Below are 57,671 nucleotides of genomic sequence, written 5' to 3'. Positions count from 1 at the left end.
AGGAACCCATGATTCACAGTACTGCGGGTTGTGGCTGCATGTGAAGGCAAAGAAGAACACTCATTCGTCCATGCACCCGGCGATGAGTTCTCAGACACGAAATGCCTCCACCATGCCCCGCAGATCCTGCGCCTGCTCAGACAGCGAGCGGGAGGCTGACGATGACTCCTCAACCAGGGATGCGTTGTTCTGCGTCACGCCGTCCATCTGGCTCACCGCCACGCTGACCTGCGAAATGCCCTGCATCTGCTCGGATGACGCCAGCGAGATGTTGTCCATGGCTTCCGCCAGCTCACCGACCATGCCCACAATCTTCATGATGCTCTGCCCGGTCGAGGCGGCCACGGCCACGCCGCTTTCCACCTGGTCAACGGCCTGCTCAATCAGCGCCTTGATGTCGCGCGCCGCCGTGGCGCTGCGCTGTGCCAGCGTCCGGACTTCACCGGCCACCACGGCAAAGCCGCGACCTTCTTCACCGGCGCGGGCCGCTTCCACCGCGGCGTTCAGGGCCAGGATATTGGTCTGAAACGCGATGCTCTCAATCACCGAGGTAATATCCCGCACGCGGGCGGCGCTGACCGAAATGTCCTGCATCGTCGCGGACATCCGCTGCACGTCGGACTCGCCGGAGCGGGCCAGTTGGGCCGTGCCGCGTGCCGATTCAGCGGTCTGCTGAGCACCTGCGGTATTGCTCTTCACCGTGGCGGTCAGTTGCTCCATGCTGGCAGCGGTTTCCTGCAGGGCGGCGGCCTGCTGCTCGGTGCGGGATGACAGTTCGGTATTGCCTTGGGCGATTTCATCGGCGGCCAGCGCCACGGAGGCAGAGGCGTCTTTTATCTGCGAGACCAGACCGCGCAGTCTGGCTTGCATGCTGTCCAGTGAGGCCAGCAGGCTGGTGGTATCCTTGCTACGCAGCACCACGGTGGAACTCAGGTCTCCGGCCGCAATAGTAGCTGCCAGCGCCTGTGCCTGACCAGGTTCACCACCCAGCTGCCGCATCAGTTTCCTGCTAATAAACACACAAATTGCTGCTCCGGAAATGACGGTTGCAAGAATGAGCGCAATAAAGGTTTTAATAACGCGACTGGCGGAGTCATTACTTTTTACCGCCGTGTTTTCAGCAAACGCCCGCTGCATATCTGTTAGTTCATTCAGACTGGATATGAGAATTTGCTGAGGAGGACGAACAACATTTGTCAGATAAGCAGCAAGGCCATCCAGTTGCCTCTGCCTGCCCATGTTGGCAGCGGCGGCGAGTGTGGTGAGCGCAGCCTGTTCATTTTCCTGCACTTTCCTGAGCAGGCCAAGTTCCTTCTGGTTACTGTCTCTCTCGATCATGGCGGCAAGCTCAGTACGTTTCTGAGTATAAGCCGCTTTTTGGGTTTCAAAGCGCCCCCACTCATTCTCAATCGCTGATTTATCAGAAAAGAGAGCCATGTTCCTCACCTCAACCAGCATGTTTCTCAGGGCCGTACCTGCATCATTAGCCAGTGTGACTTTTTTGAGGTTGGTATTGACGATCTCATTAATATTCTGACGTGCTTCAAGCAGGTTGCTCATGGCAACCGCAGAGCTAATAACAAAAAGCAGGATTAAAAAGGCAAATCCTGCCGACAATCGTGTCGATATCTTCATCTTTCTCTCCGGTTATGGTTTGTCGTACCCATGTTGTTTTCGGCAGAGTGCTGATGAACCTAAGGGGCCGTTTTCACAAAGCGCAAAACAACGCTTTTTTTTAACGTCTGGGGATATCTCACTACGAGCTGACCCCATGACAGATACCGGTAAACGCGTAAGCTCACCTTAATAAATCAATTAAATTAAAGTGTTGTGCTGCGCATATTACGTCCTGTTGTGCCGACAACGCCTCTGTCTTATTTCTCTTCCAAAGGCATCGTTAATGATTAAAAACGTTTTCAGCCAGCCGCAGTCAGCATCCGCTGCTGTTAACGTCCTTTAGCCTGAAGAACATCGTCAAAAATGCCCGGCTGTCGCTCAACTGCCCGACCTTCTGGACAGTCAGCTACCTCTGGCAGCTGAATCGTTTTGGATGCGTGAGGGGGAAAGAAATACCCGAAGCACGCCGTTGCTGGGTTATGCCTTTTGCCACTCTTACATCAGGTAATGCTTTAACAACGCGTTGATATTCTTCTGTATTGATAGTCGACACCGCTTTATTTCGATCTTTATCCCAAAATGGAATATCTCGCACTGGCTGATTTATCTCAAAAGGGGATGATGCGATGCGTTTGCATAACGCGGAGTGAACAACATGAAAAATCAGGACTGGCATCCGGCAGCTATCAGCGCGTGAGTCGGGAATAAAGAAACAAGAGACAGCGCTGTCGCGCAAAGTGTGATTCGCCTTAGCTGGTTCAGCGACTGCGCTCACGTGGTGTGGCGGATGGGGAAGGGGCGCATCGCCGCAGAATCAAGGTGATTAAGCGCAACACATCTGGCCTGAGCGCGATTCCACTGCCACCCATCATCATGCGGCTAAATCTCACCAAGCAAAAAGCCCGCTCAGGTTTCCCTGAGCGGGCTTCTCAAAATCTGGCTCCTCTGACTGGACTCGAACCAGTGACATACGGATTAACAGTCCGCCGTTCTACCGACTGAACTACAGAGGAATTGTTGGAACGGGGCGAATAGTAGCGGCGTCAGTTCGGGATGTCAAAGCACTCTTTCATCGTTTGCGTTCAAGTGCTCGTAAAAGCAGCGCTTTGGCGAATATCAGACACATTCGCTTGCTTTTCAAACTGCTAACAGGATCTCACTTTAAACCCATTTCTCAGTAGATGTTAGACGCATGTCAAAGTTTTGTTATTTGACGATATCAAAACACTTGTTTCAGTGCTTTTATGATAAAAATTTCAAAAACAAAATATATGGAATAAATAAACTGTTCGGCGCGGGAAAGTGGGATGGACGTGCCAGCGTAAAGAGGGTTTCTCATCCTTATTTAGTAAAATCATGTAGATAAGAAAAGTAATGGTGGATTGAAAAAAAGCATTAACGGAGTTGCCTTACCTCAAATTTTCCATAAAAACGCCAGCGAAGCGGCTCGAATGTAAAAAATATTTTTCATTCAAAGCGTTATTCGCTAGCAAGTTAACAAATAAGAAGGGTCCCTATGAACATCAAAAAAACGATTGTTGCCTCACTGTTAGCCTGCATGTTGCCCGCCGCTGCGATGGCGAAAGATATTTCCGTGGGTGTTTCTATGGCGGTATTTGATGACAACTTTCTGACGATTGTGCGTAACGCCGTACAAAATGAGATGAAAAAAGATGGCGTAAAAGGCCAGATCGAAGATGCCAAAGGCGATGTGGCCCAGCAGCTCCAGCAGGTACAGAACTTTATTGGACAGGGCGTCGACGCCATTATTGTTAACCCAGTCGACACTGACGCCGTAAAACCGATTATCGATCAGGCGTCCAAGGCCGGTGTGGCATTGGTATTCGTAAACCGTAAACCGCAGGCCCAGTTAGGCGACAAAATGGCTTTTGTAGGCTCCGACTCTGAACTGGCGGGCCGTTTGCAGATGGAAGCCCTGGCGAAGGCCATGAACGGTAAGGGCAATGTTGCCATCTTATTAGGTGATCTGGCTAACGAATCAACCCGCGAACGCACCAAAGGTGTGGAAGCCGTAGTGGCGAAATACCCGAATATTAAAGTGGTGCAAAAGCAGACGGCGAAATTCAGCCGTAACGATGCGGTAGATGTCGTGAGCAACTGGATGACCGCTGGCGATGATATCAATGCCATCGCGTCAAACAACGATGAAATGGCGATTGGTGCCATTCAGGCATTAGGCAAGAACGATAAACACATTCTGGTAGCAGGCGTGGATGGCACACCGGATGCGTTGCAGATGATCAAGAACGGCAAGATGGTGGCCAGCGTATTCCAGGATGCAAAAGGGCAGGGTGAAGGCGCTGTTCAGACCGCCATCAAGCTGGCAAACGGTGAAAAAGTGCAGAAGATTGTCGATATCCCGTTCCAGCTGATCACCAAAGACAACTACACCAAATACACCACTATGAACCAAAAATAAACGTCTGAACCCGTAGTACGGAGGTGATGTATGACCGCTTTTGCGCTTGAAGCCGAAGGCATCAGCAAGTTCTTTCCGGGTGTGAAGGCACTGGATAATGTGTCGCTGCGCGTACGTTCCGGAACGGTACATGCTTTGATGGGTGAAAATGGCGCGGGCAAATCCACTTTAATGAAGTGCCTGATCGGGATTTACCGTCCCGATCAGGGCACCATCAAGATTAAAGGGGAGCCAGTGCAATTCAGGGACACCATGGATGCGTTACGGTCCGGTGTTTCAATGATCCATCAGGAACTGAATCTGGTGCCGCACATGACCGTGGCTGAAAATATCTGGCTTGGACGGGAGCCGGTTAAATTTGGCTTTGTCGACCATGCCCAGTTGAATAAAGAAACCCAGGCGCTGCTTAACCGGCTGAATATCAAACTGAAAGCCGACCGCATGGTAGGCGAACTGAGTATTGCCTCACAGCAGATGGTGGAAATTGCCAAAGCGGTGTCCTGGAATGCCGACATTGTCATTATGGATGAGCCCACCTCTGCGTTGACGGAAACCGAAGTCGCACATTTATTTACCATCATTCGCGATCTGCGCGAGCAGGGTAAAGCCATCGTTTATATCAGTCACAAAATGGATGAGATCTTTGCCATCACGGATGAGATTAGTGTGTTTCGTGACGGCAGTTGGGTAGGCAGTGACAGTACCAGTGCGTTCACGCGCCAGTCTCTGATTACCAAAATGGTCGGGCGTGAGCTGACACAGCTTTTCCCGAAATTCAATAATGCCATCGGGGAAGAGGTGCTGACCGTTCGTCATCTGAGCTGCAAAGACCGCTTTACCGACATCAGTTTCGGTGTGCGTCGGGGAGAAATTCTCGGTGTGGCAGGCCTGGTCGGTGCCGGGCGCAGCGAAGTGATGGAAAGCCTGTTTGGCATGGCGCATTTTGACAGCGGCGAAATTCTGATTGACGGCATCCCGGCGAATATTGACTCGCCCTCGGTCGCCATCGAAAAGGGCATGGCGTTTTTGACCGAGGATCGTAAAAAGTCAGGATTGTTTTTGGTGTTGTCGGTGCTGGAGAACATGAGCATTGTCAACATGCCGGAATACAGCGGCAAAAGCGGCTTTGTCAGCCATGTCAAAATGGCTCAGGACTGCATGGATCAAATCCGCCGTCTGAATATTAAAACCCCTACCATGGATCAAATCATCAATAACCTGAGCGGCGGCAATCAGCAGAAAGTCTTGATCGCCCGTTGGCTGCTGGCCCAACCGAAAATCCTGATCCTGGATGAGCCGACGCGAGGAATCGATGTGGGGGCAAAAGCCGAAATTTATCGTTTGATTAGTGAGCTTGCCAACCGTGGAGTCGCCATCATTATGGTGTCCTCAGAGCTGCCGGAGATTCTGGGCATGAGTGATCGCATCATGGTGATGCATGGTGGGCGCATTACCGGCATCCTCGATAAAGAAGAGGCCGATCAGGAAACTATTTTGTCGTTAGCATCCGAATGAGGCGCGAAACCACGATGAGTAATATGAAAGCCACGGCCGCTCAGGCTTCTCAGCAACAACCCTCTTTCCTGGCAAACCTGCGTCACAAGGTTCCAAAGGATACCGGCATCTTTGTGGTGATGGTGGGGATTGCCTTAATTTTTGAAATTTTTGGCTGGTATGTTCGCGATCAGTCGTTCCTGATGAACACGAACCGCCTGATTTTAATCGTATTACAGGTCGCTATCATCGGCATCATCGCCGTCGGCGTAACCCAGGTGATCATTACGACCGGTATCGATCTCTCTTCCGGTTCGGTGATTGCGTTGACTGCGGTGGTGGCTGCCAGCCTGGCGCAAACCTCAGAAACGCTGACGCCGATGTTTCCATCCCTGGTGAATATGCCTGCGGCCGTGCCGATTGCTGCCGGCATTGGCGTTGGTTTACTGTGCGGTTTGATCAATGGCGTCTTAATTACCCGTACCGGTATCCCGCCGTTTATTGCCACCTTGGGTATGATGGTCTCCGCGCGCGGTCTGGCGCAGTATTACACCCAGGGCAACCCCATCAGTTTTCTGTCCGATGGATTCACCTCTATTGGTCAGGGAGCCATGCCGGTGGTGATTTTCCTGGTTGTGGCGCTGGTGTTTCACGTTGCGCTGAAACATACCCGTTACGGCAAATATGTTTATGCCATCGGCGGCAATATGACTTCGGCCAAAGTGTCCGGCATTAACGTCAATAAATACCTGATCATCGTTTACACCATCGCAGGGGCGCTGTCAGGCCTGGCGGGTGTGGTGCTGGCGGCACGCGTCAGCAGCGGCCAGTCAAGCATGGGCGTGGGCTACGAACTGGATGCGATTGCCGCAGCGGTCATCGGCGGCAGCAGCCTGATGGGCGGCGTGGGTCGTATTACCGGCACGCTGATTGGTGCGGTGATTCTTGGTCTGATTAAAAGCGGATTCACCTTTGTTGGGGTGGATGCGTATATCCAGGACATCATCAAAGGCATCATCATCGTCGCCGCAGTTACCATCGATATGCGACGCAATCGCGCCAAACGCTAATACGCTGCCGCCTTTGCGCCGTAGCGGCGTTGGCACCAGGCGCTTATCCCAGTCACATAGTTAACTATGCTCCTGGGCCTAAGCGCCTGGCGCCGCCTTGCTACAACACAAATGCGTTTGCGTATTCGCGCTTTGCTGGCTGAGGTGAACAAGAGACAGCAAAACTAAAAAGCTTTTAAACGGAATCCCGTGGGGGTCTTCTCTGGTGCCAGAGGATCGCCGCCTTGCTACAACACAAATGCGTTTGCGTATTCGCGCTTTGCTGGCTGAGGTGAACAAGAGACAGCAAAACTAAAAAGCTTTTTACCGAAGTCCCGTGGGGGTTTTCTCTGGTGCCAGAGGATATCTGCCTTGCTACAACACAAATGCGTTTGCGTATTCGCCTTTCTGACCTTTTAAAAAAACGTGAGTATATTTAGCGTTATAGGTGGGAAGACGTTTCGAATCGATCAACCACTCAGGCAATAACGTGTTTCTTCTCAGCCAACAGTCTTAGACTTTCACGCAGCAACGCAGCAACGCAGCAACGCAGCAACGCCTCTCTCTTTCTGCTTTTTCTCCTGCATAACCGGGCCGGGCGCTGGCACGTCGATAACCTTTGCTGGCACAGGGCCGACGCTGCACGCTGGTTTGACATATTGCGCACTGTTGCGGTGCAGCTCACCTCGCGTCGCCGCCTGAATGCGGCGGCGCTCTCAGACTTACCTCTTTGGTGGTACAGATAAACGCTGTTTATTCTGATGCTTAGCAATTATTTCCCGACATGTTTCGCGATCTGAATAAACCTGGTCTGCATATTGCAATTCCCTCTTATGCAAGCTGGTTGACAGAGACCAGCCAGACACCTTGACGTAGCAACGGAGGCAAGATGAATTTAAGACGGCTGAAATATTTTGTGAAAATCGTCGATATCGGTAGCCTGACGCGGGCAGCCGAAGTGCTGCATATTGCTCAGCCTGCATTGAGCCAGCAGGTTGCTACGCTTGAAGGTGAGTTGGAACAGCAGCTTCTCAACCGCACCAAGCGCGGCGTTACGCCGACGGAAGCCGGGAAATTACTCTACAGCCATGCGCGCGTTATTCTGCGGCAGTGCGAACTGGCACAGTCAGCAGTGATGAATGCGGGTGAGGTGGTCAACGGGCAGGTGTCGATTGGCCTGGCACCGGGAACGGCGGCCTCAGCCTTAACTATGCCGCTGCTGCAAACCGTACGGGAACAGTATCCCGATATCATGGTTTATCTGCATGAAAACAGCAGCAGTGCGCTAAACGAAAACATCATCAACGGTCAGTTGGATATGGCCGTGCTGTATGACCGTGCGCCGACGGCAGGCATTAACAGCGTGCCGTTGCTGAAAGAAGATCTGTATCTGGTGGGCACCACGGCCTGTCCTGGGACCAACGTGGATCTGGCCGACGTGGCGCAGATGAGCTTGTTTCTGCCACGCGACTACAGCGCTGTGCGCCAGCGGGTCGATGAGGCGTTTTCACTGCGTCGCCTGAGTGCGCGCATTATTGGCGAAATAGAGTCGCTTTCAACCCTCACCGCCGCCATATCAAGCGGAATGGGTGTGACCGTGTTGCCGGAGTCGGCTGCCCGGGCGCTGGTAGGATCAACCCAGGCGTGGATGGCGCGCATTACCAGTCCGACCATCAGCCTGCCGTTGTCGCTGAACCTGTCGCACCGTTTGCCTTTATCGCCGCCTGCGCAGGCCGTTAAAAATATCCTGCTGTCGCTGCTTAACAAGCCGCTGACGGAAAAACGCGAACTCACGCTGGTCAGCTAACGCTCATCCTTGTTGATCTGTCTGTAAAGCAGGGCGCGGAGACATCGCGCCACTGCCCTTTCTCTGGCTGTCCTCCCTGATGTGATTCATTCCTTCCTGCTGCGTGTCATATGCTTTAAATGCATAAATAAAACTTTTTTAGTATTTCCTGTTATCGATAATCCTTTTTACCCTCTGGTTATCAGATTGTGTAAAGAGAGGTAAAGGGTGTGAATTTCCAGCAACTTAAAATTATTCGCGAAGCCGCGCGGCGGGAGTTCAACCTGACAGAGGTGGCAAGCACCCTGTTTACGTCACAATCGGGCGTCAGTCGCCATATCCGCGATCTGGAAGATGAGCTTGGCGTCGAAATTTTTATCCGGCGCGGCAAGCGACTGCTCGGTATGACAGAGCCGGGTAAGGCGTTGTTAACCATCGCTGAGCGAATTCTGGACGAAGCCGGTAAAGTCCGTCGTCTGGCAGACGTCTTCACCAATGAATCCAGCGGTATTCTCTCCATCGCAACCACCCATACTCAGGCCCGATACAGTCTGCCACCGGTAATCAAGGCGTTCCGCCAGCTTTATCCCAATGTCCGGCTCGAACTCAACCAGGGATCGCCGCAGGAAATCGTAAATATGCTGCTGGCAGGAGAGGTGGATGTCGGCATTGCCAGTGAAATGCTGGTGAACAACGGCAGTCTGGCGGCATTTCCGTGGTTCAGCTGGCATCATGCTTTGCTGGTGCCGCGCGATCATGACCTCGTTCAGCAGCAACCGGTATCACTGAATGCGCTGAGCCACCATCCTCTTATTACCTATCGTCAGGGCATTACCGGACGCTCGCGCGTGGACAGAGCCTTTCAGGGTGCAGGTTTAAAACCGGACATCGTGCTCAGCGCCCAGGATTCCGATGTGGTAAAAACCTATGTCAAACTTGGTCTCGGAGTCGGTATCCTGGCCGATCAGGCCTGTGAAACCGAGCCGGGCGGAGAGCTGGTCAGGCTGGATGCCACGCACCTGTTTGACGCCAACACGGTATGGCTGGGCCTGAAACGGGGACAGCTACAGCGCAACTACGTCTGGCAATTTCTTGAGCTGTGCAACGCCAACCTGTCGCTTGAAGAGATCAAAAAGCAGGCGCTTTCATCAGCGGGTGATGATGAACCGGTGATCGATTTTCAGATTTAACGCTCAGGCACATCAGGCTGCATATCGTGACGGCATAAAATTTTTTTTCTGCCGTAAATCCTCTCAGCGAACACTTTCTGGCTGGCAATAACAACATCCTGCGCTTCCCCCCACCCGATAAAGTGGAAAGATCTGAACAAAGGGGGATGGGATGTCACGTATACAACTAAACGATCACACGCTGCTGCGCCAACAGGCGCTGTTCGCGGGCCAATGGCAGAATGGCTATCAGGGCGAAACCTTGCCGGTTATCGACCCGGCCACCGGCGACACGCTGGCCACCATTCCGGCGCTGGGCCGTGAGGAAACCGAGGCGGCAATTAACCACGCGGAGTCGGTGCGTCATGAATGGGCAAAAACGCCTAATGCCACGCGTGCCGGGCTGCTGGAGAAGTGGTACCAGCTTATTATCGATAACGCGGACGATCTTGCCATCATCATGACGGCCGAGCAGGGCAAGCCGCTGGCGGAAGCGAAAGGCGAAGTGCTGTACGGTGCCAGTTTCGTCAAATGGTTTGCCGAAGAGGCACGTCGCATTTATGGCGATACCATTCCTGCTCCCACCTCAGACCGCAGAATTATCGTGTTGAAACAGCCGGTCGGTGTAGCGGCAGCGATCACACCCTGGAACTTCCCTATCGCCATGATTACCCGCAAGGTGGCTCCGGCGCTGGCGGCGGGTTGCCCCATTATCGTTAAACCCTCCGACCTGACGCCGCTCTCCGCGCTGGCGCTGGCGGTACTGGCCGAGCGCGCCGGTTTTCCGTCCGGTGTCTTGCAGGTGGTCACCGGTATGCCGACGGAAATTGGTGCCGCGCTGACCGAAAGCCGCCTTGTCCGTAAGATCTCTTTTACCGGTTCAACTCGCGTGGGTCAGTTACTCATGAAGCAGTGCGCTGACAGCATAAAACGCCTGAGTCTGGAGCTGGGGGGAAATGCGCCGTTAATCGTTTTCGATGACGCCGATATTGAGATTGCGGTGGCGGGCGTAATGACCAGCAAGTTCCGTAACGCCGGGCAAACCTGCGTCTGCGCCAACCGGATTCTGGTTCAGCGCAACATCTATGACCGCTTTTCCGCCCGTCTGCTGGAGGCCGTTGCTACCCTGAAGGTGGGTGACGGATTTGCAGCCGGAAGCACCATCGGGCCGCTAATCAATACCGGGGCGGTCGAAAAGGTGAATGCGCACATCGATGATGCCTTACAAAAAGGGGCGACGCTGTTAACAGGCGGCATCAGCAATGGAACGGGCACCTGGGTTCAGCCTACCGTGCTCGGTCAGGTCACGCGTGAGATGCGCATTGCCCAGGAAGAAACCTTTGGCCCCGTGGCGCCGCTGTTTATCTTCGACGATGAAGAGCAGGCACTGGCGATGGCGAATGACACACCTTATGGACTGGGCGCTTACTTCTTTACCGAGAATATTCGTCGTGCCTGGCGGGTAGCGGAAGCGCTGGAATTTGGCATGGTCGGTTTTAATACCGGCGTAATCTCTTTAGAAGTCGCTCCTTTTGGTGGGGTAAAATTATCCGGTATTGGTCGTGAAGGTTCACGTTACGGAATTGATGAATATCTGGAGCAAAAAACTTTCCATCTCGGCAGCCTGTAATTTAAAACGGTAGTCATAAATGTACGCGCCAGCATAAGCACTCTGCTGGCGCTTTTTTTTGTGCGCCAGATCTAAGTTTTCCTTCCATTCTCCTTTTTAGTGCAAGTTTCATGCGCAATGCACCAAAGCAATGCGGCTTTTTTGTGAGGTAAATCATCTGTTTAAGGCTTCGGCAATTCCGCAATAAATCCGTCATTAATACGGCAGAAAAATTTTTTTGCGTGGTTTTAAACGCATTTTAATTTTCTTAACGGCTGGCATACTTTCTGCATTACCTAATTAATATTTCAGAAAAGCATTGCCGAAATTTAACCAAACCAGCGTGTGACGGCTGTAATAAATAAGGATTCTTCCATGTTGAGTTTCGACCCGGAAAGCGTGCAACTCCCGTTGGGCCATTATATCGGCGGGAAACATGTGCAAACACAAGGCGAATCTTTTGCCGTCAAACGCCCCTCAGATGGTCACGTCTTTGCCACTCTGCATGAAGCGCAGGCCGAGGACGTTGACCATGCCGTCATGACGGCCCATCAGGCATTAAAAACCAGCGGCTGGTCAGGCTGCGCACCCCGTGAACGCGGTCGGATAATGCGTCGCTGGGCCGATTTAATTGAGCAGGATCGGCTGCTGGCCCAGCTTGAAGCGCTGGGCTCGACGCGTCCGATTGCTGACGTAATACAGCACGAAATTCCTTTCACTGCCGAAGCCATCCGTTTCTATGCCGAATGCGCGGACAAATACAGCGGTGACCTGTTCCCCACCCGTGAAAACAGCCTGGGGATGTTGATTGCTGAACCCTATGGGGTGATCGGTGCCATTACGCCCTGGAATTTTCCGTTGTCGATGGCCTCGTGGAAGTGCGGACCGGCGCTGGCTGCGGGGAATGCCGTGGTACTCAAGCCATCAGAACTGACGCCGCTTTCTACCGTACGCATGGCAGAACTGGCGGTACAGGCCGGTTTGCCGGCCGGTATCCTCAATATTGTACAGGGCAGTGGGGCCGTAACGGGCAGTGCGCTCGTCAGGCATCCTCTGGTCCGTAAGGTCTCCTTTACCGGCTCAACCCTGACCGGCGCGCGCATTATGAGCGATGCGGCGCAGTTCGGCATGAAACCGGTGACGCTGGAGCTGGGTGGAAAAAGTCCACAACTGGTCTTTGATGATGCGGGTGATATTGAGGTGCTGGCGCAGCGTATTCTGCGCGGCTTTACCGCTAATGGCGGTCAGGCCTGCGTAGCGGGTACACGCTTAATCGTGCAGCGCGGCATTGCCGATGCGCTCACGGCGCGGCTGACGACATTGTGCCGTGAGGTTAAACCCGGCGTCACCTGGCAGGAAACCAGTCGTTATGCGCCGCTGATTGATGCACGCCAGGGCAATAAAGTGCGTTCGGTGATTGAAGAAGCCAAAGCCCTGGGCGCAGAAGTGCTGGTGGGCGGCGAACGCTTTGCGGATACCGATGAGGGCTGGTTCTGGCAGCCCACGCTGTTAAGCCAGGTTAAGCCTGATAACCCGGCGGTTCAGCAGGAAATTTTTGGTCCGGTGCTGACGATTCAGACCTTCGATGAGGAAGAGCAGGGGCTGGCACTGGCGGCACATGACACGTATGGCCTGTGCGCGGGCGTGCATACGCTGAGTCTGCCCCGGGCGATGCGGGCGATACGCGCGATTGAAGCCGGTACCGTCTGGGTCAACCGCTACGGTCGCTCTGGCGATTTTATTATCCCTACCGGCGGCTTTCTGGGATCGGGTATTGGCAAAGATTTGGGTCGCCAGGCCTTCCAGTCCTGCCAGCGCCAGAAAAGTGTACTGATCGATTTTTAAGCACCACACCTGACAATAACGAGGTTAATTCAATGGCACTGTTTAAACCCAAATTCATCACATTTGATTGTTACGGCACGCTGATTTTTTTTGACATGGCCGGTGCGGCTAAACGCTGTTTCGCCGATCGTGTCGACGCAGAAGCGCTGGACGCCTTTGTGACTGATTTTTCCAGCTACCGTCTGGACGAAGTCATGGGTGCATGGAAACCCTATTACGATGTGGTCAGCAATGCTATTCAGCGCACCTGCAAAAAGTGGGGCGTGAAATGGCAACAGGCAGACAGCGATTTTATTTACGCTGACTGCGCCACCTGGGGCCCGCATCCTGATGTCCCCGCTGGCTTAGCCAAAGTGGCGAAAGAATTCCCGCTGGTGCTGTTGACTAACTCGATGAATGACCTGATTCCTCATCATATTCCTCGCCTGGGCGCACCGATCCATATGACGATCACGGCGGAAGAGGCCGGTGCCTACAAACCGCATATGAAAGGTTTTGAATACATGCTGGAAAAACTGGACTGCCGTCCGGACGAGATCCTGCATGTGTCATCCAGTTTCCGTTATGACCTGATGACCGCCCACGACCTTGGCATTAAGCATAAGGTCTGGGTCAACCGCGGCCATGAACCGGCTAATCCGTATTATCAATACACCGAAGTTAAAGACATTGGCGGCCTGCCTGGCGTCGTCGGTCTTTGAGGACATCGACATGAAACTGGAATCGTACTGGCAAGCCACCGCCCCGTCGTTCAGCGCTGCCGCGCAGGGGCCGTTGCCGTCACAGGCGGATGTGGTGGTGATAGGCGCTGGCTTTACCGGTGTGTCTGCGGCGCTGACGCTGGCGCGAAACGGTATCAATGTTGTGGTGCTGGATAGCGGAGAAGTGATGAGTCAGGCTTCGTCGCGCAACGGCGGTCACTGCAATACCGGCGTGGCGCAAAACTTTGCCTCGCTGGTTGCCAGCCAGGGACTTGAACAGGCCAGTCGCTTCTATCGGGCGTTTGATGATGCGGTTACCTATGTTGAGCAGTTAGTGAAGGACGAGCAGATTCACTGCGATTTTCGGTGGTGCGGCAAACTCAAGCTGGCCAGTAAAGCCTCGCATTTTGCCGGACTGCAGGACGCCTTCACGTTGATGCGGCGCACGGTGGACCCCGATATCCAGTTACTGAGTAAAGATGAGGTTCAGCGTGAGATCGGCAGTAGCGATTTTCACGGTGGATTGCTGCAACAGCGCGGCGGTCAGATGCACATGGGCAAGTTTGGTGTGGGCCTGGCCGAAGCCGCGGCACGCAGCGGCGCAAAAATTTATCCCCACCATCACGTCACCCAACTGGAACGCCTTGACGGCTATCGCCATCGGGTGGTGACCAGCAAGGGTGAAATCCAGGCAGACAAAGTACTGATGGCAACGGGCTGCTCCAGTGAAGGTCCGTTTCCATGGTTCCAGCGTCGTATCGTGCCGGTAGGCAGCTTTATCGTTGTCACTGAGCCGCTGGATGATGGGCTAATCCGTACCTTGCTGCCTGAGGATCGTAACTATGTTACCTCCATGAATATTGGTAACTACTTCCGCACCACGGCGGACCGCCGTCTGGTCTTTGGTGGACGCGCGCGCTTTGCCATCAGTAATCCGACCTCGGACTCACGCAGCGGCGAGATATTGCATGCTGCAATGGCGAAGATGTTTCCGAAGCTGACTAACACCCAAATTGATTACTGCTGGGGTGGCATGGTGGATATGACGGCCGATCGCCTGCCGCACGCTGGCGAACAGGACGGCATATTTTATTCACTGGGTTACAGCGGTCATGGCACCCAGATGTCGGTATGGATGGGCCGCGTGATGGCCGATCTGTTAAGTGAGAAAGTCCGGGACAACCCCTGGCAGCGTCAGACATGGCCTGCACTGCCGGGCTATCACGGAAAACCGTGGTTTTTGCCCCTTGCCGGGCTCTACTACAAAGCAAAGGATCGCCTTTCGTAAATTCACATTGTTTTTCAGGCCGTTGCGGGGTTGTTGTGTTCGCCGAGAGCGACCAACAGCCCGTCGCGGATGGGCAATGCAGCATGCGCCGTCTGAATAACGCAGGGAATTTTCCATGTTCGCTCGAACACGTAATGAGGTGTACAGATGAGTAAAATTGATAATAAAGAATCTGACGTAACCAATCCTGCTCTGACGCGGATGATCACTGAAGGCACATTGTCTCGTCGCAGTTTAATGAAGCTACTCTCCGCCGGTGCGGTGATGAGCACGGGACTGATTGGCTTCCCCGGCATGGCGCTGGCGGAAAGCAAACCCGTACAGGGCGGGAAACTGCGTGTCGGGATGTCTAACGCGTCTGCAACCGATACGCTGGACCCGGCAAAAGGCAGTAACAGCGCCGACTACACGCGCCAGTTTATGTTTTACAGCTGTCTGACCGAGGTTGACAAGGCGATGTCCGTTAAGCCCGGCCTGGCAGAGTCGGTTGATTCTGACGACGGCATCACCTGGAGCATTAAACTGCGCAAAGGTGTTACCTTCCACGACGGTAAACCTTTTACCGCGAAGGATGTGATTTTCTCGCTTAATCGTCATAAAGATCCTGCCGTTGCCTCCAGCGCATTCAAGCTTGCTGAACAGTTCAAGACCATCACTGCCGTCAACGATAATGAAGTGCAGCTTGCTCTCGTGGCACCTAATTTTGATCTTCCCTACATGCTGACCACGTCTCCCTTCCTGATTGTTCAGGATGGCACCAAAGATTTCAGCAAAGGGATCGGCACTGGCCCCTTCGTATGCAAGAGCTTTACGCCTGGCGTGAATACCGTGGGCACCAAAAACCCGAACTACTTTAAACCGGGCCTGCCGCATCTGGACGAAGTGGAGCTGCTTGGCGTTACCGATCAGGCTGCCCGCGTCAACGCCCTGCTGTCTGGCGATATCCAGGTGGCCTCGGGCCTGAAAGCCTCAGACAGTATGCGCATTGGTCATACGACGGATCACGCGGTGCTTGAAACCAAGGGCGGCATGTATACCAACCTGATCATCCGTACCGATATCAAACCCGGCAGCAACCCGGATTTCGTGCTGGCGATGAAATACCTGCAGCCAAGAGAAATCATCGTGAAAACGGTGCTGCAGGGCTTTGGCGATATCAGTAATGACACGCCGGTTCCGCCGTGGCATCCGCTGTTTAACGCCGATCTTAAACCGCGTCCGCTCGATCCTGAAAAAGCCAAATTTTACATCAACAAAGCGGGCATGACCGGACAGTCGATAGAGATTATTACCACGCCGCCGCTGGAAGGCGCGACGGAAGGGGCGCAGCTCATCCAGCAGGTCGGGCGCAACGCAGGGCTTAACGTTAACGTGCGGCGCGTGCCGTATGAAGGCTACTGGGGAACACACTGGACGAAAGATCCGGTGGGCTACGGCTCGATCAACCCGCGCCCAACGCTGGATATGCTGTTCTCACAGTTCTACCTGTCAAGCTCCTCCACGAACGAGAGCGGCTGGAAAAATCCCCAGTTTGACCAGTTGGTGATTGCGGCACGCGGTGAGCGTGATAAAGCCAAACGCAAGCAGATGTACGGTGATATGCAAACCCTGATCTATGACCACTGCGGTACGCTCATCCCGGCATTTATCAGTTCAATGGATGGCTACAGCAAGAAGGTTAACGGCCTTGAGGCCTGGCCATCGGGCATGCTAATGGGCTATCGCTTCCATGAGTTTGCCTGGCTTTCAGCCTGATAATCGTCTGACGAAGGAGTTCGCCGATGAACCGATACATGATGTTCCTGATTGCCCGGCGCATTGGCGCCGGCATCCTGACCTTGCTTATCGTCTCGGCGGTGGTATTTTTTATCACCAGCCTGCTGCCGGGCGATGCGGCGCAAATGATCCTGGGGCAAAACGCCACGCCAGAAACGGTAGCGGCCTTGCGCCAGCAGCTCGGTTTAGATCAGCCGCTGCTGGTACGCTATTTCACCTGGCTTGGCGGCATGCTGACGGGGAATTTTGGCACCTCATTTGCGAGTCATCTGCCGGTTGCACAGCTGGTGGCGCAGCGTCTTCCCGCCACCTTTGAACTTGCTGCCACTACCACAGCGATTTGTGTGCCGCTCGCACTGATTATTGGTATCGCGGCGGCCATGAATCGTGGCTCCAAACTCGATCGTGCGCTGGTGATTGGCACGATGGCGACGGTGGCCGTACCGGAATTTCTGGTGGCCACGATTGCGGTGCTGATTTTTGCCGTGAAGCTGCACTGGGTTTCTGCGATGTCGCTGGGCAGTCCCAGTATGGACTTCGCCAGCTACATCAAAGCCTATGCGTTGCCGGTGATGACGTTATGCTGTGGACTGGTCGCGCAAATGGCACGTATGACCCGCGCGGCCATTATTAACCAGCTCGACAGCCCTTATCTTGAAATGGCCTTGCTCAAAGGGGTTTCCCCCATGCGGGCGGTGTTACGCCATGCCTTACCGAATGCCGTCGGCCCCATTGCTAACGCGATTTCCCTCAGTCTTTCTTACCTGTTTGGTGGGGTCATTATTATCGAAACCATTTTCAGCTATCCGGGTCTGGCCAGCCAGATGGTCGACGCGGTCAGTAATCGCGATCTGCCGGTGGTACAGCTCTGCGTAATGCTGTTTGCCAGCTGTTATCTTGTGCTGCTGCTGGCGGCGGATATTGTCACTATCGCCTTTAACCCGAAATGGAGGAGCTGATGAAAATATTGCTTCCGTGGCGTATTTTTCAGTCACTGTCTTTATCGGGCCGCCTGGGCCTGGTGGTGACCTTGTTCTGGTTGATCATCGCCATCTTCGGCACCTGGTGGGCACCCCACAATCTTGACGACATTGGGGTCGGGCCATTAATGGGCGGATTGACGCATGAAAACCTGCTGGGTACCGATTACCTCGGGCGGGATATGCTCAGCCGCATTATGTACGGTGCGAAGTTTTCCCTGGGGCTGGCGCTGGGCGCTGCCATGCTGGCCAGCCTGATTGGCACCATGCTGGCGTTGTTAGCGGCGGTAACCGGACGCTGGCTGGAAGAGCTGCTGGGCCGTATCAATGACGCGATGCTGGTGTTGCCAGGCAAAATACTGGCGCTGATGATTGTGGCGGTGTTCGGGTCCTCGCTGCCGATGCTGCTGATCACGGCGGTGTTTACCTACTGGCCGGGTGCGTTTCGTATCGCCTTTGCCCTCGCCAGCAACTTACGCAACATGGACTATGTCCGCGCCTCTCGCCTGCGGGGAGAAAGCCGCTGGTACATCGCCATCCACGATATTCTGCCCAACATGGTGCACCCGGTCCTGGCGGATTTTGGTCTGCGCTTTGTGTATATCGTTTTACTGCTGAGTGGATTGAGCTTCCTGGGGCTGGGCGTTCAGCCACCTTATGCCGACTGGGGAACATTAGTGCGTGAAAATATTCAGGGGTTGTTTGACGGCTCACCGGCGGTGCTGATGCCAGCGGTAGCGATTGCCAGCCTGACCATCGCGGTCAACCTGTTTATTGACAGCTTGCAAAGCATGCGTCCGTTGACGCTGGCAAAGGAGGGGGCATGAACGTGACACAACATACGGCAATGCCTGTGATTTCTGTCGATAACCTGCGCGTGACGGCGCATACCGACAATGGGGATGAACTGGATATCGTCTCCGATATCCGCTTCACGGTGCAAAAAGGTGAAGTGCTGGCGCTGATTGGTGAATCCGGCTCGGGTAAAACCACCATTGCGATGGCGCTGATGGGCTATGCGCGCCACGGTTGCAAGATCGCCGAGGGCAATATTCATGTGGCGGGCACCAACATCATGGATCTCACGCCCGCGCAGTTGCGCATGTTTCGCGGCAATAAAGTGTCCTATATTGCCCAGAGTGCCGCCGCCTCTTTTAACCCCGGAATGAAAATCATCGATCAGGTTATCGAACCGGTTGTGATTCACGGCACCATGACGCGCAAGGCGGCGAAGGTCAAAGCGCTGGCGCTGTTCCGTGAGCTGGCCTTACCCAACCCGGATACGATTGGCGATCGCTTCCCCCATCAGGTCTCAGGCGGGCAGTTACAGCGTTTAATGACGGCGATGGCCCTGATTAGCGATCCCGAGGTGGTCATTCTTGATGAACCCACCACGGCGTTAGACGTGACGACCCAGGTTGAAGTGCTAAAAGCCTTTCGTCGGGTGGTGAAACAACGTGGCGTAACGGCGATTTATGTCAGCCATGACCTGGCCGTGGTGGCGCAAATGGCCGACCGGATTCTGGTTCTGCTGCAAGGCAAAATTGCCGAATACGGCACAACGGCGCATTTGATTGGTGCACCCCAGGCGGACTATACGCGCCTGCTGATGGATGCCGCTCAGCAAAAAGAGCGGCCCAGCAACTGGTGTCAGGCAAAGGCGGATGAACTGCCGTTGCTTGAAGTGCGTGACCTGTCAGCCGGTTACGGTCCAAAGGGCAGTGATGGATTGCCCAAAGTCCGCATTCTGGAAAATATTAATCTCACGCTGTGGAAAGGTCAGGCCATTGGCATTATCGGGGAATCCGGCTCGGGTAAAACCACCCTGGCGCATGCCATTGCCGGTCTCAATCCTGCCTGCCAGGGACATGTCCTGTTTAACGGCCACTCTGTTGCGGGCCAGATGCAAAAACGCAGCGACAATGAGCTGCGACGTATTCAGTACGTTTTCCAGATGGCGGATACAGCCCTCAATCCGGCCCATAGCGTGGAACGCATTTTAACGCGTCCGCTGACGCTGTTTCATGGTCTGAGCGGCATCGCTCGCCAGCAGCGACTCTATCAACTGCTTGATCTGGTTAAGCTGCCGCGCACCGTGCTGTCCCGCCGCCCCTGGTCACTGTCAGGTGGGCAAAAACAGCGTGTTAACCTGGCCCGTGCACTGGCGGCTGAACCGGATGTGATTTTATGTGATGAAGTCACGTCGGCGCTGGATACCGTGGTAGCTTCCGCCGTGCTGGATCTGATCAGCGAACTGCGCCGCGAGCTGGGCCTGTCGGTAATGTTTATCAGCCACGATATGCACGCCGTGCGCGCGGTATGTGATGAGATCGTCGTGATGCGAAATGGCAGCATCGTCACTCAGCTGGCGCGCAGCAATTATGACCAGCCTACCAGTGAACTCTATTTCGAACGCCTGAAACGCGCGGTTCCTGAGCTGCGTCAGGGCTGGCTGGATGAGCATGAAGAGATTCTGAAAGCTGAGTAACAGGCTGTTATGTCGTCGATCACGTTCGACAGACAGGCAGTATCCAGGCGCCGGGCGCGATGAGCGTCATGGCACCGGCAAACAAACAGATTAAGAGGTGGCTACGCCATGCCCGCACCGATTCGTTACGTACAGGACAGCAGTGATTTCCCGGCGTCCGCCGATGTGGTGGTGATTGGTGCCGGTATTGCGGGGGCCGCCGCCACCTGGGTACTGGCAAAAAAAGGATTGAAGGTGGTGCTGATCGAGAAGGGGCTGGTCGGCGCCGAGCAGTCGAGCCGCAACTGGGGCTGGTGCCGTCAGCAGAATCGTGACGAGCGCGAACTGCCGCTGGTGATTGAAGCCTTACGCGGCTGGGAAGAACTTAGCATTGAAACCGGGGAAGAGCTGGGCTTTCGTCGCAGCGGTCTGGTCTATGCCACCCGCAACGAAGCAGATATTGCGGCCTGGGATAAGTGGGGCCAGATGGCCAAACAGTACGGCGTGCGCAGCGATATCCTGAATGCCCAGCAGGCGAAAGCCATGACGCCAGGCAGTACCACAAACTGGCTGGGCGGCGTTTCCGCCCCGGCGGATGGCGCGGCTGAACCTAAACTGGCTGCACCGGGCATTGTGATTGGCGCGCAAAAAAAAGGCGCGCTGGTTTTCCAGCAGTGTGCAGTGCGCGGGCTGGATATTTCAGCCGGGCGCGTCAGCGGAGTCATAACGGAACGCGGCTTGATCAAAACCTCCCGGGTGATCTGTGCGGCGGGCGCCTGGACCTCGATGTTTTGCCGTCGGCACGGCATTGATTTGCCGCTGGGGAACGTCATTGGCACCGCCTTCCGTACCTACCCGATTGAGCAGGCTATCGCCGTCCCTTTTTATACCGAAAGCTTTGCCTGTCGACCGCAGATGGATGGCAGCTATACCGTTTCCGTATCGGGCCGCGGGCGGCTTGAACCCGGTGCGCAGGGGATTCGTTACCTGCGACAGTTTTATCCCACGTTTAAAAGTCGGCGTAAAAATCTTACCCTGAATCTGGGGGTGAAGCCGTTCTTTAATGGCCCTGAGGCGATGGGCCGCTGGGATCTGGATGCGATTTCACCCTTCGAGCGGATGCGTATTCTGGACCCCGCTGCCGATGCCTGGGTCGTGGAAAGCGGACTTGCGGCAATGCGGCGTGAATTTCCTGCGCTGGCAAACCTGAAAGTCGCCCAGGCCTGGGGCGGGATGATTGACAGTACACCGGACGCGATTCCGGTCATTTCAACGGTGGCAAAACTGCCAGGCCTGGTGTTGTCGGCAGGATTCAGTGCCCACGGTTTTGGGATTGGTCCCGGTGCGGGCCGCCTGGCGGCTCAACTGGCGACAGACTCCACGCCGGTGGTCGATCCCACGCCTTATCGCTACAGCCGTTTTATCGACGGCAGCGGACTTGATGCACCCGGCATGATGTAAGGAAAGCAAAATGACAGTTGATATTCGTACCATGACGACCGAAGACATTCCCCAGGTTTACGCGATGAGCCAGGCGCTGAACTGGCCGCACCGCCATGAAGACTGGGCCATCGGCATGCAGCTCGGCGAAGGCGTGGTCATTGAAGAGCAGGGCGAAGTAATAGGCAGTGCGATTCTCTGGCGCTGGGGCGACAAGGCCGCGACCATCGGTCTGGTGATTGTCGCGAATCAGCACCAGGGGCGCGGGCTGGGCAAGCAGTTGATGCTGGCCTTATTAGAGAAAGTGCCCGGTTATAACGTGCGTCTGCATGCGACGGAGATGGGTAAGGGCCTGTATGAAAAACTCGGCTTTGTTACCTGCGGTAAGATCCTACAGTACCAAACGCCTGCCCTGAACGCGTTACCCAGAGTGGAGATCCCGGCTGGATTGACGCTGCGCAGCGCCACCCCTGACGATCGGGATGCGCTGGTGCAGATGGAGCAGGCCGCGCACGGGCTTTTCCGCCCGGCGCTGGTGGAACATCTGATTACCGACAATCAGACCATTATCTTGCAGGATAACCAGCAAACCCCTCAGGGTTATGCCAGCCTGCGGCGCTTTGGTCGTGGCTGGGTCATTGGACCCGTTATTGCACAAGATTTTCCGGTTGCCCAGGCGCTAACCGCCGCGCTGATGCAGAGCCTGAAGGGCGAATATCTGCGCATGGATACGGATGCCGCGCTGCCGCTGGCCGCCTGGCTGGAGAGCCTGGGCCTGACAAACGTTGACGCGCCGATCACGATGGTGCGCGGTGACGTCTGGGTGCCACAAGGCATGCAGGCATTTGGGCTGATGACGCAGGCAATGGCCTGATGCACATCGTTTATAAATCGGAGCCACAGCGCGGCCTGCACTGGCAGCGTTGGCTGGCTGAGCACGCGCCCGATATTCATTTACACCTCTGGCCGGAGACCGGCGATGCCGATCAGGTTGATGCGCTGGTCGCCTGGCTGCCGCCCGATAACCTTGCAGACCGTTTTCCCAATCTGAAAATCCTGTTTTCCGTAGGGGCCGGAGCGGAACAGTTTGATCTGTCCACGCTGCCGTCACATATCCCGCTGGTCAGAACGATTGAACCCGGCCTGACGCAGGGCATGGTGGAGTACATCACCTTTGCGGTGTTGGGATTACATCGTGATATGCCACGCTATTTTCAGCAGCAACGGCATCAGCAATGGCAGGCGCATCTGGCTATTCCCGCCAGTCAGCGCCGCGTCGGGATCATGGGACTGGGCGAACTGGGCCGCGCGGCACTGGCACAGCTTCAGGCGATGGGATTTGACTGTGGCGGCTGGAGCCGTACGCCGCATCTTATTCCGGATGTGCCGTGCTGGCATGGTGACGATCAGCTGCCCGACTTTCTCGCCCGCAGCGATATTCTGGTGTGCCTGCTACCGCTGACGCCCAGTACTCAGGGGCGACTGAATGCCGGGCTGTTCAGCCAACTGCCAGCAGGTGCTGCACTGGTGCAGGCCGGGCGCGGTCCTCAGCTTAATCATCAGGATCTGCTGGATGCGCTCGACAGCGGCCAGTTACGGGCGGCGGTGATTGATGTGACCGACCCTGAACCTCTGCCCTCCGATCATGCATTCTGGACGCATCCCGCAATCTGGCTCACGCCGCACATCGCCAGCCAGACGCAAAACGACAGCGCGATCAGCGCACTGCTGGCTAATCTGCGTCGCTTTCAGCGTGGTGAACCGCTGCACGGCGTCGTTGATCGTTCACGAGGATATTGAGATGGACCATTTAGTGGCGTTGCGCCGCGATCTACACCGTAATCCTGAACTGGGTTTCCATGAACAGCGAACCAGCGATATTGTCGCGCGTTTTCTACAGGATTTAGGCATTGAGGTGCATCGGGACATTGGCAAAACGGGCGTAGTGGGCGTGCTGAAGAAAGGCAACGGCTCACGCATGATTGGGCTGCGGGCCGACATGGATGCGCTTCCCATGCAGGACAAAGGCGAGGTGCCCTGGACCAGTCTGGTAGCGAACCACAGTCATGCCTGTGGCCACGACGGTCACACCACCATGCTGCTGGGCGCGGCGGAAAAGCTGGCGCGTGAAGTTGAGTTCAGCGGCACTGTCTGCTTTATCTTTCAGCCGGCAGAAGAGGGCCTGGCAGGCGCGAAGGCCATGATTGACGACGGTCTGTTTCAGCGCTTCCCCTGTGATGCGGTGTTTGCCCTGCATAACTGGCCTGAATTACCCCTGGGTGAAATTCAGACCCGGCCCGGTGCCATTATGGCCGCGGCAGACCGGTTTGATATCACTGTCAAAGGCGCGGGCGGTCACGCCGCACAGCCGCATCTGACGCACGATACGTTGTTAGCCGTCAGTGAACTGGTGGTGCAGTTAAACACGCTGGTTTCCCGGGCGCTCGATCCCTGCGAACCGGCTTTGCTGACGGTGACGCGTATGCAGGGCGGTTTTTCCCACAATATGATCCCTGCGGAAGCCAACATCACCGGTACGGTGCGCACTTTTAACCCGGCAGCGCAGGACATTATTGAATCCCGGCTGCGGCAGATGGCGGAACACATTACGGCGGCGCACGGGTTACAGGCCGAGGTGAACTATTTGCGTTATTACCCGGCCACCATCAACAATGAATCTGAGGCGACTCAGGCCCTGGCGGCCTTGCAGGCGGCGGGCATGACAACCCAACTGGCGCGCCAGCCTGCACTCACCTCGGAAGATTTTGCCTTTATGTTACAGGCAAAGCCCGGTGCCTATGTATGGATAGGATCGGCCCCCAGCAAGCCGCTTCATCATGCCGCCTATGACTTTAACGACGCGCTGATACCGCATGGCATCCAGGCGTTGATTACCCTGGCCTGCCACGGGCTGGGAACAACATTTACTCGCTGAAACCCGTGGGATTTTGACACGAAATGCCGCTGCTGACGGAATTACGGCAGCGTTATTGCCCCACAGATTGCGATACTTAAGCCAATCGAACACGACGTGGATGAGGTATAAAAATGCAGAATGTCCTGGCAGAGCAGCAAACCTATGCGGACAACAGCCAGTTGCTGGATGTCCGAGATCATAATGTGCCGCGCGGCATTGTTACCGCTCATCCGCTGGTGATTGAGCGAGCCAAAGGCAGTGAAGTGTGGGATGTAGAAGGCAATCGCTATCTGGATTTTGTCGGCGGCATTGGCGTGCTTAACGTGGGCCACAACCATCCGGCTGTGGTTAACGCTGTAACTCGCCAGCTGGGCCTGGTATCGCACGCCTGTTTTCAGGTGGTGGCCTATCCGGGATATATCGAACTGGCGCAGCGCCTGAATAAGCTGGTGGGCGGGGACGAACACTATAAGAGCGTGTTTTTCACCAGCGGTGCAGAAGCGGTGGAGAATGCGGTTAAAATTGCCCGTTCTTATACGCAACGACCGGGCATCATCGCCTTTGACGGCGCCTTCCACGGACGTACTTTACTTGGCGTCACCTTGACGGGGATGTCCGCGCCTTACAAACAAAACTTTGGCCCTTTCCCTGGCGATGTTTATCGTCTGCCGTTCCCGAACCCGTTGCACGGCGTGACGGAAGCGGACTGCCTGAAAGCGCTGGACCAACTGTTTGCGGTGCAGATTCTGCCGGAGCGCGTGGCTGCGATTATCATTGAGCCAGTGCAGGGCGATGGCGGCTTCCTGCCCGCCGGGCCAGCATTTATGCAGGCGCTGCGTCGCATCACGACCCAACACGGTATTATGCTGATCTGTGATGAAATCCAGACCGGCTTTGGTCGTACAGGCAGCATGTTTGCCTTCCAGCAACTCGGCATTAAGCCTGATATGGTGACGATGGCGAAAAGTCTGGCGGGGGGCCTGCCGATTTCCGGTGTGGTGGGTAAAGCCGAAGTGATGGACGGCCCGGCACCGGGCGGACTGGGCGGCACCTATGGCGGTAATGCGCTGGCCTGTGCAGCGGCACTGGCGGTGCTTGACGTGTTTGAGCAAGAAAACCTGCTGGCGCGTTCCTGTCAGTTGGGTGAGCAGTTGAATCAACGTTTGCGTCAACTTGCAGATAAATATGCCTGCATCGGTGACGTGCGCGGCGTGGGCTTTATGCAGGCAGTAGAAATTCTGGATGTGGACACCCACAAACCCGACAGCGCGCTGACGCAAAAGATCCTCGACAGCGCCTGTCAGGAAGGGCTGCTGCTGATTAAATGCGGTTTACACCGTAATACGATTCGCTTCCTTGCACCGTTAGTGACCACCGATTCGCAACTTGAAGAGGCACTGCATATTTTTGATATTGCCCTGGCGCGTGCGACTGGACGCTTAGGATAGCCGCTCTCCCTCATTGAACAGGCAACAGCCCGGTATCGCGGCCAGCGGGGTCGCCGCCGGGTTCAACGCTGGCGCAATTTTTGCAAAGCGTGACAGACCGGGGTTTTTTTGTGTTACAAAAAAGTAGCGTACTTGTTATTTTAGAGTGGCGTATTTTAAGTATCTATAAAAGTGCGCTTTACGCTTGTGTACACAGAGTCGCTCTGGGTAGTAGCGAACATCCAGTACAGCTGTAAACAATGAGGGGTGCTATGAACGGCTTAATGAAACTCGATCGCATCGATATTAATATTCTGGTGCAACTACAAAAAGATGGCCGTATCAGCAACGTTAATCTCGCCGATGCAGTAGGACTTTCCCCGAGTCCTTGCCTGCAACGGGTTAAACGGCTTGAGCAGGCCGGTTTTATTACCGGCTATGAAGCACACGTCAATCTCACCAAAATTACCGACTCGGTCACCGTGTTTACCGAAGTGACGCTGAACGGACACCGGCGCGAAGACTTTATGAAGTTTGAAGCCGCCATGCGTGACGTTGACGAACTCATGGAATGTCACTTAATTACCGGGGGTTACGATTACCTGTTGCGCTTTATTACCCGCAGCATTGAGCATTATCAGGATGTGATTGAGAAGATGCTGGATGCGCAAATTGGCATCGATAAGTACTTCAGCTATATCGTGATTAAATCACCCGTGATGAAAAGCAGTGTGCCGTTACGCTCACTGATCAGTAAACATAACCCGCTAGAGTTCGGCGTGTAATTTTCGGCCCGGCGCGCAGAAGCCTGGCAAGCCCATTCTCTGCGCGCCTTGCCAGCCGTGCTCAGGATCAGAGCAGTTTAATACTGATTCGCGTAGCGGAGCTGACAGGCTGAGCCTGATAGCCCTCGACAATAATGCGACCAAAGTGGGCTGCATTTGAGCCCGCTTCAATCAACGGAATCAGCGTACCCGGTTTGGGGTGATAACCCTTCACAAACTTCACTAACAGCGTACCGCCTGCGACCAATGGCCCCTTCACGTTGAGACGACCTCCGCCCTGACCATCGATATCCAGTTCAAGAGTTGCCTGAGGCTGCGCCGAATATTGTTTAACGCGCACCGGGCTGGCTGCGGCAATACGCACGCTGCCGGCGTTGCCCACATAAACTTCACCCACGCCCAGGGCGCTGGCTGAACCGGCCTCCAGCACGCCACCTTCAATTTCAGTGCCGCCGCTGTAGCGATTCGCACCCAGTAGCCGCAGCGTACCTGAACCCTGTAAGGTCAGTTTCCCCTGGCCGCCAATCGCATTCCGCCAGCTGTCGGCCTGATTAAAACCGCCTTTCTCAGCATCCATCATCACCTGCACATTCCCGGTAAACTGACCATATCCGTCGGCGGCCGCCACGATATTCAGACGTCCCCAACCTTCGGCATCATCCAGGATCGGATAGCCCGATGACAGTTCAGTGGTTTTTAAAACCACGCGGCGCTGCATGGCACTCAGATAGGGAAAACGGGTTTCCAGTAGAACCTCGGCACCTTTGGGCACCACCGCTGGACGATGGCGGGACGCGATGGGAGCAAAGCCAAACGTCATGCGCCGAAGGGCACTGGCACGGTTAAGGGTAGGATCGGCGAAGCGGTCGGCACTGAGCGGCGCGGCGTGAGCGTATTGCAGAAAGGTGCTGGGTTGTGTACCGGTGCGTTGCCATAATACCTGATGCGCCTGTTTGTACGCGCGTTGTGCATCCTCATGATATGCCGTCAGATTTGCGGTGGTAACGGCCAGCGCGAACATGCGTCCGCCCATAACATCCAAAGGCGAATGCATCCCGGCGACGATCCGGCTTTCGCCCAACTCCATCCCGCGGCTGACCATCTCCTGGTAGCGCTCCGGCACCAGCCACGCCATGGTCAGGGCATCTCTGACCGCCTCCGCTGTGTGTCCGCTGATAAATCCGCCATCGGTAGCGGGCGTAGGGCTTTCTGCGGGCACAAGGGCAGGCACCACCGCCACCTCTGAACGCCAGCGGTAGGGACGGGCGTATTTATAGAAACGTTTTGCCGGTTCCGTAGAGGCGTTGTTACCCATTTCATTGAGAAAATCCACCACCTCACCGAAGTCGCGATTGCCGTCATGGCTGCCCGTGCCGGTGTTGTTTCCCTGGTCGTTATACAGCACCGTCGTGGCATCTGCGGGAATCTGCGTGATGGTGGTGACCTGCTGAGCGGCACTGCGCCATGCCGCGGTCAGCGGACCCAGGCCGTCCGTGACGCTATAGCCTTTGGCTCGACGATCGTCAAAGTAGGCCGCCTGGGCCTGGGCTGCCGTTCGCTGGCGGGTCGCCGTAACCACATACTGAACATTCGCCGCCAGTACCTGATGATTAAGTATCGTGCCGCAGACGGGGGCCTTACCGGGCAGGCCAATGCAATCAGAGGGCGTAATCGCCGCAAAACCATCACGGGCCGGTGCCGAAATCCCCGCATCGACCTTGAGCGTACGCGGACGCCACAGGGCCAGAAAGCCGGACACCACGCGCACGCCGGCATTCGTCTCCAGCGTGGCAAAGCGCGCATCCCCGCGTTGGTTGGTGGCGATGCTGTCAACAAAAGCCGGCACCTTTGCCGCAGGCGCGCTATCGGTAAATCCGGGGTCGGCGGGCGGTGCAGGCAGCGCGGCCGATGTCTGTGCGCTGCTCACAACAGGCGCCGCAATCATGCCTGAAAAAAGCGCCAGAAAAGTGCCAAAACGGATAACAGCAGACATGATAAAAGCCTTCGACAAGAATAATGGGCGACTATTGTGGTCGCCGGGCGTGAAGGGCGCATGACAACGCAGTGACATTCTGATGTGCTTTTCGCTTTCCAGATGAGATTCAAAAGTTTCCCATTTATCGTGCATCACCGCCCCATCAGCGTGCCAGAAACCGCCGCACCGCAACGGGTAAGGTGCCGCGTCTTATCATAAGTATTCGATCTTGTATCCCAGCCCGTATCCAGACGGACATCCGCGCGTGACAACGCGGGAGGGACGATTCCTGGCATGCTTCATGCACTTCTTATCGGGTTAAAAATACCGGTAAGACAACATGCGTGGAAAAGGGTTAACAGCCCGGTAAGGCGGCAGTACACCACCACGCAATGCAATGACAGTCGCCAGCGCGACGGCACCTGTACCGTCATAAAGATGGCGAGCACAGGATGAACGTCAGTGCCCCAGCGCGCCTGTCCGTGGATTCACCTTAACCAGGAATTTTTGCCATGAAAAAACAGGCTTCCCCAACGTTAGAGCAGGAGTTTGAGCACGAACCCGTGCCGCTGTCGCATCGCCATCCGACCCGCTCGGTTTCTGCGGTCTGGTTTGGTTTCCCCATGATCCTCACCAATGCGCTGTTTGGCGGCATCATTACCTGGCACCTTGGCTTCTGGCCTGCGTTGCTGGCGATTGTGATGGGCAATCTGGTGCTGTTTGCCTATGTCGGCGCACTAAGCTGGTTTGCGGGCAATACCGGGATGAATTTTGCCCTGCAGGCGAAGAGGACCTTCGGCAGCAAAGGCTATATCCTCGTGTCCGGCTTTCTGTCGACCGTGGTTATCGGCTGGTACGCCTTCCAGACGGGATTGACCGGGACGGTGATTCATCAGACCTTTGGCTGGAATGCCCTGTCGGTGACGGCATTTGCCATGGTGCTGTTTACGGCCGTGACCTTTCTGGGCGTGCGTGCTCTGTCCGTGCTGGGCATGATTGCTGCGCCAATGTTTGTGATTTTAGGGTTTGTCGCGCTGTATTTCGTCGGGCAGACACATGATTTTTCCAGCATGTTTCACTGGAAGGGCAGCCCCACGGTGGCGGGAGCCATGAGCATGGGCACGGCGGTCACCATGGTGGTGGCGGGGTTTGCCGATTCCGGCACCATGACTGCCGATTTCACCCGCTGGTCGAAGAGTGGCCGTGCTGCGGTCATCGCCGCCTTTTCGGCGTTTCCGGTCGCAAACCTGATCGCCTATCTGTTTGGCGTGATTATTGTCTCGGTCGGCGCGGCGGTGGACCCGCTGACCAACGGCGGTAATTTCCTGCCCATGTTGATGGGGCATGGTGAGATTTTAACCGTGGTGGCTTTCCTGTTTGTGTTCATCAATCTTGGCTCGGTGTGTACGCACTGTCTTTATAACGGTGCGGTAGGCTTCAGCCATCTTTTTAACAGCAAGATGCGCCGCTGGACGCTGATTCTCGGTGCCATCGGCGGCCTGCTGGCGCTGGCGGGCGTTTGGACTTATTTCCTGGCATGGCTGAGCCTGCTGGGCGTGGTGGTGCCACCGTTTGGTGCGGTCATGATTGTTGATCTGATTTTTATGGCGAAGCTGAGTGAACAGCGCCCGGCGCAACGGTTTCACGGTGCCGCCTTTGCGGCCTGGGCGCTGGGAAGCCTGTGCGCGGTCATCGCGCATCTGGCCTTTCCCCAGTTTGGCGAAGCGGTTATCGGTCTGGTGACAGCGGCACTGAGCTATACCCTGATTATCAAATTACGTTCCCCGACGCCGCGAATGGAGAAGAACAATGCCTGAGTACAGTGTGAATTCCACCCCCTATGCCTGGCCGTTTGATGGCCATTTTAGTGCCGCTGATACGGCGCTACTCGTCATCGATATGCAGATCGATTTTTGTGGCGCGGGCGGCTACGTTGACACCATGGGCTACGATATTGGCCTTACGCGCGCGCCTGTCGAACCGCTTAAGGTGTTGCTGGCCCGCATGCGTGCGCTGCATTTTCCCGTCATTCACACCCGGGAAGGGCATCGCCCGGATCTCAGCGATCTGCCTGCCAATAAACGCTGGCGGTCGGGCAGGATGAATGCAGAAATTGGCAGCCCAGGACCGTGCGGTCGTATCCTGGTGCGCGGTGAGCCGGGCTGGGAGATTATCCCGGAACTGGCACCGCTGCCGGGCGAAGTGATCATCGATAAGCCTGGTAAAGGCTCTTTCTATGCAACAGACCTTGAGCTGGTGTTACGCAGTCGCGGCATCCGCAACTTGATTATTACCGGTATTACAACGGATGTGTGTGTGCATACCACCTTGCGTGAGGCCAACGATCGCGGGTATGAGTGCCTGGTCTTATCCGACTGCTGTGCCGCCACTGAGCGACATCATCATGAAGCCGCCCTGAGCATGATCCATATGCAGGGCGGTATCTTTGGCGCGGTCGCCACCTCGGCGGCACTGCTGGATAGCCTGGGCCAGCCCTGAAGGACCCACCTGCCAGCCTGTTGCCCTGTACGCGACAGGCTGGCGCGAATTCATGTTTACGTCACCGTCTCGTCACCTCGCTGTCATCTGATCCCGTCAGTCTGTTTCCATCCCGCAGCACCTTCGCTGCGAAATCCCTCTACTGATGTGAGGATTTAATTGTGATGGAGTTATCCAGACATCCGACCACTGTGTATCAGGCTGTCGCAGCGCAACTGGAGCAGGCTGTTCAGGAACGCTACCGCAGTGGTGACTATTTACCCTCCGAGCAGCAACTGGCCGATCACTATGCGGTAAACCGCCATACGCTGCGTCGGGCGGTCGACGAGCTGGTCAATAAAGGCCTGCTGCAACGCCGCCACGGTGTTGGAATTTTGGTGTTGATGCGCCCCTACGACTATCCGCTGCATGCCCAGGCCCGCTTCAGCCAAAACCTGATGGAGCAGGGCAGCGATCCCACCAGTGAACGTCTGCTGGCGGTGCTGCGCCCGGCCAGTGCCGATGTGGCCGCGGCACTTGGGGTGAGCGAAGGCAATGACGTGATCCACCTGCGTACTCTGCGCCGAGTAAATGGTCTGCCGGTCTGTCTGATCAATCACTTTCTTGCCGATCTCAGCTGGTGGCCGCAGCTGCAACGCTTCAACAGCGGTTCACTCCATGACTTTCTGCAGCACCATACCGGCAAGCAGCTGGTGCGCAGCCAGACGCGTATCAGCACCCGCCGGGCGCAGGCAAAAGAGTGTAAACAGTTGGAAATCGCGCTGCATTCCCCGCTGTTGTGCGTGCGTACCCTGAATAAAACCACCGATGGCGCGATGGCGGAATACTCCGTCAGCCTGACCCGTGGCGACATGATCGAACTGACTCTGGAGCACTAATGAAACAGCAAACGGCCCGCCAGCACTGGCTTTCGGTGTTGGCTCACAGCAGCGCAGCCGAGCTTGACGCGCACTGGCAGCCGCTCAACCTCAAGCCTGAATTTACCCTGATTCGTCCGGCTGAAATTGGCCTGACGCGCCTGCAGGCCCGCATGGGCGCTACCGGCAAGCGTTTTGTGGTCGGCGATGCCACCGTGACGCGCGCAGTCGTGCGGCTTAACGATGGCACCCTGGGTTACAGCTACCTGCTCGGGCGGGATAAAGCCCATGCCGAACGTTGTGCCCTGATGGATGCCCTGTTGCAGCAGACAGAAACCGGTGAACTGCTGCAGGAAAAAATTATTACCCCGCTGGCGGCCTCACGTGAAGAGCAGCGTCAGCTGCGCGCACGTGAAATTGCCAGCAGCAAAGTGGACTTCTTTACGCTGGTACGCGGAGACAATGAATGACTTTACTGGCAAGTTTTAATCATCCGGTTGCGGATGCGCAGCACGCCTTTCGCCGCATTCTGAAAGCCATGAGCGAGCCGGGCGTGATGGTTTCCCTGCCGCTGCAACAGGGCTGGGGCGCACTTTCGCCTGCCGCCACCGCCGTGCTGCTGACGTTGGTCGATCAGGAAAGCCCGCTATGGCTTGACCCGCAGGTGGATAATCAACAGCTGCGCGACAACCTGCGTTTTCATACCGGCGCTTCTGTTACCGACAGCAACGATGCGGCCTTTGCATTAAGCCACGCCGACGCTCAACCCAATCCAGGCGACTTCGCCGCGGGTGACAACCTGGCACCGGAAAAAAGCACCACGCTGATTATCGAAGTGCCCTCGCTAAACGGTGGCCTGGCGCTGCGATTGTCGGGGCCTGGGCTGCGTGAAGCCCGCGCCATTGCGCCACAGCTGCCAGAAAGCGTGCTCGAATACCTGCGCGCCCGGCCCCATCCGTTTCCTCAGGGCGTTGACCTGATTTTCACCTGTGGCGAAGCGATGATGGCGGTGCCACGCACAACGAATGTTGAGGTGTGCTCATGTACGTAGCGGTGAAAGGGGGCGAAAAAGCCATTGCGAATGCCCACCATCTGCAGGCCGACTTGCGCCGGGGCGATCGCGCCGTAGCGGAGCTCTCCTGCGATCAGATTGCACAGCAGCTTGGGCTGGCGGTGGATCGCGTGATGACGGAAGGCGGGATTTACGATCCCTTGCTGGCGGCGTTGGCGATTAAACAGGCCAGCGGTGACCTGGTAGAGGCGATTTTCCTGCTGCGTGCTTATCGCACGACCTTACCGCGTCTGGCACAAAGCACGCCTTTAGCCACCAGCAGCATGCGGATTGAGCGGCGTATCTCGGCTGTGTATAAGGACTTACCCGGCGGTCAGGTTTTAGGCCCGACCTACGACTACAGCCACCGCCTGCTGGATTTTACCCTGATGGCTAACGGGGAAACGCCGCTTCCGCAGCGAAGCGAGCAGGCACTGCCTGAGCACTGTCCGCATATGTTCAGCATGATGAGCGACGAAGGCTTAGCACAGAGTGAAAGCGACGACGACAGCGAACCGACGGATATCACCCGCGAGCCAATGGGGTTTCCCGCTTCGCGCGCCGCGCGGCTGCAACAGTTGGTACGCGGTGATGAAGGCTTTTTGCTCTCTCTGGGCTACTCCACCCAGCGTGGCTATGGGCGAACCCATCCCTTTGCCGGTGAAATCCGCACCGGCTATGTCAGCGTCAGCGTTTGCCCGGAAGAGCTGGGATTTGAACTGGAAATTGGCGAAATGCTGCTGACCGAGTGTGAAATGGTCAACGGATTTACCCACGACGGTGAAAGCGCGCCGCACTTCACGCGCGGCTATGGCCTGGTATTTGGTCGGGCAGAGCGAAAAGCCATGTCCATGGCGCTGGTGGATCGCGCGTTACAGACCCGCGAGCACAATGAACGTATCACCAGTCCGGCTCAGGATGAGGAGTTTGTGCTGTCCCATGCGGATAACGTCGAAGCCGCGGGATTTGTTTCCCACTTAAAACTGCCGCACTACGTCGATTTCCAGGCCGAACTGGAACTGCTGAAACGTCTGCGCCAGGACTATCAGGAGCAGCAAAATGGCTGAGCTCAGCGGCTATAACAACGGTTACCTCGACGAACAAACCAAACGCACGATTCGTCGCGCCATCTTAAAAGCCGTCGCGATTCCGGGCTATCAGGTGCCGTTTGCCGGACGTGAAATGCCCATGCCTTACGGCTGGGGCACGGGCGGGATTCAAATCACCGCCAGCGTGATTGGTGATAAAGATGTGCTCAAAGTCATCGACCAGGGCGCAGATGATACCACCAACGCCGTTTCCATTCGCCGTTTCTTCCAACGGGTCAGTGGGGCCGCCACCACCGAACGCACGGTCGATGCCACCCTGATCCAGACGCGCCACCGTATTCCCGAAACGCCGCTGGAGGAAGATCAGATTCTGATTTTCCAGGTGCCGATTCCTGAGCCGCTGCGTTTTATTGAGCCGCGCGAAACGGAAACCCGCACCATGCATGCGCTGGAAGAGTACGGCATCATGCAGGTCAAACTGTATGAAGATATCGCCCGCTTCGGGCACATCGCCACCACCTATGCCTATCCGGTGAAGGTCAACGATCGCTATGTGATGGACCCGTCGCCGATTCCCAAATTTGATAACCCGAAAATGCACATGATGCCGGCGCTGCAGCTGTTTGGTGCCGGACGCGAGAAGCGCATCTATGCCTTGCCGCCCTATACCAAAGTCGAAAGCCTCGACTTCGACGATCATCCCTTCACCGTGCAGCAGTGGGACGAACCCTGTGCGCTGTGCGGATCGCGCCACAGCTACCTGGATGAGGTGGTGATGGACGATCAGGGAACGCGAATGTTTGTGTGCTCAGATACAGATTTTTGCCACCAGCAGCAGGAACAACAACATGCACAGTGAACAACCGCTGCTCGCGGTCAATAACCTCACTCACCTTTATGCACCGGGAAAAGGCTTCGAGGAGGTCAGCTTTGATCTCTATCCGGGCGAGGTGCTGGGGATTGTGGGGGAGTCGGGTTCCGGCAAAACCACCTTGCTGCGCAGCCTGTCTGCCCGGCTGGTGCCGCAGGCGGGCGAGATTCATTACCTGCAGCGCGATCTCTATCAGATGAGTGAAAGCGACCGTCGCCGGTTACTGCGTACCGAATGGGGCGTGGTACACCAGCATCCGCTGGAAGGATTACGTCCTCAGGTCACGGCGGGCGGCAATATCGGTGAGCGTCTGATGGCTGTCGGCCACCGTCACTATGGTGATATCCGTGCAGAAGCCAGCCACTGGCTACAGGCGGTAGAAATCGCGGCTAACCGTATCGATGATCTTCCCACCACCTTCTCCGGGGGCATGCAGCAGCGTCTGCAAATCGCCCGCAATTTAGTGACCCAACCGAAACTGGTGTTTATGGATGAACCGACAGGCGGGCTGGACGTCTCGGTGCAGGCGCGGCTGCTGGACCTGCTGCGTACTCTGGTACGTGAACTGAATCTGGCGGTGATCATCGTGACACACGATCTGGGCGTGGCGCGCCTGCTGGCTCATCGGCTGCTGGTCATGAAGCAGGGCCGGGTGGTGGAAAGTGGGTTAACCGACCGCGTACTGGATGATCCGCATCATCCTTATACACAACTGCTGGTTTCATCGGTGCTTAACTAAATGGCGACAGCGACAATGAAGACGCAACTGCGCGTGGAAAATTTGTGCAAAACCTTTGTCCTGCACAATCAGAACGGTGCGGCACTGCCGGTATTGCAGGATGCCAGCCTCGATGTCAGTGAGGGGGAATGCGTGGTACTGCATGGGCATTCTGGCAGCGGTAAATCCACGCTGCTGCGTGCCCTGTATGGCAACTATCAGGCCAACAGCGGCAGTATTTGGGTACAGCATCAGGGCGAATGGGTGGATATGGCGCAGGCGCCAGCCCGTCAGATTATCGCGATTCGCCGCGATACCATCGGCTGGGTCAGTCAGTTTCTGCGCGTTATTCCCCGCGTACCAACGCTGGAAATCGTCATGCAGCCCTTGCTGGAGCGCGGCGCTGAACGCGGCTTCTGTGAAGCGCGCGCCAAAGACCTGCTGACCCGGCTTAACGTACCGGAACGTCTCTGGGCCCTTGCGCCCTCGACCTTCTCCGGTGGGGAGCAGCAACGCGTCAATATCGCCCGGGGTTTTATCGCCGATTATCCGGTGCTGCTGTTGGATGAACCGACGGCGTCGCTCGACAGCGTTAACAGCGCGGCGGTGGTAAGCCTGATCGAACAGGCGCGTGAGCGCGGTGCGGCGATTGTGGGGATTTTTCATGATGAAGCGGTGCGGGAACGTGTGGCGGACCGCCTGCACGTGATGCAGCCCTTCACGACAGGGGCAGAAGCATGATCATCAATAATGTAAAGCTGGTGCTGGAAAATGAAGTCGTAGCGGGATCGCTGGAGTTTCGTGAAGACCGTATTACCAACTTTAGCGAAACGACCAGCCAGCTTGCCAGCGCGCTGGATGGCGAAGGCGCGTATCTGTTGCCCGGCCTGGTGGAGCTGCACACGGACAACCTGGATAAGTTTTTCACCCCGCGCCCTAAAGTCGACTGGCCGGCACACTCGGCCATGAGCAGCCATGACGCGCTGATGGTGGCCAGCGGCATCACCACGGTGCTGGATGCCATCGGCGTGGGCGATGTGCGCGATGGCGGTCACCGGCTGGACAACCTCAGCAAAATGATTGGGGCTATTCGCGACAGTAATCGCAAGGGGCTAAACCGCGCCGAGCATTTATTACATCTGCGCTGCGAGCTGCCGCACCACACAACGCTGCCGCTGTTTGAAGCGCTGATCTCGTCACCGGAGCTGTCGCTGGTGTCGTTGATGGACCATTCACCGGGACAGCGCCAGTACGCATCGCTGGAAAAGTACCGCGAGTACTATCAGGGAAAATATCAGCTTAATGATGAGCAGATGGATGAGTTTGAGCGCGATCAGCTGGCGCTGGCCAAAGCCTGGTCACAGCCTAACCGTCTGGCGATTGCCGCGCTGTGCCGTGAGCATGGCATCGCCATTGCCAGTCACGATGACGCCACCGAAGCGCACGTGGAAGAGTCACACGGCGTGGGCAGCGCGATAGCCGAGTTTCCCACTACGCTGGAGGCGGCGAAGGCCTCCCGCTACCGCAATATGCAGGTGTTGATGGGCGCGCCGAATATCGTCCGTGGCGGCTCGCACTCCGGCAACGTTGCCGCCTGGGAGCTGGCGTCCCACGGGATGCTGGATATCCTGTCATCGGACTATTATCCCGGCAGCCTGCTGGATGCGGCGTTCCGCCTGGCGGCAGATGAGCGTAACGCGCTGTCTCTGCCGCAAACTATTGCGCTGGTGACCTGTAATCCGGCCCGGGCGCTGGGGCTGGAAGATCGTGGCGTAATTACTGAAGGCTGCCGCGCCGATCTGGTGCTGGCGCATACCCAACATGGTCATCCCCATATTCGCCATGTGTGGAGTAAAGGTCGGCAGGTGTACTGATGGCCCGGTTTATCTGGCTAACAGGTCCCTCCGGCTCAGGGAAAGACAGCCTGCTGGACCTGCTGCGCGAGGCACCGCCTGATGGCCTGCTGATTGCGCACCGCTACATTACGCGCCCCCACGATGTGGGGGGAGAAAACCATGTTGCCCTGACGGAAGCGGAGTTTATCCGGCGCGAGGCGCTGGGTTTATTTGCCGTTAGCTGGCAGGCCCACGGTTTTCGCTACGGCATCGGGCGTGAAATTGATAGCTGGCTTGAATGCGGGCAAAACGTGCTGGTAAACGGGTCCCGGCAGCATCTGGAACAGGTGCGCGCGCGTTACGGCGCGCAGCTGTTACCCTTGTGCATTGAGGTTTCGCCGTCGGTGCTGGCCGCGCGCTTACGGCAGCGCGGACGCGAAAATGAAGAGGCGATCGCCCAACGGCTGGCTCGCGCTGCGCAGCATCAACCAGAGGGCTGTTTGCGGCTGAATAACGATGGCGCGCTGGCGGATACCGTACAACAGTTACGCCAGCTGCTGGCGCTGTCGCCATGAAACTGACCTTTCTCGGTACTGGCGGCGTGACGGGGGCACCGGTGTTCGGTTGTGACTGTCACGCCTGTTTACGCGCCCGCCAGCAGCCACGTTATAAACGTGCGCCCTGTAGCGCCCTGATTGAAGCCGGTCAGGCGCGTATTTTACTGGACGCGGGCTTGCCCCTGCTGGCCGAACGTTTCCAGCCGGGTGACATTAACCGGATTTTGCTGACTCACTATCATATGGATCACGTGCAGGGATTATTCACCCTGCGCTGGGGCGAAGGCAACGCCATTCCCGTCTGGGGGCCGCCGGATGAGAAGGGCTGTGACGATCTGTTCAAACATCCCGGACTGCTGGATTTCCGTCCATCCCTCACCCCTTTTGTGGCGGAGTCGTTCGGTGCGTTGCGGGTGACGGCACTGCCGCTGCAGCACTCCCGGCTGACGCACGGCTATCTGTTTGACTGGTATGGATCGCGTCTGGCCTGGCTGTGCGATACCTGCGGTCTGCCGCCCGATACAGCGGATTTTCTGCGCGGACAGACGCTGGATCACCTGGTGGTGGACTGTAACGATCCGCCCGGACAGGGCGGGCGCAATCATAACGATCTGACCGCAGCGCTGAAAATCATCGATGAACTGAAACCCCATCAGGCCTGGCTGATTCATTTGAGTCATCACATGGATAACTGGCTGGCAGAGCACGCCTTGCCTGCTCAGGTGCGCGCGGCTTACGACGGTTTGTCGTTGTCTCTCGGTGCCGATTTGCCTGTCACAGTTTAATCATCTAACCGTAATACAGCCTTCATCCCCCATGTTCTTAATATAGCGGTCTCTCGTCAGATTCCTGCGGCGTGAGCAACAGACGCAAGATAATGACGCACGCCAACCAGCACCGACCAGCGATATAACGTCAACTCTGGATTCGGAGGGCGGGCGTACAGAACGTAAACTGTAACAGCGGAGTACATCATGGCACAGGCACTGCTTAAAACTGTGGTCGATAACGTCACGTCATTGACCCATTCAGGCGGGCAAAAAGTGTTGTCTGTTCAGGGATTGAGCAAAGCATACGCTAACAATAAGGTGCTCGATAACGTCAGTTTCGATTTGCATGCGGGCGAATTAGTGGCGGTAATAGGTCGCTCTGGCGCAGGCAAATCGACGCTGCTGCATATGCTCAATGGCACCATTTCCGCCTCACAGGGCGCGATTATCAGTCTGCACCACGGCGAGGCCGATCGGAATGTGGTGAATCTCAGCAGTCGGCAGATGCGTGAGTGGCGCACCCAGTGCGGCATGATTTTTCAGGATTTTTGCCTGGTGCCCCGGCTTGATGTGCTGACCAACGTATTGCTTGGCCGCCTCAGCCAGACGTCCACGCTGAAATCCTTTTTCAAAATCTTCTCTGACGCCGATCGCGCCCGCGCCATTCAACTGCTTGAGTGGATGAATATGCTGCCCCAGGCGTTGCAGCGCGCCGAGAACCTCTCCGGCGGCCAAATGCAACGCGTGGCGATTTGCCGTGCACTGATGCAGAACCCAAAAATTCTGTTGGCGGATGAACCTGTCGCGTCGCTGGACCCTAAAAATACCACCCGCATTATGGATGTGTTGCGTCAGGTCAGCGGTCAGGGCATCAGCGTGATGGTGAACCTGCACTCGATTGAGCTGGTAAAAAGTTACTGCACGCGCGTCATTGGTATTCAGCGTGGTGTGGTGTTGTTTGACGGTCATCCTTCTGAACTCACCGACGGCCTGCTGCATCAGCTGTACGGTGACGAACTGAACCAGATCCACTAACTATCACAGCAAGAGAACAATGCTAATGAAAATGAGATCTTTCGCTTTATTGACTACAGCACTGCTTACCTTTGGCGTTAAGGCAGCGGACGCACCGAAAGAACTGAATCTGGGTATCCTGGGCGGTCAGAACGCGACGCAGCAGATTGGTGATAACCAGTGTGTTAAATCGTTCTTCGATAAAGAGCTGAACGTGGATACCAAAATCCGCAACTCTTCCGACTATTCAGGCGTGATCCAGGGGCTGCTGGGCGGCAAAGTGGATCTGGTATTGAGCATGTCTCCCTCCTCGTACGCGTCCGTCTACATTCAGGACCCCAAGGCCGTTGATTTAGTGGGTATCGTTGTGGATGACAAAGATCAGTCTCGCGGTTACCACTCCGTGGTGATTGTGAAAGCCGACAGCCCCTACAAGAAGCTGGAAGATCTGAAAGGCAAATCCTTTGGTATGGCCGATCCGGATTCAACCTCGGGCTTCCTCGTGCCAAACCAGGCCTTTAAGAAGATGTTTGGTGGCACGATTGATAATAAATACAACAACTTCTTTTCAAGCGTGACCTTCTCCGGCGGTCATGAGCAGGACATTCTGGGCGTGCTGAATAATCAGTTTGACGGCGCGGTGACCTGGACATCCATGGTCGGTGATTACAACACCGGTTACACATCGGGTGCGTTTGGCCGACTGATCCGTATGGACCATCCCGATCTGATGAAGCAGATTCGCATCATCTGGCAATCGCCGTTGATTCCTAACGGTCCAATTCTGGTGAGCAATAAACTGCCAGCAGACTTTAAAGAGAAAGTGGTTGCGGCAATTAAAAAGCTGGATAAAACCGATCACGCCTGTTTCGTTAAAGCCGTGGGCGGCGCGCAGCACATTGGCAAAACCTCTGTTGCTGACTTTCAGAACATCATTGATATGAAACGCGAGCTGATGAAAGGCGCGCGCGGCTAACGGCAGGGCAGTGAGCTTTCCGTCCTCGTGCCGCCTCCAGCAAGGCAGGCGGCACGAGACAGCCGACGGGCTTGTCTGCACGTCAACCTTTCCAGGATGGCTTTGTCACACCTCAATCTGAGACATCTCCCGTGACCGACTTCGAACGTTATTATCAACGTATCCGCCGCCAACAGAAGCGTGACTCGCTCATCTGGTCTTTGGTGTTGGTGGTGCTCTATCTGGCGGCGGCCAATATGTCAGAGTTCAGTCTCGTGACCATCTGGCAATCGTTGCCGCACTTTTTCGATTACATCCGCGAAATTATCCCCGTTTTGCATCTGCCGCTGCTGTTTGCCGATGGCAAGACGGAAGGGTCGCTGGCCTACTGGGGCTATCGTCTGAACATTCAGCTCCCGCTGATTTGGGAAACCTTACAGCTGGCGCTGGCCTCCACGCTGATTGCGGTCGTCATTGCAGGCGTACTGGCATTTTTTGCCGCCGACAACACGCAAACGCCCGCCAGCCTGCGCATCGGAATTCGAGCCTTTGTGGCGTTTTTACGCACGATGCCTGAGCTGGCGTGGGCGGTGATGTTTGTCATGGCGTTTGGGATTGGCGCGATTCCCGGTTTTCTGGCGCTGGCTTTACATACCATCGGCAGCCTGACCAAGCTGTTTTATGAATCGATTGAATCAGCATCGGATAAGCCGGTACGCGGACTTGCCGCCTGCGGTGCCAGCAAGCTACAGCGTATGCGCTTTGCATTCTGGCCCCAGGTCAAACCTACCTTTCTTTCCTACAGTTTTATGCGGCTGGAAGTGAATTTCCGTTCGTCGACCATTCTTGGGCTGGTCGGGGCGGGCGGAATCGGTCAGGAGTTAATGACCAACATCAAACTGGATCGCTTTGATCAGGTCAGCATGACGCTGTTGTTGATTCTGATTGTGGTGTCGCTACTGGATACGGTTTCTGGCCGCCTGCGCCGCCGTGTGGTGGAGGAATAAATATGGTTACGTTGGCCCCTGATATCATGGCGATGAAGCAGCAACATCCTCAACTCTTTGCCGCGCAAAACCGCTATCTGCGGCGTCTGGCTATGCTGGCACTGGCGCTGGTGCTCTATTACGTCTTTTTCTTTATGGTGTACGGTATTGAATGGGGCCGCCTGCTGATGGGCTGTCAGCAACTGGGGCGCTATTTCCTGCGCATGTTTGTCTGGCAGGACTTTGCCAACTGGCCCTTTGGCTACTATTTCTCTCAGGTAGGGATTACGCTGGCGATCGTATTTGCCGGTACGCTTACCGCCACCTTACTGGCGCTGCCATTATCCTTTCTGGCCGCACGTAATGTGATGCATGACCGGGCAGCCCGGCCCATTGCTTTCCTGATGCGTCGTCTGTTCGACATGCTGCGCGGGATTGATATGGCCATCTGGGGCCTGATCTTTGTGCGTGCGGTCGGCATGGGGCCACTGGCCGGTGTACTGGCCATTATCCTGCAGGACGTGGGACTCTTGGGTAAGCTCTATTCGGAAGGGCACGAAGCGGTAGAGCGTTCACCCAGCCGGGGGCTGGGGGCACTGGGCGCGAACAGCTTACAGAAGCACCGTTTTGGTATCTTCACCCAGTCTTTTCCGCAGTTCCTGGCGCTCAGCCTTTATCAGATCGAGTCGAATACCCGCTCAGCGGCGGTCCTCGGCTTTGTCGGCGCGGGCGGTGTCGGCCTGGTTTATGCTGAAAATATGCGCCTGTGGAACTGGGATGTAGTGATGTTCCTGACGTTGATTCTGGTGGTGGTGGTGATGATCATGGATACGATCTCAAGCCATCTGCGTAAGCGCTATATCATTGGGAAAGCGGTGCCGTTGTGGCAGCCGGGCGGGCACGATTAAGCCGCGCGCTTCGCTGCCAGGCGCGCTGGAGCGCCTGTACCAGTTGCGCCTCCTGCCAGGGTTTTGCCAGCCGCTCACACAGCGGCAGCGTGACCGGCTGGTGGCGCAGGTCCTGACCGCTGATCAGTAACGTTGCCAGTTTCGGCCAGGTTTGCTGGGCCTGACGAATGACCTCGGCACCGTTTATCTCCCCCGGCAACATTAAATCACTGATGAGCAAATCGATATCCGGCGTCTGATGCAGAAGTGCCAGCGCCTCTTCACCGGTCGCGCACTCCAGCGTCAGATAACCCAACTGATGCAGGTGCTCACACAGGGTTTGCCGCACCGCCGGTTCATCATCCAGCACCAGCACCAGACGGTCATCGGCGGCATCGGGCTGAGCCGGAGCCGGCACGATGGGACGTGCCGCCGCGACATCAGGTGCACGCGGCAGCAACAGCCGTACCGTTGTGCCCTGGCCGGGCGCGGTTTCCAGCTCTACCTGTCCACCCGACTGGCGGACAAAACCGTAGACCATCGACAGCCCCAGCCCGCTTCCGGTGCCGGTGGTCTTGGTGGTAAAGAAGGGCTCAAAGACCTGGGCGCGCACGTCATCCGCCATCCCACAACCGTGATCGATCACCTCAATCGTCACCCGATCACGTTTTTCACCCTGTTCGCTTCGCCGCTGATTCCAGATGCGCAGGCGAATCTCGCCGCTCTGTCCGCCCATGGCATCTCTGGCATTGACCACCAGATTCATCACCGCATTCTCTAACTGGCTGGCATCTATCCAGGCTGGCCAGCCGGGCCGCTGTGCATCGATAATCAAATGCTGACCGGGCAGCAGCGAGTGCTGCAGTAGCCCCTGTAGATTCTCAATCAACGACACGACGGAAACCGCATGGGGATTCAGGGTTTGTTTGCGCGAAAAAGCCAACAGCCGCTGGGTCAGGAGTGCCGCTCTGTCCGCCGCCTGGCGTGCCCGTTCAATCCGGCTGGCAAGAGGGCCGGGCGCAAGCTGCCCTTCGGTTAACGCCAGGCTGCCGATGATGACGGCCAGCAGATTATTAAAATCATGCGCGATGCCGCCGGTCAGTTGGCCCACCGCTTTCATTTTCTGGCTGTGCACCAGCGCTTCTTCCAGCACCTTACGCGAGGTGCGCTCCAGCACGGTATTCACCATTCCGCGCCGCGGCACGGGGCTAAAGCGCAGTTCCAGCGTCCGTCCGTCTGCCAGCCTGACTTCCTGGGGTTCCGCTAAATCGTGCAACTGCACATCAAGCTGCTCCAGCAATTGCTGATAGTGCATGCCGCGATGCAAATCTCTCGGGGCGATGCCCAGCAGTTGCGGATACTGCGCATTCCATACCACCAATTCCCCGCTGTTATCAAAGAGGGCAAAACCATCGCGCATCGCCAGGAAGGTGGACTCAAGCTGGGTGCTTTTCTCTTTTAACAGACGTGAGGTATGCGCCAGAGAGGCGGTATTGCGGGCAAAAACGTTAAACGCGCGCGCCAGCTCACCCAGTTCATCCCGACGCTGCAATCCTGGTACGCTGACGTTCTGTTCTCCCTGCGCCAGCCGGGTCATCGCCCCCGCAATGGCGGTCAGGCTGGAGCCGAGGTTGCGGTAAATGTAGTAGCCGGTATACACGGTGATCGCCAACGCCAGCAGCGCAGAGAGCATGATAAATCCGCTCACCGAGTCGAGTTGGTGATGTGTCGCAATATTGCGTCTTTCTGTTTGCTGCGCCACCTGCTGTACGTAAGCAGTAATGTCGTCATTCAGCGCGGCCACCAGCGCTTTGATACGGTAGGTGGCGTAGGCGATGGCCAGATCGCTCTGTTCCAGATCCGCCGACAGCGGCGTCAGGCTTTGCAGGGCCTGCACCAGTTGCTGCACGTTGTCACCCAGCGTTCCTTGCGCCGTGACGCTGTGCCATGTGTTCATGACCTGCTGCAGCTGTTCAATCACCGCGGCTGACGAAGGGGTACGGATAGCGATATCCAGCAGCCTGCCGGTCTGCTGTCGCAGCTCCCTGTCGGGTGCGCCTGCGGTCTGCCGCAGTGCCAGGTCGTTAATGCGTTCAAGCAGGAGTTGCGACTGCCATAAACCGCTTAACAACATATTGCGCTGCAGATGGCGCTCATGGCCGGTGCGTAACAGCAGACTGACCGACTGTTCAAGCATCAGGCTGCGCGCCCGGAGGCGAGCCACGCGCTCAGGCTCACGTGCGGCCAGCGGTGTGTTGGCCAGCAAAAAGAGCGAATGCTGCAAAGCCTGCTGATTCTGCTGTAATCGTCGCGATTCACTTTGATATTCAAGCGCACCGACCACCTGGGATAAGCGCACTGCCGTAATGGCGACGTTCGCGGTATCCCGCGCCAGGGCAAGGCTGCCGTTCATATCGGCCAGGGTTTGCGCCTGGGCCTGTTCCTGGATGGTGCCCGCATGACGAAAGCTGGTTACCGCCACCACGCTGACCATTAATGTGACGCACACCACCAACAAATGAGACAGCAACAGGCGACCGCGCGCCCCGACTTGCCACGGTGAACTGCGTTGCATAATGACTCTCCGACCGTGCGACGATGAGCCGAGTATAGGAGCGAGCACAAGGCGGAATATGACAAATATGAATGACCTCTGACATTTTCTATTTATCTGGCCCTGCTTAACTCGCTGCTATTCATAACCAGCAGGAGCGGGTAGATGACAGCAAAGCCGATACTCGAAATGCGCGAGATCACCCGACGCTTTGGTAATTTTTACGCGTTAAAAGGGGTGGATCTCACCGTGTATCCCGGTGAGGTGCATGCGCTCATGGGCGAAAATGGCGCGGGTAAAAGCACCCTGATGAAGATACTGGCGGGTGCCTATACGGCCAGCAGTGGCGAGGTGTTAATTGATGGCAAGCCCTGGCAGTTGAAAGGTCCCAAAGAGGCGTTAGCTGCTGGCATCACGCTGATCTATCAGGAAATCAACCTGGCCCCCAATCTTACCGTGGCCGAAAACATCTTTCTCGGCAGTGAAATTACCCGGGCAGGCATGGTGAAGCGCCACCAGATGGCGGACGAGGCGCAACAGGTGATCAACCGGTTGGGCGCACAGTTCAGCGCCACTGACAAAGTCAGCCGCTTGAGTATTGCCGAGCAGCAGCAGGTTGAAATTGCGCGCGCTTTGCACCGTAACAGCCGGATTCTGGTGATGGATGAGCCTACCGCCGCCCTGTCGAATCGCGAAACCGAACAACTGTTTGCCCTCATCAAACGTCTGCGCAGCGAAGGCATGGCGATTATTTATATCAGCCACCGCATGGCTGAAGTCTATGAACTGTCAGATCGGGTCAGCGTGCTGCGCGACGGGCAGTACGTGGGCAGCCTGACGCGTGACAACCTCAATGCCAGTGAGCTGGTGCGCATGATGGTGGGGCGTCCACTCAGTGACCTGTTTAACAAAGACCGCACGATTCCGCGCGGTGCCGTTCGCCTGGCGATCAACCACCTGTCCGACGGCGGCAAAGTTCATCCCTGTAGCCTGGAGGTTCGTGCGGGCGAAATCGTCGGCCTGGCCGGACTGGTGGGGGCCGGACGCAGTGAACTGGCACAGCTGATCTTTGGCGTGCACCGGCTTAAACAGGGTGAGATCTGGATCGATGGTCAGAAGGTGGCGATTCACTCCCCGCGTGAGGCGATTGCGCACGGCATTGGTTTTCTTACCGAGAACCGTAAAGAGCAGGGGCTGTTTCTGGAGATGGCCGCGCAGGAAAATATCGTGATGGCTACCCTGGAGCGTGATGCCAGCTACGGCATGCTTAACCGTCGCAAATCCCGAAAAATCGCCAGTGAGGCCATTTCGTCTCTCAATATTCGTGTGCCCCATGCGCTGGTACGCGCTGGCGGTTTATCAGGGGGCAATCAGCAAAAGCTGTTGATCTCTCGCTGGATCGCCATCGGTCCCCGCATTCTGATTCTGGACGAGCCGACGCGCGGCGTCGACGTCGGCGCGAAAAGCGAAATTTACCGCATGATGCAGGACATGGCGCGACAGGGCGTGGCCATTCTCATGATCTCCAGTGAATTACCGGAGGTCGTCGGCATGAGCGACCGGGTTTATGTGATGCATGAAGGGGCCATCGCCGGCGAGCTGGCAGGCGACCGGATCAGTCAGGAAAACATCATGACGCTGGCAACCGGTGCGCACAGCGCATCACCGCTTGAAGTATGAGGATAAAACAATGACACAAACGGCACCTGTTAACCCACCGACGATCAAGCGCGCTCTGATGGGCGACATCATGCAGACGGTGGGCATTTTACCGATTTTGATTTTAATCGTCGCGGTCTTCGGTTTTGTTACTCCTAACTTCTTTACCGAAGCCAATTTACTGAACATTACGCGCCAGGCTTCTATCAATATTGTGCTGGCGGCAGGAATGACCTTTGTCATTCTGACGGGCGGTATCGATCTGTCCGTGGGATCGATGCTGGGCACCACGGCGGTGGTGGCGCTGCTGACCTCGCTGGACCCGATGCTGGCATCACTGACGATCCCAATGGCGCTGGGGGCCGGGCTGGTCATGGGATTGTTTAACGGCATTCTGGTGGCCTGGGCCGGACTGCCGCCGTTTATCGTCACGCTCGGCACCTATACCGCTCTGCGCGGCGCAGCCTATCTGCTGGCCAACGGCACCACGGTTATCAATTCCGATATTAATTTTGAGTGGATAGGCAACGGCTATCTTGGGCCGGTGCCGTGGCTCATCGTCATCGCTTTTGCCGTCATCGCCATCTGCTGGTTTATTTTGCGCCGCACCACGCTGGGAGTGCATATCTACGCGGTGGGCGGCAACATCCAGGCGGCCCGACTGACGGGCATCAAAGTGGGCATGGTGCTGGTATTTGTCTACGGCATGAGCGGGTTGCTGTCCGGGCTGGGCGGGCTGATGAGTGCGTCGCGTCTTTACAGCGCCAACGGCAACCTTGGCGTGGGCTATGAGCTGGACGCCATCGCAGCGGTCATTTTAGGCGGCACCAGTTTCGTCGGTGGCATCGGCACCATTACCGGTACGCTGATTGGGGCGCTGATTATCGCCACGCTGAACAACGGCATGACATTAATGGGCGTTTCCTATTTCTGGCAGTTGGTGATTAAAGGGGCGGTGATCATTATTGCCGTGCTGATCGACAAATATCGAACTCGTCATCATGTGGGCTGACAGGCCACATGCGCAGAGCAAACAAAGCGCCATTCAGCAGTTGGCAGATAAATAACAGCAGGAGAAGATCTATGCGTTTTAATCCGATTGTAACTGGGCTGCTGGCGGCAACGCTGTTCAGCGCCGGTGTGGCTCAGGCAAAAGAACTGAAATCTATTGGTGTAACCGTAGGCGATCTGGCTAACCCATTCTTTGTGCAGATCACTAAAGGTGCAGAGATGAAGGCGCGTCAGCTGGCCGGCGACAACGTTAAGGTCACGCTGGTCTCGAGCGGCTACGATCTCGGACAGCAGGTCGGTCAGATTGACAACTTTATTGCTGCCAAAGTGGACATGATTATCCTGAATGCCGCCGATTCAAAAGGGATTGCTCCCGCCGTTAAGCGCGCACGTGACGCCGGTATTGTCGTGGTCGCGGTGGACGTGGCCGCAGATGGTGCTAACGCCACCATCACGTCCGATAACACCCAGGCCGGTGAAATGGCCTGTAAATACATCGCCGATCGCCTGAAAGAGAAAGGCAACGTGGTGATTATTAACGGACCGCCTGTTTCGGCAGTACAGAACCGCGTCGAAGGCTGCATGACCGAGCTGAAACGCCATCCGGACATCAAGCTGCTTTCCTCTAACCAGAACGCCAAAGGCAGCCGTGAAGGCGGACTGGAAGTGATGACCGGCCTGCTGTCGGCAAATCCAAAAATCGATGCGGTGTTTGCCATTAACGATCCTACCGCTATCGGCGCAGACTTAGCTGCAAAACAGGCGCAGCGCAAAGAGTTCTTTATTGTCGGCGTGGATGGTTCGCCGGACGGCGAGGAAGCGCTGAAGCGTAAAAACTCGCTGTTTGCCGCCACGCCAGCACAGGACCCGCAGGTGATGGCAGCCAAAGCCGTGGAGATCGGTTACGACATTCTTCAGGGCAAACCGGCCCCGGATAAACCGGTACTGATCCCGGTGAAGTTAATCGATCGTAATAACGTCAGCAGCTACAAGGGCTGGACAGTGAAATAAACCGGCGCGCGGCACCTCAGGGTGCCGCTTTAACGGGAGAGCTGAGGATGCAACGCTCCGAAGTGAATGTGTTTTTGCAAAACACGCGAGACTTTTTTACGCGTCAGGATGTCCATCTGCCGCCCTGGGCGGATTACGATATCCGTCAGTGGCGTCAGCAGCAGTGTGATATGGATGAAATTGTGGCGTTACGTCTGGGCTGGGACCTCACCAGCTTTGGCGCCGATGATTTTCTGCAAACCGGCCTGACGCTCTTCACCCTGCGCAATGGCTCACCGGGCGGAAAGCCCTGGCACAAACCCTATGCTGAAAAAGTGATGCATGTGCGTGAAGGTCAGGTGACGCCGATGCATTACCATCCACGAAAAATGGAAGACATTATTAATCGCGGTGGCGGCAATCTGATCGTCGAGCTTTACAACCGTGAAGGCAATGAAAAAGCGAGCACGCCGGTCACGGTGTCGCTGGATGGCATCAGGCAAACCCATGCTGCAGGGTCACAGCTCCGGCTGTCACCTGGCGAAAGCGTCACTCTGATAGCCGGTGTCTGGCACAGTTTCTGGGGCGAAAACGGCTTTGGCGATGTGCTGGTCGGGGAAGTCTCGATGCCTAACGATGACGATAACGACAACGTGTTTCTGACGCCGCTGGCACGCTTTAACGCCCTCGATGAGGATCAGGAGCCGCACCGGCTGCTCTGCAACGACTATTCCCATTGGCTCAATCTGAGGAGTGAATAATGGCATTGATCTCTCTGGCACAAGGGCTGGCTCATGCACAGCAAAATGGGTACGCACTGGGCGCGTTTAATGTTCTGGACAGCCATTTTCTGCGCGCGCTGTTTGCGGCTGCCGGGCAGCAACGCTCACCTTTTATTATCAACATTGCAGAAGTGCATTTTAAATACGTCACCCTCGACCAGATCGTTGAGGCGATAAAGTTTGAAGCCGCGAAGCACGCTATTCCGGTGGTGCTCAATCTGGATCACGGTTTGCACTTCGAAGCGGTGATGCAGGCCATCCGCCTGGGCTTTACCTCGGTAATGTTCGACGGTTCGACCCTGAGTTATGACGAAAACATTCGCCAGACCCGCGAGGTTGTCAGGGCGGCACATGCCGTGGGCGTGTCGGTTGAAGCGGAGCTGGGTGCGGTAGGGGGAGATGAAGGTGGCGCGCTCTTTGGGGAGGCCGATAGCGAAAAATTCACCGATCCGCGCCTGGCCGCCGAATTTGTCCATGAAACCGGCATCGATACGCTGGCGGTCGCCATTGGGAATGCCCACGGCAAATACAAAGGCGAACCCAAACTTGATTTTGACCGGCTGGCCGCCATCCGTCAGCAAACCGGCGTGCCGCTGGTGCTGCACGGTGGATCGGGCATCAGCGATGCGGATTTCCGCCGGGCTATCTCGCTCGGTATTCATAAAATTAACTTTTATACCGGCATGTCCCAGGCGGCACTCGACGCGGTAGAGCGCAGTCTGGCATCACGCAATACGCGTTATGACGAGTTTGCTGAACTGCTCATGGCGGTAGAAAAAGCCATTTGTGAGACGGTCATGCAGCAAATGAAGATTTTCGGCAGCGTAGGGCAGGCATAGATGAGCGCGCGGCGCGGCATTCTGGCCGCTGGCGTGATGCTGGTGGATTACGTCCACCGCATTAGTCACTGGCCGGAGCAGGGCTGGCTGGCGGAGGTGCAGCATAGCGAAAAGGCGGCAGGTGGCGCGCCGCTTAACGTCCTGCTTACCCTGTCGCGCATGCACTGTCAGCTTCCGCTGGTGGCGATCGGCCTGTTAGGGAATGACGCCGACGGTGACTATCTGCTGACCATGATGCAGGAGGCGCAGATCGATCATCGCTGGGTGCAGCGTACCAGTCATAAGCCCACCGCGATGACGCAGGTGATGACGGCACCGGATGGGCAGCGAACGTTTTTCTTTTCACCCGGCGCGAACGCCCTGCTGGACAGGCCCCATTTTGCGGCCGTTGATGACGCACAGCGCATCTTCCATTTAGGCTATTTACTGCTGCTTGAAACGCTGGATGGCGCAGACAGCGAATTTGGTACGCGCAGCGCCCGTTTACTGGCCCAGATGCAGCAGCGTGGCTATTTTACCTCTCTGGATTTGGCCTCGCGTGTTGGTGATTATCGCCCCCAGGTGCTGCCCGCACTACGCTGGCTGGATTATCTGATCATTAACGAACTGGAAGCACAGGCGCTGTCAGGTATTGTGTTGCGTGACAGTCAGGGGATTCAGCCACCGGCGGCTTTTGCAAACGCCGCACAGTGGCTGGCCGGGCAGGGCGTGCGCCAGCGCGTCGTTATTCATGCGCCGGAAGGTGCATGGGGTCAGGAGGTGGGCGGCGAGGGCATCTGGCAGCCAGCATGGCAACTGGCACCGGACGACATTGTTGGCAGTGTAGGAGCCGGCGATGCGTTTTGCGCGGGGGTGCTGTTTGCCAGCCATCAGGGCGATGACATGCTGTCGACGCTGCAACTGGCTCACACCTGTGCCTGCTTTAACTTACGCGCGGCGAATGCCATCGATGGCATTCGTCCACTGACCGAGATGCGGCAGTGGATGGCTCAGGCCGTTTGCGTCGAGAGCCGCAGACCTTCAGGTTTCACCACGTCCGCTGAAAAAACATAACCCAGCCCGCGAATCGTGCGGATCAGGCCGGGTTGATGCGGGTTCACTTCGATTTTACGGCGCAGCCGCATAATCAGAACATCGATAGTACGGTCAAACACATCCATGTTTTCGCTATGAGTGAGTTCCAGTAACTGATCGCGCGTCAGGACCTTGCGCGCATGTCGTACCATGGCGCGCAGCAAGGTGTATTCACCCTGGGTTAAGGTCACGGTTTCACGCTGCGGATTCAGTAACTGGCAGCGCGCCTCATCAAGCAGCCAGCCATTAAAACGCCATCCTTCATGGTCGCCTTCCGGCGTCACGACGCGCCCGCTACGCCTGAGTGCAGCGCGCGCCCGCGCAACGACGACGCGGGGGTTGAAGGGCTTGGCGATATAATCATCCGCTCCCATCTCCAGGCCCACCACCATCTCCGCTTCCGATCCCATCCCGGTCAGCATAATCACCAGAATGTCCGGCCGCTGACGCTGCAACTGCTGCAGAACCAGCAATCCATTGGTGTCGGGCAACATCATGTCCAGCATCACCAGTGAAATTTCCGGGCGTTCGCGCACCATCGCGAGGGCATCTTTTCCCTGATGACAGCGATAAACCAACAAACCATGTTCACTGAGTGCGTCCTGCAACAGATCGCAGACAGCATGATCGTCATCCACCACCAGAATTGCTGGCTTCATCGTGTGACCTCAATGTTACTGAAGGGTTAAATGCGAGTGTACACATTCCAATACTGTCTGCAGGTTGATGCTGCTGAAACGTGACCAGCGTCGCCTGGCAAGGTGCTAAACCGTGCGTAAGCGCAGAATTTCCCGGAGAGTGAACCGTGCAGGAAAACGATTGCGCTGTTAGGGGGCAATGCACCATAATCGCGCCCTGATTCGGTTCAGAATTATCTTAAGGCTCGCTTGCGCTCACCCAGGTAATCGATTGCGTGCCAGGCTGGCACAGCAATTGCTTAAGCCTTTGCAATTGCTCACGTGACTAAGGAAAGCGAAAACAGTATTTCGGGTGGCCGGGCTGGCATGCGACAGCACTGGCGATCCCTCAGTATCACAACAAACAGCATGACCATAACTTTGGCAAGAGAGCGCGCACCTAAGTGACGTCTCTATCATCGAGAGATAATGATGTTAGAAAAACTATTTAAATTAAAAGCGCACAACACAACCGTACGCACTGAAATCATCGCAGGAATTACCACCTTCCTGGCGATGGCCTACATTCTGTTTGTTAACCCCAGTATTCTGGGCGCAACCGGCATGGATAAAGGTGCCGTTTTTGTCGCGACCTGTCTGGCAGCTGCGATTGGTTCTGTATTAATGGGGCTGATTGCCAACTACCCGATTGCGCTGGCACCGGGAATGGGGCTGAATGCCTTTTTCACCTATACCGTTGTCTTGCACATGGGCTATAGCTGGCAGATTGCATTAGGTGCGGTGTTCCTGTCCGCCGTGATCTTCTTTGCCTTATCCATATTTAAGATTCGCGAATGGATTATTAACAGCATCCCGCTGCCGCTGCGCGCAGGTATTGCCGCCGGGATCGGGCTTTTCCTGGCGATTATCGCGCTGGAAGGTGCCGGAATCGTGGTGGATAACCCGGCCACGCTGGTGGGGATTGGCGATCTGACCAAGCCGGGACCGCTGCTGGCGATGTTAGGTTTTATCATCATCGTCGTCCTGGAAGCACGTCGCGTCACAGGGGCCGTATTAATTGGCATTTTGCTCATTACCTTTATTTCCATGGGGATCGGCCTGACCAAATTTGGTGGTGTGTTTTCTGCACCGCCTTCAATCGCGCCAACCTTTATGCAGTTGGATATTGCCGGAGCCTTTAACGTCGGCTTAATTAGCGTGATTTTTGCTTTCTTGTTTGTCGATGTGTTTGATAACACCGGCACACTGCTGGGCGTGACCAAACGTGCCGGGCTGGCTGACGAGCAGGGCAACGTGCCTAAGATGGGGCGCGCGCTGGTTGCAGACAGTGCTGCCGCGCTGTTTGGTTCTCTGCTGGGGACATCTACCACCACCAGCTATGTCGAGTCTGCCGCTGGCGTCAGCGCAGGCGGACGTACCGGTCTGACGGCTGTGGTGGTTGCCGTTCTTTTCCTGCTTGCGCTGTTCTTTTCTCCCCTCGCGTCAAGCGTACCGGTTTATGCCACCGCACCGGCGTTACTGTTTGTCGCTGTTTTGATGACGTCCGGGTTGGCTGAAATTGACTGGAAAGATATCACGACTGCCGCCCCTGTGACGGTAACCGCACTGACGATGCCGCTGACGTATTCTATTGCCAACGGTATCGCGTTTGGCTTTATCACCTGGACCGTGGTTAAGTTACTCAGCGGGCGCACTAAAGAGATTAATGTTGCACTGATTATTCTTTCTATCTTATTTGTCATTAAACTTGGCTGGCTGAGTGCCTAATTAATCAGACCGTTACAGTATATTGAATATGCTGTAACGGTTTTAATGCGGCATGCCAAATTAACGGGTGACGGTTATTCACGGTTATCTTCAATCCTTGTGCGCTCCCTTCCAGATCCTCTCTGAACTACCTTTTCTTCACGCCGCTGTCCTTTTATCCTTTGATTAAACATTGCGAATAAAGGAACGAGTTGACTCTCTTTTTATTTTTCCTTTTTATTCAATCAGGTAATGTTTATTGCGCGAGACTTTGCTTCAATAACAGTGAAGCAGGTTGGAACTTACATTAATGGATTGAGTTAATCCGCCTGTCAGGAAAAAATAATGGGCAATCTGTATGGAAAACGGAATCGCGGTAATCCGCATTTGACCCTCAGTCATCGCTGGACAGGAGGCAGAAAAATGGAAAATTTTGAGATGCGCTTTGAGCGACTTGAAGCCGACAATCATCAAATAAAAATCGATCTGGCGCTTTTTAGTGGGCGCGCCATGGCGTTTGCGACCAAAGCCGATCTTGAGCGTCTGCGCTCGGAGCAGACTGTGTTTCATGTTGAAATACGTCAGCGATTTACTCAACTGGAAGATAAAGTTGAACATTTTAGCATCAGGTTTGCCGATGTTGACGGCAGGCTGGTCAGCATTGAGAGCAAGCTGACTGAAATCGATGGCATATTATTCAACTTTGCTCATCGATTTAATCTTATCGATATCCAGTTCAGCGCGATAAATGCGAAGTTTGATGATGTTTACAAAAAATTCGACGCTATTGATGTGAGATTTAACGGTATTGAAGCACGTCTTGACGGCATTGATTTCAGGCTTAATGGCATTGATATCAGACTTGATGGCATCGACAGGCGACTTGATGCCATGGATCATCGATTCGACAAGATTGACGAAAGATTCGATAAACTGGATTTAAAATTTGAAAGCCTGAATAACCGTCTAATCTGGACGTTAATGGTCCCGGCTATCCTTGCTGTATTTGCCTGGTTCATCAACACTGCCGTATTAAACGCAGCCTGAATCAGCATAACGTATTCAATGTAGAGACGGCATTAATGTGAAATGCATTCACACTTAATACCGTCTTTTTCATCTTTTATCGTTTAACGGAACGGTGGTTCGTTAAACGTGCGTAACTTACGTGAATGCAGCTTATCACCTTCAGCCCGCAATAATTCCACGGCACGAATACCAATCTGCAGATGTTCTGAAATCGCACCATCGTAGAAGCGGTTTGCCTGACCGGGCAGCTTGATCTCGCCATGCAGCGGCTTATCTGAAACACAGAGTAATGTGCCATAAGGCACCCGGAAGCGATAACCCTGCGCGGCAATCGTCGCACTTTCCATATCGACGGCGACGGCACGGCTGAGGTTAAAACGCAGGGCAGAAGCCGAATAGCGCAGTTCCCAGTTGCGATCGTCAGTCGTTACAACGGTTCCGGTGCGCAGGCGTTCTTTGACCTCTTCGCCCGGCATACCGCTGACCGATTTGGTTGCGTCATACAACGCCCGCTGAACCTCAGCGATGCTTGGAATCGGGATATCGGGTGGCAACACGCTGTCAAGCACATGGTCATCACGCAGATAAGCGTGCGCCAGCACATAGTCACCGATACGCTGGCTTTCACGCAGGCCACCACAGTGCCCAATCATCAGCCAGGCATGGGGACGAATAACGGCCAGATGATCGCAGATGGTTTTGGCATTGGACGGACCGACGCCGATATTAATCAGGGTAATGCCCCGGCGGTTGGGTGAGGTCAGGTGCCAGGCGGGCATCTGATGCTTCTTCCACGCTAAATCAGACAGCATCGCTTCGTTGTCTTCCGTACTGGCTGTCAGAACGACATCACCTGCGCAGACAAGACTGTCAAAAGGCGTCGAAGGATCGCGAACCTGCTCAATGGCCCAGCGAACGAATTCGTCTACATAGCGCGTGTAGTTGGTGAACAGTACAAACGGCTGAAAATGCTCAACGGCGGTGCCGGTATAATGGCGCAGGCGGGCGAGTGAAAAGTCAGTGCGCAGCGCATCGAAGTGAGAAAGAGGGAAGGTGGCATCGGCATGAAATAAACCGTCTGCCGTTTCATCACCAATCTGCGACAGCTCGGTGGTGGGAAAATGGCGGGCAATACCGGCGCTCATGGTGCGGTCCAGCGACAGGTCAGAACCGTCAATGACGTAAGGATAAGGGATTTCCTGACGCGAAGGACCGACGTCGATTTCTACCTCATACTCTTTTTCCAGCATAGCAAGCTGCTCAGAAATGTAATGGCGCAGCAAAGCCGGGCGCGTAATCGTAGTGCTGTAACTGCCTGTGTGAGTAAAACGTCCCCAGGCGCGGGTACGATTCTGCTGAGGGCCATCGCCCTGCCATGTAATACGTAATTCAGGATAAACAAACAGACCTTGCGACCGGGCAACGGGATCAGGTAACGATCCTTCTTCCGTGTAGGCTTTTATCGACGCGCGCAGGGCATTCACTGCATCGTCATACATCTGCTCAAGCGTATCAAGCGCCTGCTCGCGTGTAAGATTTTTCCGTTGGGCGGGCATAACTTCTCCTTTCACATGCTTACGACAATTTCCTTCAGCTTAGCGGGTTTAACGAAGGATTTGGTGAAGAATCTATGATCGCGCGCATTTTACTGCTGCGAGTTATAGGCGAGGCTTAACGCTGGCGCGATGGGGTAAGTGAAAATGCAGATAAACCCGACCATTACATCAGGTTATCCGCACAGAAAAGGCATTCTTCCAGGGATTATTGCGTGCCGGATGCGACAACGCGGCGATTTAAATGGGTGGGAGGCAGAGATAAAAAAAGTGTGTAACCATGATTTAACAGGAATGCAAAACGTTTTGCATATTTGCCCGCAGGCTACCATCATTAGAGTTATTCCCCCGACTTCTTCATATTTGGTACTCCTTTGCAAAATCCCGGCGTAGCAGTGGTGCAGGCGATTAAGCGCACGGCGTGGTATCCCAAACGTCGTTCCTACCGCACGCTGTACTGGCGTGAAATTTCGCCGCTTGCAGTTCCTATCTTTTTCGAAAACGCCTGTGTGCTGTTAATGGGTGTGTTGAGTACTTTCCTGGTCAGTTGGCTGGGTAAAGAGGCGATGGCAGGCGTGGGCCTGGCTGACAGTTTTAACATGGTCATCATCTCCTTTTTTGCCGCCATCGATCTCGGTACTACCGTAGTCGTCGCCTTCAGCCTGGCAAGACGCAACGGCAAGCGTGCCCGCGCCGCCACGCGCCAGTCTCTGGCCATGATGACGATTTTGGCGCTGGTGCTGGTCATTGCTATCGAATTCTGGGGCCACCTGATCATTGATGCTATTGCGGGCGCTGCCGAACCAAAAGTTAAAGCCTTAGCACTGAGCTATCTCCAGGTTTCCGCATGGAGCTATCCGGCAGCGGCAATCACGCTAATCGGCAGTGGCGCGCTGCGTGGGGCAGGGAATACCAAGATCCCGATGCTGATAAATGGCGGGATGAATATCCTCAATATCATGATCAGTAGCGTACTCATTTA

49 protein-coding genes and 1 tRNA gene (1 of these 50 running past the window's edge) are annotated in these 57,671 nt (G+C 55.8%); 44 read left to right on the top strand and 6 right to left on the bottom strand.

Translation table 11 applies throughout. The features are described from left to right. Positions 1–90 precede the first annotated feature (90 nt). Both A6A26_RS18615 and A6A26_RS18610 read right to left on the bottom strand, forming a co-directional pair. A complete protein-coding gene (locus tag A6A26_RS18615) occupies positions 91–1,635 on the bottom strand; it encodes a methyl-accepting chemotaxis protein (protein WP_063880112.1) in 1,545 nt (514 codons plus the stop codon). Positions 1,636–2,554: 919 nt separating this feature from the next. Then, positions 2,555–2,630, bottom strand: a tRNA-Asn gene (locus A6A26_RS18610). A 503-nt stretch (positions 2,631–3,133) separates the two neighbouring features. Between A6A26_RS18610 and A6A26_RS18605 the strand changes: the two genes are divergently transcribed. The 19 genes from A6A26_RS18605 (at position 3,134) to A6A26_RS18515 (ending at position 26,790) form a co-directional block, all read left to right on the top strand. After that, positions 3,134–4,057 carry a sugar ABC transporter substrate-binding protein gene (locus A6A26_RS18605; RefSeq protein ID WP_063880111.1) on the top strand — a complete coding sequence of 308 codons (924 nt, stop codon included), beginning with the start codon at positions 3,134–3,136 and terminating at the stop codon, positions 4,055–4,057. A gap of 30 nt (positions 4,058–4,087) precedes the next feature. Continuing rightward, complete coding sequence (locus A6A26_RS18600; RefSeq protein ID WP_063880110.1) at positions 4,088–5,572, top strand: sugar ABC transporter ATP-binding protein; 1,485 nt, start codon at positions 4,088–4,090, stop codon at positions 5,570–5,572. Positions 5,573–5,595: 23 nt separating this feature from the next. After that, positions 5,596–6,621 carry an ABC transporter permease gene (locus tag A6A26_RS18595; RefSeq protein WP_172823928.1) on the top strand — a complete coding sequence of 342 codons (1,026 nt, stop codon included), beginning with the start codon at positions 5,596–5,598 and terminating at the stop codon, positions 6,619–6,621. Between the two features lie 868 nt (positions 6,622–7,489). Further along, on the top strand, positions 7,490–8,407 hold the full coding sequence (gene nac / locus A6A26_RS18590) for a nitrogen assimilation transcriptional regulator NAC (protein ID WP_063880109.1): 918 nt from the start codon (positions 7,490–7,492) through the stop codon (positions 8,405–8,407). 209 nt (positions 8,408–8,616) lie between these two features. Then, entirely contained in the window at positions 8,617–9,576 is a 960-nt protein-coding gene (gene cbl / locus A6A26_RS18585; protein ID WP_063880108.1) for an HTH-type transcriptional regulator Cbl, read from the top strand. 151 nt (positions 9,577–9,727) lie between these two features. Beyond that, positions 9,728–11,185 carry an NAD-dependent succinate-semialdehyde dehydrogenase gene (locus tag A6A26_RS18580; RefSeq protein ID WP_063880107.1) on the top strand — a complete coding sequence of 486 codons (1,458 nt, stop codon included), beginning with the start codon at positions 9,728–9,730 and terminating at the stop codon, positions 11,183–11,185. 354 nt (positions 11,186–11,539) lie between these two features. Further along, positions 11,540–13,009, top strand: a complete 1,470-nt coding sequence (locus tag A6A26_RS18575) for an aldehyde dehydrogenase family protein (RefSeq protein ID WP_063880106.1) — start codon at positions 11,540–11,542, stop codon at positions 13,007–13,009. 32 nt (positions 13,010–13,041) lie between these two features. Next, positions 13,042–13,710, top strand: a complete 669-nt coding sequence (locus A6A26_RS18570) for a haloacid dehalogenase type II (protein ID WP_063880105.1) — start codon at positions 13,042–13,044, stop codon at positions 13,708–13,710. A gap of 10 nt (positions 13,711–13,720) precedes the next feature. Continuing rightward, positions 13,721–14,998 (top strand): NAD(P)/FAD-dependent oxidoreductase, encoded by a 1,278-nt coding sequence (locus tag A6A26_RS18565; protein WP_063880104.1) that lies wholly within the window; start codon positions 13,721–13,723, stop codon positions 14,996–14,998. 147 nt (positions 14,999–15,145) lie between these two features. Next, positions 15,146–16,753, top strand: coding sequence for an ABC transporter substrate-binding protein (locus tag A6A26_RS18560; RefSeq protein ID WP_063880103.1), 1,608 nt, complete (start codon positions 15,146–15,148; stop codon positions 16,751–16,753). Between the two features lie 26 nt (positions 16,754–16,779). Then, positions 16,780–17,733, top strand: coding sequence for an ABC transporter permease (locus A6A26_RS18555; protein ID WP_063880102.1), 954 nt, complete (start codon positions 16,780–16,782; stop codon positions 17,731–17,733). Then, positions 17,733–18,581: an ABC transporter permease gene (locus A6A26_RS18550; RefSeq protein WP_063880101.1), complete on the top strand. Its 849-nt coding sequence runs from the start codon at positions 17,733–17,735 to the stop codon at positions 18,579–18,581. The genes A6A26_RS18555 and A6A26_RS18550 overlap by 1 nt, the downstream gene beginning before the upstream one ends. Beyond that, a complete protein-coding gene (locus A6A26_RS18545; RefSeq protein ID WP_063880100.1) occupies positions 18,578–20,242 on the top strand; it encodes an ABC transporter ATP-binding protein in 1,665 nt (554 codons plus the stop codon). The genes A6A26_RS18550 and A6A26_RS18545 overlap by 4 nt, the downstream gene beginning before the upstream one ends. A gap of 108 nt (positions 20,243–20,350) precedes the next feature. Then, positions 20,351–21,682: an NAD(P)/FAD-dependent oxidoreductase gene (locus A6A26_RS18540; RefSeq protein ID WP_063880099.1), complete on the top strand. Its 1,332-nt coding sequence runs from the start codon at positions 20,351–20,353 to the stop codon at positions 21,680–21,682. 10 nt (positions 21,683–21,692) lie between these two features. Beyond that, positions 21,693–22,535, top strand: a complete 843-nt coding sequence (locus A6A26_RS18535; RefSeq protein WP_063880098.1) for a GNAT family N-acetyltransferase — start codon at positions 21,693–21,695, stop codon at positions 22,533–22,535. Beyond that, complete coding sequence (locus tag A6A26_RS18530; RefSeq protein ID WP_063880097.1) at positions 22,535–23,461, top strand: 2-hydroxyacid dehydrogenase; 927 nt, start codon at positions 22,535–22,537, stop codon at positions 23,459–23,461. Before A6A26_RS18535 ends, A6A26_RS18530 begins: the two co-directional genes overlap by 1 nt. Before the next feature lies 1 nt (position 23,462). Continuing rightward, complete coding sequence (locus tag A6A26_RS18525; RefSeq protein ID WP_063880096.1) at positions 23,463–24,596, top strand: M20 aminoacylase family protein; 1,134 nt, start codon at positions 23,463–23,465, stop codon at positions 24,594–24,596. 113 nt (positions 24,597–24,709) lie between these two features. Continuing rightward, on the top strand, positions 24,710–26,026 hold the full coding sequence (gene gabT, locus A6A26_RS18520) for a 4-aminobutyrate--2-oxoglutarate transaminase (RefSeq protein WP_063880095.1): 1,317 nt from the start codon (positions 24,710–24,712) through the stop codon (positions 26,024–26,026). A 251-nt stretch (positions 26,027–26,277) separates the two neighbouring features. Then, complete coding sequence (locus A6A26_RS18515; RefSeq protein WP_063880094.1) at positions 26,278–26,790, top strand: Lrp/AsnC family transcriptional regulator; 513 nt, start codon at positions 26,278–26,280, stop codon at positions 26,788–26,790. A 67-nt stretch (positions 26,791–26,857) separates the two neighbouring features. Here the strand turns inward: A6A26_RS18515 and A6A26_RS18510 are convergent, their stop codons facing one another. Continuing rightward, a complete protein-coding gene (locus A6A26_RS18510; RefSeq protein WP_063881203.1) occupies positions 26,858–28,783 on the bottom strand; it encodes a phosphatase PAP2 family protein in 1,926 nt (641 codons plus the stop codon). A 494-nt stretch (positions 28,784–29,277) separates the two neighbouring features. Here A6A26_RS18510 and A6A26_RS18505 point away from each other — a divergent pair, with 494 nt between their 5' ends. The 16 genes from A6A26_RS18505 (at position 29,278) to phnE (A6A26_RS18430) (ending at position 42,835) form a co-directional block, all read left to right on the top strand. Continuing rightward, on the top strand, positions 29,278–30,582 hold the full coding sequence (locus A6A26_RS18505; protein WP_063880093.1) for a purine-cytosine permease family protein: 1,305 nt from the start codon (positions 29,278–29,280) through the stop codon (positions 30,580–30,582). After that, positions 30,575–31,264, top strand: a complete 690-nt coding sequence (locus A6A26_RS18500) for a biuret amidohydrolase (protein WP_063880092.1) — start codon at positions 30,575–30,577, stop codon at positions 31,262–31,264. The genes A6A26_RS18505 and A6A26_RS18500 overlap by 8 nt, the downstream gene beginning before the upstream one ends. Before the next feature lie 164 nt (positions 31,265–31,428). Next, complete coding sequence (gene phnF, locus A6A26_RS18495; RefSeq protein ID WP_063880091.1) at positions 31,429–32,142, top strand: phosphonate metabolism transcriptional regulator PhnF; 714 nt, start codon at positions 31,429–31,431, stop codon at positions 32,140–32,142. Further along, on the top strand, positions 32,142–32,591 hold the full coding sequence (gene phnG / locus A6A26_RS18490) for a phosphonate C-P lyase system protein PhnG (protein WP_063880090.1): 450 nt from the start codon (positions 32,142–32,144) through the stop codon (positions 32,589–32,591). The genes phnF and phnG overlap by 1 nt, the downstream gene beginning before the upstream one ends. Next, positions 32,588–33,172 (top strand): phosphonate C-P lyase system protein PhnH, encoded by a 585-nt coding sequence (gene phnH, locus A6A26_RS18485; RefSeq protein WP_063880089.1) that lies wholly within the window; start codon positions 32,588–32,590, stop codon positions 33,170–33,172. The genes phnG and phnH overlap by 4 nt, the downstream gene beginning before the upstream one ends. Beyond that, a complete protein-coding gene (locus tag A6A26_RS18480) occupies positions 33,163–34,239 on the top strand; it encodes a carbon-phosphorus lyase complex subunit (RefSeq protein ID WP_063880088.1) in 1,077 nt (358 codons plus the stop codon). Before phnH ends, A6A26_RS18480 begins: the two co-directional genes overlap by 10 nt. Beyond that, the gene (locus A6A26_RS18475) at positions 34,232–35,080 is read left to right on the top strand and encodes an alpha-D-ribose 1-methylphosphonate 5-phosphate C-P-lyase PhnJ (protein ID WP_013026274.1); all 849 of its coding nucleotides are present in this window, start codon (positions 34,232–34,234) and stop codon (positions 35,078–35,080) included. The genes A6A26_RS18480 and A6A26_RS18475 overlap by 8 nt, the downstream gene beginning before the upstream one ends. Continuing rightward, a complete protein-coding gene (gene phnK, locus A6A26_RS18470) occupies positions 35,070–35,831 on the top strand; it encodes a phosphonate C-P lyase system protein PhnK (protein ID WP_063880087.1) in 762 nt (253 codons plus the stop codon). Before A6A26_RS18475 ends, phnK begins: the two co-directional genes overlap by 11 nt. Next, positions 35,832–36,551, top strand: coding sequence for a phosphonate C-P lyase system protein PhnL (phnL, locus tag A6A26_RS18465; protein ID WP_063880086.1), 720 nt, complete (start codon positions 35,832–35,834; stop codon positions 36,549–36,551). It abuts the gene before it with no gap. After that, complete coding sequence (phnM, locus tag A6A26_RS18460) at positions 36,548–37,684, top strand: alpha-D-ribose 1-methylphosphonate 5-triphosphate diphosphatase (RefSeq protein WP_063880085.1); 1,137 nt, start codon at positions 36,548–36,550, stop codon at positions 37,682–37,684. The genes phnL and phnM overlap by 4 nt, the downstream gene beginning before the upstream one ends. Next, positions 37,684–38,220 carry a ribose 1,5-bisphosphokinase gene (gene phnN, locus A6A26_RS18455; protein WP_063880084.1) on the top strand — a complete coding sequence of 179 codons (537 nt, stop codon included), beginning with the start codon at positions 37,684–37,686 and terminating at the stop codon, positions 38,218–38,220. Before phnM ends, phnN begins: the two co-directional genes overlap by 1 nt. Next, positions 38,217–38,987: a phosphonate metabolism protein PhnP gene (phnP, locus tag A6A26_RS18450; protein ID WP_063880083.1), complete on the top strand. Its 771-nt coding sequence runs from the start codon at positions 38,217–38,219 to the stop codon at positions 38,985–38,987. The genes phnN and phnP overlap by 4 nt, the downstream gene beginning before the upstream one ends. A 189-nt stretch (positions 38,988–39,176) precedes the next feature. Further along, a complete protein-coding gene (gene phnC / locus A6A26_RS18445) occupies positions 39,177–40,007 on the top strand; it encodes a phosphonate ABC transporter ATP-binding protein (protein ID WP_063880082.1) in 831 nt (276 codons plus the stop codon). A 25-nt stretch (positions 40,008–40,032) separates the two neighbouring features. Next, a complete protein-coding gene (gene phnD, locus A6A26_RS18440) occupies positions 40,033–40,962 on the top strand; it encodes a phosphonate ABC transporter substrate-binding protein (protein WP_156506679.1) in 930 nt (309 codons plus the stop codon). A gap of 131 nt (positions 40,963–41,093) precedes the next feature. Continuing rightward, positions 41,094–41,948, top strand: a complete 855-nt coding sequence (gene phnE / locus A6A26_RS18435; protein ID WP_063880081.1) for a phosphonate ABC transporter, permease protein PhnE — start codon at positions 41,094–41,096, stop codon at positions 41,946–41,948. Positions 41,949–41,950: 2 nt separating this feature from the next. Continuing rightward, a complete protein-coding gene (gene phnE / locus A6A26_RS18430) occupies positions 41,951–42,835 on the top strand; it encodes a phosphonate ABC transporter, permease protein PhnE (RefSeq protein ID WP_063880080.1) in 885 nt (294 codons plus the stop codon). Here the strand turns inward: phnE (A6A26_RS18430) and A6A26_RS18425 are convergent. Next, entirely contained in the window at positions 42,789–45,389 is a 2,601-nt protein-coding gene (locus A6A26_RS18425) for an ATP-binding protein (RefSeq protein WP_063880079.1), read from the bottom strand. The genes phnE (A6A26_RS18430) and A6A26_RS18425 overlap by 47 nt on opposite strands. Positions 45,390–45,533: 144 nt before the next feature. Here A6A26_RS18425 and A6A26_RS18420 point away from each other — a divergent pair, with 144 nt between their 5' ends. From A6A26_RS18420 to A6A26_RS18395, 6 genes are all read left to right on the top strand, one after another. After that, positions 45,534–47,048: a sugar ABC transporter ATP-binding protein gene (locus tag A6A26_RS18420; protein WP_063880078.1), complete on the top strand. Its 1,515-nt coding sequence runs from the start codon at positions 45,534–45,536 to the stop codon at positions 47,046–47,048. A gap of 10 nt (positions 47,049–47,058) precedes the next feature. After that, complete coding sequence (locus tag A6A26_RS18415) at positions 47,059–48,039, top strand: ABC transporter permease subunit (RefSeq protein ID WP_063880077.1); 981 nt, start codon at positions 47,059–47,061, stop codon at positions 48,037–48,039. A 71-nt stretch (positions 48,040–48,110) separates the two neighbouring features. Next, positions 48,111–49,049 (top strand): ABC transporter substrate-binding protein, encoded by a 939-nt coding sequence (locus tag A6A26_RS18410; RefSeq protein ID WP_063880076.1) that lies wholly within the window; start codon positions 48,111–48,113, stop codon positions 49,047–49,049. Between the two features lie 47 nt (positions 49,050–49,096). After that, positions 49,097–49,789, top strand: a complete 693-nt coding sequence (locus A6A26_RS18405) for a D-lyxose/D-mannose isomerase (protein ID WP_063880075.1) — start codon at positions 49,097–49,099, stop codon at positions 49,787–49,789. Further along, complete coding sequence (locus A6A26_RS18400) at positions 49,789–50,649, top strand: ketose 1,6-bisphosphate aldolase (RefSeq protein WP_063880074.1); 861 nt, start codon at positions 49,789–49,791, stop codon at positions 50,647–50,649. Before A6A26_RS18405 ends, A6A26_RS18400 begins: the two co-directional genes overlap by 1 nt. Continuing rightward, on the top strand, positions 50,650–51,702 hold the full coding sequence (locus tag A6A26_RS18395; protein WP_063880073.1) for a carbohydrate kinase family protein: 1,053 nt from the start codon (positions 50,650–50,652) through the stop codon (positions 51,700–51,702). On the opposite strand, the gene A6A26_RS18390 is transcribed toward A6A26_RS18395, so the two are convergent. Next, on the bottom strand, positions 51,639–52,382 hold the full coding sequence (locus A6A26_RS18390; RefSeq protein WP_063880072.1) for a response regulator: 744 nt from the start codon (positions 52,380–52,382) through the stop codon (positions 51,639–51,641). The two genes, A6A26_RS18395 and A6A26_RS18390, sit on opposite strands and share 64 nt — an antisense overlap. A 447-nt stretch (positions 52,383–52,829) precedes the next feature. On the opposite strand from A6A26_RS18390, the gene A6A26_RS18385 reads away from it, so the two are divergent. Next, positions 52,830–54,128: an NCS2 family permease gene (locus A6A26_RS18385; RefSeq protein ID WP_216639866.1), complete on the top strand. Its 1,299-nt coding sequence runs from the start codon at positions 52,830–52,832 to the stop codon at positions 54,126–54,128. Positions 54,129–54,530: 402 nt separating this feature from the next. After that, the gene (locus A6A26_RS18380; protein WP_253851906.1) at positions 54,531–55,154 is read left to right on the top strand and encodes a hypothetical protein; all 624 of its coding nucleotides are present in this window, start codon (positions 54,531–54,533) and stop codon (positions 55,152–55,154) included. A gap of 83 nt (positions 55,155–55,237) precedes the next feature. Here A6A26_RS18380 and A6A26_RS18375 read toward each other — a convergent pair whose 3' ends face one another. Further along, positions 55,238–56,692 (bottom strand): AMP nucleosidase, encoded by a 1,455-nt coding sequence (locus tag A6A26_RS18375; protein ID WP_063880069.1) that lies wholly within the window; start codon positions 56,690–56,692, stop codon positions 55,238–55,240. Between the two features lie 395 nt (positions 56,693–57,087). On the opposite strand from A6A26_RS18375, the gene A6A26_RS18370 reads away from it, so the two are divergent. Next, positions 57,088–57,671, top strand: the 5' portion of a protein-coding gene (locus A6A26_RS18370; protein WP_063881201.1) for an EmmdR/YeeO family multidrug/toxin efflux MATE transporter. 832 nt of this gene lie beyond the right edge of the window; the window shows 584 of its 1,416 coding nt (coding positions 1–584); its start codon is at positions 57,088–57,090; the stop codon falls past the right edge of the window.

Source organism: Pantoea sp. OXWO6B1, assembly GCF_001641135.1.
Taxonomy (GTDB): domain Bacteria; phylum Pseudomonadota; class Gammaproteobacteria; order Enterobacterales; family Enterobacteriaceae; genus Pantoea; species Pantoea allii.
This window is presented reverse-complemented; position numbering and strand designations above follow the sequence as displayed.

Coding starts and splice junctions, on each gene's coding strand:
- A6A26_RS18615 (WP_063880112.1), bottom strand. CDS start 1,635: ATGAAGATATCGACACGATTGTCGGCAGGATTTGCCTTTTTAATCCTG.
- A6A26_RS18605 (WP_063880111.1), top strand. CDS start 3,134: ATGAACATCAAAAAAACGATTGTTGCCTCACTGTTAGCCTGCATGTTG.
- A6A26_RS18600 (WP_063880110.1), top strand. CDS start 4,088: ATGACCGCTTTTGCGCTTGAAGCCGAAGGCATCAGCAAGTTCTTTCCG.
- A6A26_RS18595 (WP_172823928.1), top strand. CDS start 5,596: ATGAAAGCCACGGCCGCTCAGGCTTCTCAGCAACAACCCTCTTTCCTG.
- nac (WP_063880109.1), top strand. CDS start 7,490: ATGAATTTAAGACGGCTGAAATATTTTGTGAAAATCGTCGATATCGGT.
- A6A26_RS18580 (WP_063880107.1), top strand. CDS start 9,728: ATGTCACGTATACAACTAAACGATCACACGCTGCTGCGCCAACAGGCG.
- A6A26_RS18575 (WP_063880106.1), top strand. CDS start 11,540: ATGTTGAGTTTCGACCCGGAAAGCGTGCAACTCCCGTTGGGCCATTAT.
- A6A26_RS18570 (WP_063880105.1), top strand. CDS start 13,042: ATGGCACTGTTTAAACCCAAATTCATCACATTTGATTGTTACGGCACG.
- A6A26_RS18565 (WP_063880104.1), top strand. CDS start 13,721: ATGAAACTGGAATCGTACTGGCAAGCCACCGCCCCGTCGTTCAGCGCT.
- A6A26_RS18560 (WP_063880103.1), top strand. CDS start 15,146: ATGAGTAAAATTGATAATAAAGAATCTGACGTAACCAATCCTGCTCTG.
- A6A26_RS18555 (WP_063880102.1), top strand. CDS start 16,780: ATGAACCGATACATGATGTTCCTGATTGCCCGGCGCATTGGCGCCGGC.
- A6A26_RS18550 (WP_063880101.1), top strand. CDS start 17,733: ATGAAAATATTGCTTCCGTGGCGTATTTTTCAGTCACTGTCTTTATCG.
- A6A26_RS18545 (WP_063880100.1), top strand. CDS start 18,578: ATGAACGTGACACAACATACGGCAATGCCTGTGATTTCTGTCGATAAC.
- A6A26_RS18540 (WP_063880099.1), top strand. CDS start 20,351: ATGCCCGCACCGATTCGTTACGTACAGGACAGCAGTGATTTCCCGGCG.
- A6A26_RS18535 (WP_063880098.1), top strand. CDS start 21,693: ATGACAGTTGATATTCGTACCATGACGACCGAAGACATTCCCCAGGTT.
- A6A26_RS18530 (WP_063880097.1), top strand. CDS start 22,535: ATGCACATCGTTTATAAATCGGAGCCACAGCGCGGCCTGCACTGGCAG.
- A6A26_RS18525 (WP_063880096.1), top strand. CDS start 23,463: ATGGACCATTTAGTGGCGTTGCGCCGCGATCTACACCGTAATCCTGAA.
- gabT (WP_063880095.1), top strand. CDS start 24,710: ATGCAGAATGTCCTGGCAGAGCAGCAAACCTATGCGGACAACAGCCAG.
- A6A26_RS18515 (WP_063880094.1), top strand. CDS start 26,278: ATGAACGGCTTAATGAAACTCGATCGCATCGATATTAATATTCTGGTG.
- A6A26_RS18510 (WP_063881203.1), bottom strand. CDS start 28,783: ATGTCTGCTGTTATCCGTTTTGGCACTTTTCTGGCGCTTTTTTCAGGC.
- A6A26_RS18505 (WP_063880093.1), top strand. CDS start 29,278: ATGAAAAAACAGGCTTCCCCAACGTTAGAGCAGGAGTTTGAGCACGAA.
- A6A26_RS18500 (WP_063880092.1), top strand. CDS start 30,575: ATGCCTGAGTACAGTGTGAATTCCACCCCCTATGCCTGGCCGTTTGAT.
- phnF (WP_063880091.1), top strand. CDS start 31,429: ATGGAGTTATCCAGACATCCGACCACTGTGTATCAGGCTGTCGCAGCG.
- phnG (WP_063880090.1), top strand. CDS start 32,142: ATGAAACAGCAAACGGCCCGCCAGCACTGGCTTTCGGTGTTGGCTCAC.
- phnH (WP_063880089.1), top strand. CDS start 32,588: ATGACTTTACTGGCAAGTTTTAATCATCCGGTTGCGGATGCGCAGCAC.
- A6A26_RS18480 (WP_063880088.1), top strand. CDS start 33,163: ATGTACGTAGCGGTGAAAGGGGGCGAAAAAGCCATTGCGAATGCCCAC.
- A6A26_RS18475 (WP_013026274.1), top strand. CDS start 34,232: ATGGCTGAGCTCAGCGGCTATAACAACGGTTACCTCGACGAACAAACC.
- phnK (WP_063880087.1), top strand. CDS start 35,070: ATGCACAGTGAACAACCGCTGCTCGCGGTCAATAACCTCACTCACCTT.
- phnL (WP_063880086.1), top strand. CDS start 35,832: ATGGCGACAGCGACAATGAAGACGCAACTGCGCGTGGAAAATTTGTGC.
- phnM (WP_063880085.1), top strand. CDS start 36,548: ATGATCATCAATAATGTAAAGCTGGTGCTGGAAAATGAAGTCGTAGCG.
- phnN (WP_063880084.1), top strand. CDS start 37,684: ATGGCCCGGTTTATCTGGCTAACAGGTCCCTCCGGCTCAGGGAAAGAC.
- phnP (WP_063880083.1), top strand. CDS start 38,217: ATGAAACTGACCTTTCTCGGTACTGGCGGCGTGACGGGGGCACCGGTG.
- phnC (WP_063880082.1), top strand. CDS start 39,177: ATGGCACAGGCACTGCTTAAAACTGTGGTCGATAACGTCACGTCATTG.
- phnD (WP_156506679.1), top strand. CDS start 40,033: ATGAAAATGAGATCTTTCGCTTTATTGACTACAGCACTGCTTACCTTT.
- phnE (WP_063880080.1), top strand. CDS start 41,951: ATGGTTACGTTGGCCCCTGATATCATGGCGATGAAGCAGCAACATCCT.
- A6A26_RS18425 (WP_063880079.1), bottom strand. CDS start 45,389: ATGCAACGCAGTTCACCGTGGCAAGTCGGGGCGCGCGGTCGCCTGTTG.
- A6A26_RS18420 (WP_063880078.1), top strand. CDS start 45,534: ATGACAGCAAAGCCGATACTCGAAATGCGCGAGATCACCCGACGCTTT.
- A6A26_RS18415 (WP_063880077.1), top strand. CDS start 47,059: ATGACACAAACGGCACCTGTTAACCCACCGACGATCAAGCGCGCTCTG.
- A6A26_RS18410 (WP_063880076.1), top strand. CDS start 48,111: ATGCGTTTTAATCCGATTGTAACTGGGCTGCTGGCGGCAACGCTGTTC.
- A6A26_RS18405 (WP_063880075.1), top strand. CDS start 49,097: ATGCAACGCTCCGAAGTGAATGTGTTTTTGCAAAACACGCGAGACTTT.
- A6A26_RS18400 (WP_063880074.1), top strand. CDS start 49,789: ATGGCATTGATCTCTCTGGCACAAGGGCTGGCTCATGCACAGCAAAAT.
- A6A26_RS18395 (WP_063880073.1), top strand. CDS start 50,650: ATGAGCGCGCGGCGCGGCATTCTGGCCGCTGGCGTGATGCTGGTGGAT.
- A6A26_RS18390 (WP_063880072.1), bottom strand. CDS start 52,382: ATGAAGCCAGCAATTCTGGTGGTGGATGACGATCATGCTGTCTGCGAT.
- A6A26_RS18385 (WP_216639866.1), top strand. CDS start 52,830: ATGATGTTAGAAAAACTATTTAAATTAAAAGCGCACAACACAACCGTA.
- A6A26_RS18380 (WP_253851906.1), top strand. CDS start 54,531: ATGGAAAATTTTGAGATGCGCTTTGAGCGACTTGAAGCCGACAATCAT.
- A6A26_RS18375 (WP_063880069.1), bottom strand. CDS start 56,692: ATGCCCGCCCAACGGAAAAATCTTACACGCGAGCAGGCGCTTGATACG.